Here is a 57,421-nt window from a genome sequence, read left to right on the forward strand (position 1 = left end):
TAGCTCGGGTCGGTGTCGATGGTGACGGTGCGTTCCGCCGCCGTCCTGCCGCGCAGCGCCTTGCGCAGGGCGGAGGCGACATCCTGCGGAAGGACGTCGCGCTTGCCGCTCGCGCCGTTGATCTGCACGCCGTCGAAGGTGGCGCCGTACGCCGCCTGGAGCGCCTTGAGGTCGTACGTGTCCACGAGCTTGCCGTTGACGGCCTTGGCTCCGAGGATCTTCGGCAGGGACAGGGAGCCGAACGGGATGCTGTGCGCGGCGTCCGTCTGGACCGTGACCTTGTCGGCCATCGCCGGCTCAGCGAACTCCTTCATGAACCGGTCGACCTCGGCCTTGGTGACCGTCGGCTCCTTGGCGGTGGTCGCCACCTTCACCGGTGCGGACGCGCCCGTCTCCACCTGGGTGCGGTACGCCTCCTCGACCGCCGCGGTCGACCCGGCGACGTCGATGCCCTGGCCGGCCTTGCCGTACACGGCGACCGCCTTGCCGGTCTTGAAGGAGACAGTGCCCTCGGTGACCGAGCCGGAGCCGCCGGAGGCGTCCTCCAGGGCGGCGTGCAGCTTCTCCTCGTCGGTCGGCATGACCGGGTCGACGACCCGCTGGTTGCCGAAGAGGGAGCCGATCACTGAGATCGGGTTGTAGTCGCTGCTCGCGGCCGTGCTGACCGTCTGCTGCATGTCGAACTGGAGCCCCGCCTGGTCCGGCTGCAGGGCCACGGTCCTGCCGCCCACGGACAGCTTCAGCGGCTTGTTGACCCGCTCGTCGAAGGCGTCGTTGAGCTTGCGGACCGCGTCGTCGCGGGTGCCGCCGCCGATGTCGACACCGAGCACGGTGGTGCCCTTGGGCACGTCGGTGTGGTTCATCAGCAGGCCGGCGCCGTACAGACCGCCCGCGAGGACGATGACACCGCCGCCGATCAGCGCCCGCTTGTTGCGGCCCTTCTTCTTCGGCGAGCGGGAGGACGAGGAGCTCGACGAGGACGACTCGGGGAGCTTCGGGGGCGTGTGCGGCCCGGACGGCGTGTCGGTGCCACCCGGCCCGAAGGGGCCGCCCTGGGCGCCACCGGGCACGATCGGGATGCCGCTGGTGACGGTGTGGCCGGAGACGTTGTCGGCGACGCCGTAGTTCGGGCCGCCGGGCTCGGGGGCCGGCTTCTGCGGGGTGAGGATCGCGGTGTCGTCGCTCATGCCGCCGCCGGGGCCCTGGCCCGGGGCGTTGAAGGCGGCGCCGGGACCGTTCGGACCGGGACCGTTCGGACCGGGGGCGCCGGGGCCCGCGGGGCCGGACGGGCCGACGTTGATGCCGGGAATGCCGGAACCGCCGGGTGCGCCCGCAGCACCGGGGCCACCCGGACCTCGGTCGGCCGGGCCCCGGCCGCCGGGACCGCCCCGGCCGCCCTGTCCGCCGCCCGCGACCGGCGGCACCGCCGGTCCGTCGCCGGTGACCGGGCCGGTCGTGGGGCCGGCGGGACCCTGCGGGCCGCCTCGGCCGCCACGGCCGTTGGGGCCGTTGAAGTCACTGGAGCCACCGAAGTCGTTCGGGGCGTTGAAGTCGGCGGCGGGGTCGAAGCCGGCCGGGCCGGCCGGGGCACCGTAGCCGCCGGGGCCGCTCTGCGCGCCCTGGCCGCCGAAACCGTTCTGCCCGTTCTGGCCGGTCTGGCCGGTCTGGCCGCCGGTCCCGTTCTCCGCGAAGTACGGCAGGTCGTCGCGGCGTGCCTCGCCGCCGGGGCGAGCGCCGTTGCCGTTGCCCAGCGGGCCGGCCGCCAGTGCCTCGGTGACGTCGAAGGAGCCGGTGCCGCCGCCGTGCCCGGGAGCCACGGGTCCGCCGGTCGCCCCGGGGAGCCCCGCGCCGCCCGGACGGGAGCCACCGTCCGGCCGTGCGCCGTTCCCGCCGCCGGGTCGGGGACCGCCGGGCGCGCTCATCGAGCCGACGACACCGCCGGGCCGCCCGGAACCGGCAGCCGGGCCCGCCCCGGCGGGTCCGCCCGCGCCGGGGCCCGAACCGCCGGGCAGACCGGCACCGTTGGTGGCCGGGCCGCCCTGACCGCCCTTGCCGCCCGAGGACTTGCGCGGTGCGAACCAGTCGCTCGTCTTCTCCCCCGACGGTGGAGCGGGTTCGGCCGGGGGCTCGACGTCACCCGTGGCCGCGGTCGTGGCGGCCACGGGCGGCGGCGCCTCGATGTCGGCGCTTTCGCCCGGATTCTCGGCTTCTGTGACGGGCTTTCGGACGACGACCGGTGGAATCGGCCGTGAACCGGGGATGTTGATCCGGATCCGGGTCGTCAGCGTCGTCTCGGTCTTGCGTTCCTCCGGCTGCGCGGCCGAACGGCCCTCGTTCGCAGCGCTGTCGGAAACCATGGGGGTCCCGTACGGCGGCGTGCCCGAGGGGTACGCGGCACCTCCGCGCCCGTTGGGCCCGGAGGACGGAGTGTCAGTTTCACGACTCAAGGCAGGTTCTCCCGGTTGGCTCCACCGCCCGTTTCGACCTCATTGCTGCGGTCGGCTCGGCGGCGCGCACCACCATACTGGCCACCCCTGGCGCGTATCCCACGACCGCCTGGGAAACCCACACGGGACTCGCACGAGTGCGTCGTGGAGAAGTGGTACGTCAATTGCCAAGTCGGACGCCGTCGCCACCCGGTTGCCGCACCGGAGCGAGGGTGGCGCAGATCACAGCAATGGCCATGCCGCCGAGCAGGAAGAGATAGGAGGAGACTCCTGTGCCGAACAGGAAATCGCCCTCCGGACGGCTGGCGGTGAGCAGGATGACGGAGATCATCCAGCCGCCGGCCGGTGCGACGGCTCCGGCGCGGCTGCCCATCGCCCGGCCGGCACCCAGCAGCAGTCCGGCCTCGCCGGCGATGGCGAGCAGCAGACCGCCCGGGAACCACGCGGGCTGCACCAGTGCGCCGGCCACACCGACCACCGCGCCGAGCACGAAGAGGGCGACGTAGGCGAGGGCCCGCAGGGCGGAGGGCCGCTTCAGCTTGACCGGCTGGGCGAGCATCGAGCTCATGACGCCTCCTCGGAGGTGAGACCGGCGAACAGATCGGACTCCGGCCGCGCCCCCGGCTCACCGCGCACCAACTCGTAGTACTCGGTGGTGAACAGGGGCTGCGCGAGTTCGTTGGACAGCACGAAGTACGGCTCGGCCACCTCGATCTGGGTGGCGTGCGCCCGCATCGCGGCGGCCTTGGCGGCGGCGTACGCGGTGCCGTCGATCACGGTGGTGATCCGCTCGTCGGCGACGACTCCCGGTACGTCGGCGACAGTGGCGGCCTTACTGAAGGACAGACCGGGCAGATCGGCCTGAAGCCGGGCGAACGCCTCGTCGGCGGCGGTGCGCGGGACCCGGTTCCAGTAGACCTTGGGGATCTCCCACCCGGCGTCCACGGCCAGCTCGGCCGCGCGCATGGCGACGCGGTGGGCCTGGATGTGGTCGGGATGGCCGTAGCCGCCGTCGGGGTCGTAGGTGACCAGGACCTGGGGGCGTACCTCCAGGATGACCTCGACCAGCTCGCGGGCGGCCTCGTCGACGTCCGCCTGCCACAGGCTCGCGGGGTCGTCGTTGTCGGCGATGCCCATCATCCCGGAGTCCTCGTAACGGCCCCTGCCGCCGAGGAGACGGAAGTCCTCGACGCCGAGTTCGCGCATCGCCGCGGTGAGCTCGCCCAGGCGGTGTCCGCCCAGCTCGGCACCGGTGAGGTGGCGAAGCTCCGGGGGAATGACCTCGCCGTGCTCACCGAGGGTGCAGGTCACCAGGGTGACCCGGGCACCCTCGGCCGCGTACCTGGCCATGGTCGCGCCGTTGTTGATCGACTCGTCGTCCGGGTGCGCGTGCACCAGGAGAAGACGCCGGTCGGGGAGATCCTTCATGGAGCCCACCCTACGAGGCGGCTGTCCTTCCACGCGGTTCAGTAGCCCACGTACGTGATCTGGACGACGTAGACCCGCTCGCTTCGCACGACCACTTGGTACCGAATCATGCCTCCTCCGGGAACGGGGATCTGGCGGCCTTGAGGGTCGAAACCTTCATGGGCCCGGCCGTGGACATGGAGAGCCTCGGCCGCCCTCACCAATTCGTCGGCCACACGTTCGATGGCGGCCAAGAAGTCGAGCGGAAGGGAGCGGGCGGCCTCCTCAGCTCCGAAGGCGTACTCCCATTTCCAGCTCACTCGCGAATTGCCTTCATCGATTCGTCGAGAACGGCGCTCAGCTCGCGAAGGGCCTCCCACGCGGTGGCAGGATCCTCGTGTTCCAGGTTGCTCTGCGCCTGCGCGTAGCGCGCGGACAGATCTGGGCGACGGGCGATCTCGATCTCTTGAGCCCAGCTCAGGACCCAGCTCTGGACTGGGCTCACAGACTGCCACTCGACTGCTTTGGCGAAGGCCTCGTCCTTCCTGGCCTGCATCTCGTCCAGGCGACCTGGCGCGACGATGGCCAGAGCTGCACGCAGGGCATCAGGGGTCAGCTCGGGACGAGGGATCAGTTCGTTTCCGTGGTCGGCCTGAGTGCTCATGGTGTCCTCCGGAGGGTGCCCCGGCCAGAGTATCCGGCCGGACCGCGGGGGACAGGGCGGAACGGGCTCAGGCGGCAGTGGCAAGGGGAGCGCAGCAGTCACGGCAGTGTCCTGGGGTAGGTGAGCGGAAGCCTCGGTCGCAGCCTTCGCAGTTCTGAATGGGGTGCCGGACCGTCGGCGGCGGGGTCGGGGCGCGGAACGGTGGCGGAGCGGGCAGCCGGGCCGTGAGGCGGTGGGCCAGGAGGGCGGCGGGTCGTCGTGGTCCTTCGGACGGCAGGTCCGCGGTGAGGGCTTGGCGTACGGCGATGGGAGCGACGTCATGCTCCAGCCAGGCGGCGACGCCGGGAGCGAGATGGGCGGTGTCGCAGGCGGACAGGAGCAGGCGCGGGTCGTGACGGCGGAGGTCGGAGAGGAGGTCGGTGGCCTGCTGGAGGAGGGCGGGGGCGGGGTAGGCGGGCTGGGGGACGGCAGGGAGGGGTTTGTTGCGGGGCGCCCGCTTCTTCGTCGGCGTCGTGTGTGTGGGTCTGGCGGGCTTGTCGTCGGCGTGGCGCCGGTTTCCTGGCTGATTGCAGGAGACGGTGCGGGTGACGATACGGCCGCCGGGGATGCGGGTGCGTTCGCGGCGCAGGTAGCCGTGGGCTTCCAGTTCGCGCAGGGCGGCGGCGATGCGGGTAGCACCCTCGGGGAAGCGGGCGGCGAGGGTCTTGATGTCGACGCGGGCGCCCTTGGGCAGCGACTGGATGTGGCAGGCCAGCCCGATCGCGAGGAGGGACAGCTCCGAGTGCTGGGTGAGGTGGTTGCCGATCACCGTGAAGCGGGCGGTGTGGCGGGAGTTGTCGTGGGTGAGGCCGCCGCTGCTGTGAGGCCGCCGGTTCGGGTGCTTGTTGGCGGCAAGGCGGGGCTCGGCGCACGGGGGCGCGCTAGGGTTCTGCGTATCCATCGGGAAGTCCTGTCTTCCTCGGTGGTCAGGCCCTCGCACTGGGATTGCCGTCCCGGCGGGGGCCGTCGCATGTCTGCGGTTGTGTTGCGCTGAGCGTAGGGCCGACAAGGGGCCGGGAATCCAGCCGAGTTGGCGATGTTCACCCAGGCGGGTGAGTTTGGGCCGCGGGCGGGAGGGGTGGGGCTTGGCCCGGTTCTTTCACCGTCGTGGTTCTTGGGAAAGACCGCCCCTCGCACCGGAGCACGGGTGATTGGGTTCCGGTAGCGGGCCCACTTCGCACTCGGCCCACACCGTCTTGTGCGGGTACGGACCGAGGGCGGTGCCCCAGCGGTCGGCGATCGCGTCGACGATGACGAGCCCTCGGCCGGATTCGGAGCGGGGGTGGGGTGTTCCAGCCGTGGGAGGAGGTCGCCCCGAGCGTCGGTGACCTCGATGCGCAGAGTGCGTGCGATGACGTAAAGGGTGAGCCGGAATTCTCGCCCGGGGATATGGCTTTGCGTGGCGGCGCTGGCGGCGAGTTCGGCCACGATGTGCGCCGCCGGGTCCAAAGGGAGCCCCCAGGAGTGGAGTTGCTCGGTGGCGAGCAGGCGGGCGAGGCGGGCTCCGCGCGGGGTGGGTGACAGCTGCACGCTGAAGTTGCGGATGGGTGTTTCGAGTTGGGTCTCGGGCGCGGCGGTTTCTTGATTCACATCACTCAGCGTGGCGGGATGCGCCTACCGTGAACAGTGACGATGCCGCTGCGTACGGTGACCGTCCAGGGCTTGTCCGGTGGTGTCCGGGCTTGTCGGGACGGGACGTACGGGTACGGGGCGGGTCGGTACGGCCGTACGACGGAGGGCGCGGAAATGTCGGTGGACGGTGAGGTCAAGCGGCTCAAGAGCGAGGCGGATGAGCCGGGTTGGGAGGTGGACCCGGACGACGACTGGGGAGTGGCGGTCGTCGCGACCGTGGGGCGGCAGCTGAAGCTGCGGAGGGAGGCGGTCGGGATGCGGGCCGGCAAGTTCGGCGAAGCCGTCGGATACGGCGAGGACATGATCTACAAGCTGGAGAGCGGGAAGCGGATCCCCCGGCCGGAGTTCCTGGACAAGGCGGACGAGGTGTTGGGGGCGGGTGGGTTGCTCTCGGCAATGAAGGAGGACGTGGAGAAGGTCCGGTACCCGAAGAAGGTCCGGGACCTGGCAGGGATGGAGGCGAAAGCCGTAGAGCTGCTGTCGTACGGAAACCACAACCTGCACGGCCTGCTCCAGACGGAGGAGTACGCATGGGCGTTGCTGAGGACACGGCGGCCTGTGCCTCCGGAGGACCAGTTGGAGCAGGCAGTGGCGGCACGTATGGCCCGAAAGTCGATCTACAAGCGCTCACCAGTGCCTGAACTCAGCTTCGTCCTGGAAGAGACGGCACTGAGGCGCCCAGTCGGAGGCAAGATGGTGTGGCGCCAGCAACTCGAACACCTGCTGGAGGTGGCTCAGTTGCGGAACGTGGAAATTCAGGTGATGCCGATGGACCGCTGGGACCACCCTGGGATGGGAGGGCGAGTACAGGTGCTGAAGTTCTGGGACGGCACGGCGGTGGGGCGCATGGACGACGAGTTCAGCGGACGTCCCGTCTCCGATCCCAGGCAGCTCCGGATTCTCGAACTGCGCTATGGCATCATCCGGGCCGAGGCTCTGACCGCACACGAGTCGCTGGCCTTCGTCGAACGACTGGTGGGAGAAACATGATCCGCAAGGCCACTGTTGGGGACGCTTCCGAGCTGGTCTGGTTCAAGAGCAGCTATAGCGACAGCAACAACCCGAACGACTGCGTCGAGGTCGCCAACACCCCCGACACCATCCACGTCCGCGACTCCAAGCACACCGCCGGCCCGCGCCTCCAGCTCTCGCCGGACGCCTGGTCCGGCTTCGTGTCGTACGCCTCCGAAGGCTGACGGGCTACTACTCGACCTCCGCCTTTCATCCACGTGATGTCAAGGTTGACCTTGTCGCCGGCGATCAGGTCCTCGTAGCCGAACTTCTTGAACGGCCCGTTCTCGTCCTCACCGGCCCGGGTGAGCGCGTTGAGGCGGTCGAACTGGGTCGTGCCCTCGACGCGCGTACCCGTACGGGTGACGACCTGCTCGGCCAGGACCTCGCCGAACTGGCCGACGTGGGCTCCGGTCAGTGACGACCCGGAGCCCGTGGAACGGCTCGGCTCAGAACTTGAGGCTTCCGATCATGCCCGCGATGTTCGTCGTCAGCTCGCTGATGGTCGGAGCGACGGTCGAGGACGCCAGGTAGAAGCCCAGCAGCATGCACACCACCGCATGTCCGGCCTTCAACCCTGATTTCTTGATCAGAAGGAAGACGATGATCGCCAGCAGCACCACCGCCGAAATCGAGAGTGCCACGGCGGCTCACCTCCAAGAATCCCAAGCGCGGGGGTCGGACTATGGGGGCAGATAAATCCATCAAGCAGCCAGCAGGTTCATACCCACTATGCGGTTGTGATCATAACTATCCGTACGTGCGCATCGATCGGCGCACAGCCGCACAAGGGGGCGCACTGGCCAATATGGTCGGGGCATGACGACCGACCCTGTGTCCTTCCCCCGACGGCACGCCCGCACCCAGAGATTCACGCTCGGCGCACCGCGCGCGTTCGCGGTGGCGCCCGACGGTTCCCGTGTCGTGTTCCTGCGCTCCACCTCCGGTACGGACCCGGCGAGTTCGCTGTGGGTGCTCGACACGGCGAGCGGCGAGGAGCGCGTGGCCGCCGACCCGCGAGCCCTGCTGGGCGGCGGCGCGGAGGACCTCTCGCCCGAGGAGCGGGCGCGGCGCGAGCGCAGCCGTGAGGGCGGCGCCGGCATCGTCGGCCACGCCACCGACAACGCCGTAGAGTTGGCGTCTTTCGCCTTGTCAGGGCGGCTTTTCACGGCCGAGCTGCAAGCCGGGACGGCTCGTGAACTCCCCGTCACCGGGCCGGTGATCGACCCGCGCCCCTCCCCCGACGGACGGCACGTCGCGTACGTGGCGAGGGGCGCCCTGCGGGTGGTGGGCGCCGAGGGCGAGGGTGACCGTGCGCTGGCCGAGCCGGAGTCGGAGGGGGTCACCTACGGGTTGGCCGAGTTCATCGCGGCCGAGGAGATGGCGCGCTACCGGGGCTTTTGGTGGAGCCCCGAGTCGGACCGGCTCCTGGTGGCGCGCGTGGACGACACGCCGGTGCGCCGGTGGTGGATCTCCGATCCGGCGCGTCCGGAGCGGGAGCCGCAGCGGGTGGCGTACCCGGCGGCGGGCACGCCGAACGCGGACGTCCGGCTGTTCGTGATCGGGCTGGACGGGGCCCGCACGGAGGTCTCCTGGGACCGGGCGCGCTACCCGTATCTGGCGCGAGTGCACTGGTCAGCGGCGGGGGCGCCGCTGCTGCTCGTACAGGCGCGCGACCAGCTCAGCCAGTTGTTCCTGGCCGTGGACCCGGCGACGGGGGCGACCCGGATGGTGCACGCCGACGAAGATCCACAATGGCTGGAACTTTTCCCTGGCGTGCCCTGCTGGAGTCCGGCCGGGCATCTCGTGCGGATCGCCGACGAGGGCGGGGCGCGGGTGCTCACGGTGGGCGAACGCCCGCTGACGGGGCCGCAGCTGCACGTCCGCGCGGTACTGGACGTCACCTCCGACGACGTGCTGATCTCGGCGTCGGCGGGCGAGGCGGCGGCCGAGCCCGAGATCGGTGAAGTGCATGTGTACCGGGTGAACGAGCTCGGTTTGGAGCGTGTCTCGCAGGAGCCGGGTGCGCACTCGGCGGTGCGCGCCGGAGGCGTGACGGTGCTCGTGTCCCATTCACCGGACCGGCCCGGGGCCGAGGTCCAAGTACTGCGCGAGGGGAAGCGGATTGGCTTGGTCCGCTCCTATGCCGAAGATCCAGGTCTGTCCCCGCGCATCACCCTCACCACAGGGGGCGCACGCCGCATCCCGTGCGCCGTGCTTATGCCTCGGGACTACGCCGGTGACACCCCACTCCCGGTTTTGCTGGATCCCTACGGGGGACCGCACGGCCAGCGGGTGGTGGCCGCCCACAACCCGCATCTGACCTCGCAGTGGTTCGCCGACCAGGGCTTCGCGGTGATCGTCGCGGACGGCCGCGGCACGCCGGGACGCTCTCCCGCCTGGGAGAAGGCGGTCAAGGACGACATCGCGGCGGTCGTGGTGCAGGACCAGATCGACGCGCTGCAGGGGCTCGCCGAGCGGTTCCCGCTCGACCTGACGCGGGTGGCGATCCGGGGCTGGTCCTTCGGCGGCTACCTGGCGGGGCTCGCGGTGCTGCGCCGCCCGGACGTCTTCCACGCGGCCGTCGTCGGCGCCCCGGTCACCGATCTGCGCCTGTACGACACCCACTACCAGGAGCGCTACGTCGGGCACCCCGACCAGCAGCCGGAGGTCTACCGGCGCAACTCGCTGATCGACGACACGGGCCTGGTGGAACCGGCCGAGCCGCATCGCCCGATGATGATCGTGCACGGGCTGGCGGACGACAACGTGGTCGTCGCCCACACTCTGCGGCTGTCCTCGGCCCTGCTCGCCGCCGGGCGCCCGCACGAGGTGCTGCCGCTGTCCGGGGTGACCCACATGACCCCGCAGGAGGAGGTCGCGGAGAACCTGTTGCTGCTCCAGCTCGACTTCCTCAAGCGGTCGCTGGGGCTCGACTAGACGGCAACGGACCGGGGTGACATGGCGCACCCCGGTCCGTTTACGGCACCCGCACGGCCGTACGCTGTTCACCCTGACGCGTCCGTATATCGGAATCGGGTCGGTCAAGTTGCCTGCTTGTTAACGCGGTTGATGCACATTTGTGCGGCTATGCCCCCGCCGCTCACCGCGTCTCGGCCGCGACCACCTGCTTCTCCTCCGCGAAATGGCACGCCGACTCGTGCCCCGCCCCGCCCCGCTCCCCCGGCCGCGACGGCACCGCGAGCAGCGGCACCTCCTCGGCACATACGTCCCGCGCCTTCCAGCAACGGGTGCGGAAGCGGCATCCGGAGGGCACGTTCGTCGGGGACGGGACGTCGCCGGTGAGGATGATCCGCTCGCGGCGCTCCCGGGCCTCCGGGTCGGGCACCGGCACCGCGGAGAGCAGCGCCTGGGTGTAGGGGTGCGTGGGACGGTCGTAGATCTCGGTGTCCCGGCCGGTCTCCACGATCCGGCCGAGGTACATCACCGCGACCCGGTCGGAGATGTGCCGGACGATCGACAGGTCGTGGGCGATGAAGACGTAGGAGAGCTCGAACTCGCTCTGGAGGCGGGCCATCAGATTGACGACCTGGGCCTGCACGGAGACGTCCAGCGCGGAGACCGGCTCGTCGGCGACGATGATCTCCGGGCGCAGGGCCAGGCCCCGGGCGATGCCGATGCGCTGGCGCTGGCCGCCGGAGAACTGGTGCGGATAGCGGTTGACGTACTCGGGGTTGAGGCCGACCACGTCCAGCAGCTCCCGGACCTTGCGGCGCCGGTCGCCCCTCGGGGCGGCCTCGGGGTGGATCTCGAACGGCTCCCCGATGATGTCGCCCACCGTCATACGGGGGTTGAGGGAGGTGTACGGGTCCTGGAAGACCATCTGGATGTTGCGCCGTACGGCCTTCAGGGCACGGCCGGAGAGCCGGGTGATGTCCTCGCCCTTGTACTTGACGGAGCCGGCCGTCGGGCGTTCCAGGTTGACCAGCATCCTGGCGACGGTCGACTTGCCGCAGCCGGATTCGCCGACGATGCCGAGGGTCTCGCCGCGGTGCAGGGTGAGGTCGACGCCGTCGACCGCCCTCACCGAGCCGACCTGTTTCCTGAAGAGCACGCCCCGGGTGAGCGGGTAGTGCTTGACGAGCCCGCGGACCTCCAGAATCGCCTCAGCCATTGAGGCACTCCCTCCACAGATGGCAGGCGCTGCGCCGGTCCTCGGAGACCTCGTACGGGGCGGGCGCGTCGGTGCGGCACACGTCCTGGGCCATCGGGCAGCGGGGATGGAAGGCGCAGCCCCGCGGGATGTCCATGAGGTTGGGCGGCAGTCCCTTGATGGCGTAGAGCTCGCGGCCCTTGAGGTCCAGGCGCGGGACGGAGTCCAGCAGGCCGCGGGTGTACGGGTGGGCGGGCGCCTTGTAGATGTCGTGAACCGGCGCCGACTCCACGATCCGGCCCGCGTACATCACCGCGATCCGGTCGGCGACGTCCGCGACCACGCCGAGGTCGTGGGTGATGAGGATCAGGGCCATGGCGTACTCGCGCTGCAGCTCCGCCAGCAGATCCATGACCTGGGCCTGGACGGTGACGTCGAGGGCGGTCGTCGGCTCGTCGGCGATGACGAGGGCCGGTTCGAGGGCGAGGGCCATGGCGATCATGATGCGCTGGCGCATGCCGCCGGAGAACTGGTGCGGGTACTGCTTCACGCGCTCCTTGGCGCCCGGGATGCGCACGCGGTCCATCAGCTCGACGGCCCTGGCCCGCGCGTCCTTCCGCGACATGCCCCGGTGCACGACGAACATCTCGCCGAGCTGCTCCCCCACGGAGAGCACGGGGTTCAGGGAGGACAGCGCGTCCTGGAAGATCATCGCCATCTCGGCGCCGCGGACCCTGCGCCGCTCCTCCTCCTTCAGCCCCAGCAGGTCCCGCCCCCGGAAGAGGATCTCGCCCCCGGTGATCCGGCCGGGCGGCGTGTCGAGGATCCCCATCACGGCCTGCGCGGTCACCGACTTCCCGGACCCGGACTCGCCGAGCACGGCGAGGGTCTCGCCCGCGTCCACGCCGTAGCTGACGCCGTTGACGGCCTGGGCGACTCCGTCCCTGGTGCGGAACTCCACGTGCAGGTCGCGCACTTCGAGCAGCATCGGCGGCTCACCTCAGCTTCGGGTCGAGGGCGTCGCGCACGGCGTCGCCGAGCATGATGAACGCCAGGACGGTGATCGCGAGCGCCCCTGAGGGCCACAGCAGGGCGTGCGGCGCGTTGCGGATGTACGGGGACGCCGCCGAGATGTCGATGCCCCAGGAGACGCTGGGCGGCTTCAGGCCCACGCCCAGATAGGACAGCGTCGCCTCCAGGGCGATGTACGTGCCGAGCGCGATGGTCGCGACCACGATCACCGGAGCCACCGCGTTCGGGGCGATGTGGCGCAGCAGGATCCGGGAGTTCGAGGCACCCAGGGCGCGGGCGGCCTGGACGTAGTCGTTCTGTCCGGCGGTGATGACCGCGCCCCGGGCGATGCGGGAGATCTGCGGCCAGCCGAGCAGCACGATGAAGCCGATGACCGGCCAGACGCTGTTGCTGGTGACGACCGACAGCAGGACCAGGCCGCCGAGGACGACCGGGATGGCGAAGAAGACGTCGGTGATCCGGGACAGGACGGAGTCCCACAGGCCGCCGAAGAAGCCGGCGAGCGCACCCAGCACCGAGCCGAGGAGGGCGACCCCGAGCGTGGCGCAGACGCCGACCGAGACGGACGTACGGGCCCCGTAGACCGTGCGGGTGTAGACGTCGCAGCCCTGTCCGTCGTAGCCGAAGGGATGGCCGGGCCCGGCGCCCTGCTGGGCCCTGGCGAGGTCGCACTTGAGGGGGTTGCCGGAGGCGATCAGGGAGGGCCACAGGGAGATGACGACGAGGAGGACGATGATCAGGGCCGAGACGATGAACACGGGGTTGCGGCGCAGGTCGCGCCACGCGTCGGACCACAGGGAGCGGGGCCTGCCCGCCGCTTCCGTACCGGCGGGCCCTGGATCGGCGGCGGGCGGCCGCTGCTCCAGGAGCTCCTCCTCGGTGGTGGCGAGGCCCATCGCCCCGCCCGTCTCCAGCGGCGGCTCAGGCATAGCGGATCCTCGGGTCGAGTACGGCGTACAGGAGGTCGACGACCAGGTTGCACAGCAGGAAGACGAGGACGAGGACCGTCACGAAGCCGACGACGGTCTGGGTGTTCTGGCGCAGGATGCCCTGGTAGAGCTGGAAGCCGACGCCGTGGATGTTGAAGATCCGCTCGGTGACGATCGCCCCGCCCATCAGGAAGCCGATGTCGGCGCCGATGAAGGTGACGACGGGGATGAGGGAGTTGCGCAGCAGATGCCGGGTGATCACCCGGCGTCGGGGCAGGCCCTTGGCGATCGCCGTACGGACGTAGTCGGAGGTCCGGTTCTCGGCGATGGAGGTGCGGGTCAGCCGGGTGACGTACGCCAGGGAGACCGACGCGAGGACGAGGCCCGGCACGAGCAGCTCGCCGAAGGGGGCCTGCGGGGAGACGGACGGGCGGATCCAGCCCCACTCCACGCCGAGCAGCAGTTGGAGCAGCAGGCCGGTGACGAAGGTGGGGACGGAGATGACGACGAGGGTGAGCAGGAGGACGCCGGTGTCGACGGGGCGGCCGCGGCGCAGGCCGGTGACGACGCCCAGGGTGATCCCGATGACGACCTGGAGGACGATCGCCACGATGGTCAGCCGGATGGTGACGGGGAAGGCCGTCGACATCAGCTCGGTGACCTCCTGGCCGTTGAACGCCGTACCGAAGTCGCCGGTGAAGAGGTTCCCCATGTAGGTCAGGTATTGCTGCCACACGGGCTTGTCGAGGCCGAACTCCCGCCGCAGCCGGGCGGCCGTCGCCGGGTCGCACTGCCGGTCGCCGCACAGGCCCGCGACGGGGTCGCCCATCACGTTCACCATGAGGAAGATCAGCAGGGTGGCCCCGATGAACACCGGGACCATCTGCACCAGGCGCCGGACCACGTACCCGCCCATGACGGACTCAGCCGACCTTGATCTCGTTGTAGACGGGGACGCTGAACGGGTTGAGGGCCACGTTCGACAGCCGCTCCGACCAGCCGGCGCTGCCGTTCTGGTACCAGAGCGGGATGGACGCCATGTTGTCCCGGACGACCTCCTCGGCCTGCTGGAAGGTCTGGACGGCCTTGGCCACGTCGGTCTCGGCGTTCGCCCGGTCGATGAGCTTGTCGAACTCCTGGTTGGACCACTTGCCGTCGTTGGAGGAGGCGTTGGTGTAGTAGAGCGGCTGCAGGAAGTTCTGGGGCAGCGGGTAGTCCATCTGCCAGCCCGCCCGGAAGGGGCCGGAGAGCTTCTGGGTCGTGGACTTGCTGCGGAAGTCGGCGAAGGTGCCGATCGGGTTGCCGACGCAGGCCCGGTCGTTGTCCAGGGCGTTGTTGATGGAGTTGCACACGGCGTCCACCCACAGCTTGTGGGAGCCGGTGTCCGCGTTGTACGTGATCTTGACCTGGCCGCCGGGCAGCCCGCCGCCCTCGGCGATCAGCTTCTTGGCCGCCGCGGCGTCGTACTCGCACCACTGACCGCACAGCCCCGCCTTGTAGCCGCCCTCGGCGCCCAGGACGGGTGAGGTCCAGTCGGTGGCGGGGGTACGGGTCCCCTGGAAGATCGTCCGGGTGATCTGATCGCGGTCGATGGCGCGGGAGAGCCCCTGACGGACCTTGACCGAGCCTGCCTTGTTCCACTCCTTGTCGTAGTGGGGGAAGGACAGGGTCTGGATGATGCCGGCGGGGGTGTTGAGGTAACGGTCACCGAGGTCGCCGCGGACGTTCTTCAGCTGCTGGGCCGGTACGTCGTCGACGAGGTCGAGGTTGCCGGCCATGAGGTCGGTGTAGGCCGTGTTGTTGTCCGTGTAGACCTTCAGGGTGACGCCGTCGTTGCGTGCCGCGTCCTCGCCCGGGTAGCCGCCCCACTTCGCCAGCTGCATCTCCGAGCCCTTGATGTACGACTCAACGGTGTAGGGGCCGTTCCCGACGGGCTTGGCCAGCCAGGCGGCGTGGTCGTCGAAGAACGCCCGGGGCAGCGGGACGAAGGCGTTGTAGCCGAGGGTGTCGGGGAAGCTGGAGAACTTCTGGCTGAGCGCGACGGTGAAGGTGCGCTCGTCGACCACCTTCAGCCCGGACATGGTGTCGGCGCGCTGCTCGCCCTGTGCCGGGTGGACCTGGTCGTAGCCCGCGATGTACCCGAAGAAGTAGGCGTTCTTCTGATTGTTCCTCAGACTCGCCCCGTAGTTCCAGGCGTCCACGAAGGACCGGGCGGTGACCTTCTCGCCGTTGCTGAAGGTCCAGCCGTCCTTGACGGTGATCGTGTAGTTGCGCGAGTCGGTGGTCTCGATCCTCTCGGCGAGCACGTCCTCGGCCTCGCCGGTCCGGGGGTCGTACTGCTTGAGCCCCCGGAAGATCATGTTGAGCACCTTGCCGCCCTGCACCTCGTTGGTGTTGGCCGGCTCCAGCGGGTTCTGCGGATCGGTCCACGAAGAGCTCAGCACCGCGCCACCGGCGCCGGTGGTGTCACCCCCGCCCCCGCACGCAGTCGTCGCGAGCGCAACCGCCATCGCGCATGCGGCCCATTTGGCGTGCGTGACTCCGCGCATGGAGTGCCTCCTCCTGACCGCGGCACCCGTGTTTTCGCCGCGCCTAGGCAGCCAATATCGGCAGCCCTGAGCCCGCGCGCATGCGCAGGGCAGCCATCCGAGGTGCCGTTGGTCCGTTCGGCGCCAACCGGTGGCCGTGGGGGCGCCATGCCGCAACCAGGGGCTCTTCACCGGTGTGGACCATTGGCTGTCTCAATCTCATCACTTCATTGTTTCCGCAGGCCACATGGGGTTTCATGCGCCGTTGACGCGCGCAGAACAGCGCTGACAGTCCAACAGGCCGTCCCTGTGCAAGCGATGACGCGAGGTCACCACCATGAGCACTCATGAGCAGCACAGCAGAGCACGACGGCGGCTCCTGGCCGCCACCGGAGCAGCCGCCCTGACGCTGGCGGCCGGACTCGTGCCCCAGCAGGCCACGGCTGCGGACGGCGACAAGGTTCTCACCGTCGCGGTCGCACAGAGTGTCGACTCGCTGAGCCCGTTCCTGGCCTCCCGGCTCCTCAGCACCAGCATTCACCGGCTGACGTACGAGTACCTCACCAACTACGACCCCGAGGACGCCCGCGCCGTCCCGGCCCTGGCCACCGAGTGGAAGTCGTCACCGGACAAGCTGACCTGGACCTACACGATCCGCGCCGACTCCGAGTGGTCGGACGGCAAGCAGGCCACGGCCGAGGACGCGGCGTGGACGTTCAACAAGATGATGACCGACGAAGGCGCGGCCACCGCCAACGGCAGCTTCGTCGCCAACTTCCGCAAGGTGACCGCGCCGAGCCCGACCGAGCTGGTCATCGAGCTGAAGAAGCCGCAGGCCACGATGACGGCGCTGGACGTGCCGATCGTGCCGAAGCACATCTGGGAGAAGGTCGGCGACTTCTCCGGGTTCAACAACGACAAGACGTTCCCCCTCGTCGGGAACGGACCGTTCATCCTCACCGACTACAAGCCCGACAGCTATGTGCGGCTGAAGGCCAACAAGGACTTCTGGCGCGGGGCACCCAAGTTCGACGAGCTGGTCTTCCGCTACTACAAGGACCAGGACGCGGCGGTCGCCGCCCTGCGCAAGGGCGAGGTCTCCTTCGTCTCCGGGTCGCCGTCCCTGACACCCGCCCAGGCGTCCTCCCTCAAGGACGAGAAGAACATCCACGTCAACGACGCCCCCGGCCGCCGCTTCTACGCCCTGGCGGTCAACCCCGGGGCACGGGCGAAGAACGGTGAGAAGTTCGGCGACGGCGACCCCTCCCTGCTGGACCAGCGGGTGCGGCACGCCCTGTTCATGGCCGTCGACCGCGAGACCATCATCGACAAGGTCTTCCGGGGCTACGCGGTGCGAGGCGAGGGATACATCCCGCCACGCTTCGACTCCTACTTCTGGAAACCGGCCGACGGCCAGGAGCTCGCCCACGACCCCGCCGAGGCGGCCCGGCTCCTCGACCGGGCGGGCTACAAGAAGAACGGTGACGGCAAGCTCGTCGGCAAAGACGGCAAACCGATCGACTACCGCCTCCTGTGCCACGCCACCGACCCCAACGACAAGGCGATCGGGCAGTACCTCAAGGAGTGGTGGGGCAAGCTCGGCATCGGTGTGACCCTCGACTGCCTGGACAACGTCACCGACCCCTGGCTCGCGGGCACCTACGACCTCGCCTTCGACGGCTGGTCCGTCAACCCCGACCCGGACTTCGTGCTGTCGATCCACACCTGCGCCGCGCTGCCCGCGACCCCGAAGGACACGGGCGCGACCGACAACTTCATCTGCGACAAGCAGTACGACGACCTCTACGCCCAGCAGCTCGCCGAGTACGACCCGGCCAAACGGGCGGACCTCGTCAAGCAGATGGAGTCACGCCTCTACGACCTCGGGTACATGAACGTCATGGCGTATCCGAACGCGGTCGAGGCCTACCGCACGGACCAGATCAAGTCGATCACGACGATGCCCTCGAAGGCGGGCAACATCTACGGGCAGGACGGCTACTGGAGCTGGTGGTCGGCCACCCCGGCGGACTCCGACGGCTCCGACGGCTCCGACGGCTCGGGATCGGCGGGCGTCGTCATCGGCATCGCCGCCGGCGGCGTCCTCCTCGTGGGCGCGGGCGTGTTCTTCGCGCTGCGCCGCCGGTCCACCGCCGAGGACCGCGAGTAGCCGCCCATGACCGCCGACGCACCCTCCGCTCCGGCCGTCGGAGCCGCCGCGCCCGCGGTCCGGGAACCGTGGGCGCGCACCACCACGCGGTATCTGCGCTACGGCGCGGGCAAGGTGGGCGGCGCCGCCGTCTCCCTGCTCGCCGTCCTCGTCACCGGCTTCTTCCTGTTCCGGCTGATCCCCGGAGACCCGGTCAAGACCATGACCGGCGGCCGGCCCATCTCTGCCGAACAACTCGCCTCCTACCGACGCGAGTTCGGGCTCGACCTGCCGCTGTGGCAGCAGTTCACCGACTACTGCGGCAAGACGCTCACCGGGGATCTCGGGACGTCGTACCAGTTCCGGGCGCCCGTCATCGACAAGATCTCCGAGGCGTTGCCCAACACACTGGTGCTCACCGGCACTGCGTTCATCCTCTACACCCTGCTCGGCATCGTGCTGGGCACCCGCTCGGCCTGGCGCCGGGGCGGGCTCGGCGACCGGCTGAACACCGGTTTGGCGCTGACCCTGTACTCGGTCCCGTCGTTCTGGCTGGGGCTGCTGCTGATCACCGTGTTCTCGGTGGGGATGGGCCCCGTTCCCGGGCTGTTCCCCACCGGTGGCATGGAGTCGGGCGGCGAGGAGGGCTTCGCATACGTCCTCGATGTCGCCCACCATCTGGTCCTTCCGGTGATCACGCTCGTCGCGGTCGAGTACGGCCAGACCCTGCTGGTGGCCCGCTCCGCGCTGCTGGACGAGATGGGCAGTGACTATCTGACGACCGCCCGCGCCAAGGGGCTCAGGGACGATCTGGTCCGGCGCCGACATGCCGTGCCGAACGCGCTGCTGCCGACGGTCACCCTGATCTTCGTCAACCTCGGCCGGACGGTCGCGGGCGTGATCCTGGTCGAGACCGTCTTCTCCTGGCCGGGCCTCGGCGGACTGTTCTACCAGGCGCTGAGCGTGCCCGATCTGCCGCTGGTGCAGGGCCTGTTCCTCTTCTTCGCGGGGACGGTGATCGTCATGAACACCCTGGCCGACCTGGTCTATCCGCTGCTCGACCCCCGGGTGGGCCGATGACGGCCGAGATCGAGACGGACGATGCCGGGGCGCGGGCGGCCGGCCCGCGCGCGCTCGCCCGGCAGCGGCGGCGCCGCTCCGCCGTACGGTTCTGGAAGCAGTACCGCACCCACCGCAGCGGGCTGGTGGGCCTGATCGCCCTCGCCCTGTTCGTGCTGCTGGCGCTGACGGCCCCGCTCACCGTCGGCTCCGACGTGTCCGGCGTGACCGGGGCGCCGGGGGAGCCCCTGGAAAGCCCCAGTGGCGAGTTCCCGCTCGGGACGGACCGGTTCGGGCGGGATCTGCTGGGCCTGCTGGTGTGGGGCTCGCGGGTGTCGCTGCTGGTAGGGCTGCTCGCGGCCGCGCTCTCGGTGGCGATCGGCACGCTCGTCGGTATCACCGCGGGGCACTTCAAGGGGGCGTACGCCACAGTGGTCATGCGGATCACCGACTGGTTCCTGGTGATGCCCACGCTGGTCCTGGCCATCGCCCTGGCCACCGTGCTGTCCCGCTCGCTGGGTACGGTCGTGCTGGCGATCGGCGTGACGTCCTGGCCGACCACTGCCCGGCTGGTGCGGGCGCAGACGCTGGCCGTGGAGTCACGGCCGTACATCGAACGGGCGAAGGCACTGGGCGGCGGGCACCGGCACATCATGGCCCGGCACGTTCTGCCCAACGTGATGCCGCTGGTGCTCGCCCAGACCACCCTGATGATCTCCTCCTCCATCCTCGCCGAGGCGACGCTGGCCTTCCTGGGGCTGGGCGATCCGACCGTGGTGTCCTGGGGCGGGCTGCTCCAGGACGCGCGGGAGGCGGGGGCGGTCAGCTCCGGGAACTGGTGGTACCTGGTGCCGCCCGGCATCGCGATCGCGGTCGTCGCGCTGGCGTTCACGCTGTGTGGACGCGCCGTGGAGTCGGTGCTCAATCCCAGACTGGGGGTGGCACGTTGACGCTGCTCGAAGTACGGAACCTGGAGGTGACCTACCCGGGTGGGGCGACCGCCGTACGGGGGGTGGACCTGGCCCTGGCCGCCGGGCAGAAACTGGGTATCGCGGGCGAGTCGGGCTGCGGCAAGTCCACGTTCGCCCTCGCCCTGCTCCGGTTGCTGCCCGCCGGCACCCGGATCGGCGGGGAGGTCCTGCTGGACGGCGAGGACGTCCTCACCATGCGGTGGGGGCGGGTGCGGGCGGTGCGCTGGGCGGGGGCGTCCATCGTCTTCCAGGGCGCGATGCACTCGCTGAACGCCGTGCACCGTGTCGGGGACCAGATCGCCGAGCCGATCCTGCTGCACCGCAGGGCGACCCCGGCGGGCGCGCGGCGGAAGACCGGCGAGCTCCTGGAGCAGGTGGGGCTCCCGGCGGCGCGGGCGTCGGCGTATCCGCACGAACTCTCCGGCGGCCAGCGCCAGCGCGTCATGATCGCCATGGCGCTCGCCTGCGAACCACGACTGGTCATCGCCGACGAGCCGACGACCGCGCTGGATGTGATGATCCAGGCGCAGATCCTACGGCTCATCGAACAGCTCGTGCTGGAACAGGAACTGGGCCTGATCGCGATCAGTCACGACCTGGCCGTCCTCGCCGACACCTGCGACCGGCTGGCGGTGATGTATGCGGGGCGGGTCATTGAGGAGGGGCCGGCCCGGCAGGTCTACGAGGACGCCCGGCACCCCTACGCCAGGGCGCTGTCGGAAGCGTTCCCGAGGATCGGCGACGCGTCCTCCCGGTTCGCCCCTCGCGGCCTGCCGGGCGACCCGCCGGACCCCGCCGCCGTGCCCACCGGATGCGCCTTCCATCCGCGCTGTCCGGTCGTGCTGGACTCCTGCTCGGTGGACGACCCGGAACTGCGCGCGTCCGACGAGGAGCGGCGGGCGGCGTGTGTGCACGTACGGGCGGCGCAGGACGCGAGGAGCGGATCATGAGCCTGCTGAGCGCACAGGACCTGCACATCACCTACCCCGGCCGGCAGGGTGCCCCACCCGCCCGCGCGGTCGACGGCGTCGAACTCGACATCGGCGCCGGGGAGATCGTGGCCCTGGTCGGCGAGTCGGGCTGCGGCAAGACCACACTGGCCCGCGCCCTGCTCGGTCTGGTGCCCCCCACCCGGGGGCGGGTCGTCTTCGACGGCGCGGAGCTGCGCCGCTCGTCCCGGGCCCTGAAGGCGTACCGAAAGCGCGTCCAGTTGGTCCTGCAGGACCCGACGGGCTCCCTGAATCCCCGGCACACGGTGTACGACGCGGTGGCGGAGGGCCTGCGGATCCACGGGCACCGCGGCGACGAGCGGACGGCTGTCGCCGAGGCCCTCGCCAAGGCGGGTCTGCGACCTCCGGAGCGCTTCTTCCTGCGCTATCCGCACGAGCTGTCCGGTGGCCAGCGCCAGCGGGTGGTGATCGCCGGCGCGTTGGTCCTCGAACCCGAACTCCTGGTCGCCGACGAGCCGGTGGCGTCCCTGGACGCGTCCGTCCGGGGAGAGATCCTCGCCCTGCTGCTTCGGCTGCGGACCGAACTCGGGCTGTCGGCGCTGGTGGTGACGCACGACCTGGGGCTGGCCTGGAACATCGCGGACCGGGTGGCGGTGATGTACCTGGGCCGGATCGTGGAGACGGGGGACGTGGAGCAGGTCCTGACGGCACCGCGACACCCGTACACGCAGGCGCTGTTGTCGGTCCTGCCGGAGGCCCCCGGGAGCCCGGTGGTCCTCACCGGTGAGCCCCCGGACCCCTCCCGCATTCCCTCCGGCTGCCGCTTCCACGCCCGCTGCCAGGTGCTGGCGAGCGGCGAGGCGGAACGGGCGGGAGTTGCGGAGGCATGCCGGACCGAAGATCCGGAGGTCCTCGGCGGCGAGCCGCGGGCACAGGTGGCCTGCCACTGGGCGCGGGCCGGGGTCACGGCCTGACACGCACGAGGACCGGGGGCGGAAGAGCCGCCTACGGCTCCCGCTCCCGGTCCTTCGGTGCACCCGGTGACGACGCGGCGGTCAGTTCTTGGAGACCGCCTCGTCGCCGTCTGCCAGGCCCTCCAGGGCCTGCAGGCTCTTGTCCATCACGACGTCCTCGCCCCGGTCCACGATGGTGGGCTCCTCGGGGAAGTGGCACGCCGTCAGATGACCGGCCTCGCTGCCCCCGATGCGCACCAGCGGCGGCTCCTCGGTGGCGCACTTGTCCTGCGCCTTCCAGCAGCGCGTACGGAACCGGCAGCCGGAGGGCGGCAGGATCGGCGAGGGCACGTCGCCCGCGAGACGGATCCGCTCCCGCTTGGCCGCGTCGATGTCCGCGTCCGGCACCGCCGACAGCAGCGCGTGCGTGTAGGGGTGACGAGGCCGGTTGTAGATCGAGTCGCGGTCGGCGATCTCCACGATCTTGCCGAGGTACATCACCGCGACGCGCTGCGAGAAGTGCCGCACGATCGCAAGGTCGTGGGCGATGAAGACGAACGCGATGCCCATCTCCCGCTGCACTTCCTGCAGCAGGTTCACCACCTGCGCCTGGATCGACACGTCGAGGGCCGACACCGGCTCGTCGGCGACGATCAGCTTCGGCTCCAGGGCGATGGCACGCGCGACGCCGATGCGCTGGCGCTGGCCGCCGGAGAACTCGTGCGGGAAGCGGTTGTAGTGCTCCGGGTTGAGACCGACGATCTCCAGCAGCTCACGGACACGGTTCTCGCGGCCACCGGGAGGGTTGATGCCGTTGATCTCCATCGGCCCGGAGATGATCGTGCCCACGGTCTGCCGCGGGTTCAGCGACGCGTACGGGTCCTGGAAGATCATCTGGATCTCGGACCGGATCGGTGCCAGCTGCTTGCGGCTGGCCCGGCTGATGTCCTGGCCCTTGTACTCGACGGTGCCCGCGGTCGGCTCGTACAGCCGGGTCAGCAGGCGCCCGGTCGTCGACTTTCCGCAGCCGGACTCGCCGACGAGGCCGAGGCTCTCGCCCGGGTGGACCTCGAAGTCCACACCGTCGACGGCCCTGACGTGGCCGACGGTGCGTTTGATCGGGAAGCCGCCCTTGATCGGGAAGTGTTTGGTCAGCCCGCTGACCTTCAGCAGCGGTGCCCCGTCGCCGCCCCGCTGCTGCGGGACGGCGTCGGCGACCGCCGTGGTCGTGTTGTTCTTGTCGCTCATGGTGATGCCCCAGTCGCCGGTTTCCGCTCAGCCCAGCCGGGGCTGAATCGTCTCGATGAACACCTGCTGCCGCTGGTCCCCCGTCAGATGACAGGCGGCCGCGCGCCCCTGGGCGAGCGTCGGGCGCTCCCCGGAGCACAGTCCGCCCTGCACCTTGTCGGTGAAGGCGCACCGTGGGTGGAACGGACACCCGGAAGGCGGGTTCAGCAGGGACGGCGGCGATCCGGGGATCGGCATCAGCGGCTCGTCGACGTCCGCGGACAGCCGCGGCATCGAGCCCAGCAGACCCCAGGTGTAGGGGTGCTGAGGCGTCTTGAGCACCTCACGCACCGTGCCGCGCTCCACGGCCCGGCCGGCGTACATCACCAGGATGTCGTCGGCCATGTTGGCGACCACGCCGAGGTCGTGGGTGATCATGATGATCGCGGAGCCGAACTCCTGCTGCAGGTCCTTGAGCAGGTCGAGGATCTGCGCCTGCACGGTCACGTCGAGCGCGGTGGTCGGCTCGTCGGCGATGAGCAGGTCCGGGTCGCAGGCGAGCGCCATGGCGATCATGGCGCGCTGCCGCATACCGCCGGAGAACTGGTGCGGGAAGTCGTCGACCCGCTGCTGCGGGTGCGGGATGCCCACCTTCTCCAGCAGGTCGATGGCGCGCACCCGGGCGTCCCGCTTGGAGGCGCCGGTGTGCTTCATGAACGGCTCACCGATCTGCCGGCCGACCGTGTAGTACGGCGACAGCGCGGTCAGCGCGTCCTGGAAGATCATCGCCATCTTCTTGCCGCGCAGCGTCTCCAGCTGCTTCTCGCTGGCGTCGGTCAGCTCCTGGCCGTCCAGCGTGATCGAGCCGTCGATGGCGGTCGTCCTGCGGTTGTGCAGGCCCAGGACGGCCAGGTTGGTCACCGACTTGCCGGATCCGGACTCGCCCACGATACCGAGGGTCTTGCCGCGCTCCAGGTCGAAGGAGAGCCCGTCCACCGCCTTGACGATGCCGTCCTCGGAGGAGAAGTGGACCTTGAGGTCGCGCACCGAGAGAAAGGCGTCCCCCGCGGCGGCGGCAGCGGCCTCTTCGGGCTTGGTCTGAGTGGTCACGGTGGTTCTCCTAGGACAGGCGCACGCGCGGGTCGATAACGGCGTACAGGGCGTCCACGATCAGGTTGAGGACGATGATGAACGTGGCGCTGATCAACATCACGCCCATCAGCATCGGCAGGTCCTTGTTGATGACGGAGTCCAGCGCGAGCCGGCCGAGACCCGCCAGTCCGAAGGTCATCTCGGTCACCATGCCGCCCCCCAGAAGCGCGGACAGGTCGATGCCGAGAATGGTGACGATCGGGATGAGGGAACCGCGCCACGCGTAGCGGAAGAAAGTGTAATTGCCCGACATTCCCTTGGCGCGGGCCGCTCTCACATGCTCTTCCTGGAGCTGCTCGATCATCGAGGAGCGGCCCATACGTGTGTAGTTGGCGGTGAAGATCGTCGCCATGACGAACCATGGGATCAGCAGCCCCATGAACCAGCCGCCGAGATCCTCGGAGAAGGGCACGTACTTCGGCTTGTCGAGCCAGCCGGTGCTGTAGACCAGCGCGAGCAGGACGAGGGGGCCGAGGAAGTAGATCTGCAGGGAGCTGATGACCAGCGAACCGGAGCTGAACAGCTTGTCCACCCAGCTGCCGCGGTACTTGGCGGCCAGCAAGCCGGCACCGAGGCCGACGGTGAGGAAGACGAGCATGCTTCCGACGGTCAGCGAGAGGGTCAGCGGGAAGCGGTCCAGGATCGTGTCCCAGACGTTCTGGTCGTTGGCGAAGGAGACGCCGAAGCAGGGGGCGCTGCAGTGTCCGACGGCGAAGTCACGGCCGGCGAAGATGCCGATCAGGAAGTTCCAGTACTGGACGGTGACCGGCTTGTCGAGACCGAGGTTCTTGTGAATGAGCTCCAGCGCGTCCGGAGTGCAGTTCTTGCCACAGGCCAGGGTGGCCGGGTCCTGCGGGATGGCGAAGAACATGAAGAACGTGAACGCACTGATCAACAGCAGAATCAGCGCCGCGCCGAATGTCCGGCGGATGAGGAATTGAAGCATGGCAGGCAGCTGCTCTCACGACGGCGGCAATCGGAGGGGGTCTGGCAGGGGGGTGGGGACTGGTGGTGGGCGCTCCGCCGCGCGCCCACCACCGTTGCCCCGACCTTGCGGGTTACTTCTTCAGGAAGACGCGCGTGACGTCCACGTAGCTCGAGTCCGAGCTGTAGCGGATGCCGCCGATGTTCGAACCGAAGATCTGGAAGACCTTGGTGTAGTAGATCGGCGCGGCGGGGTTGACTTCCTTGGAGATGTACTCGTTCAGCTCGGCCCACGCCTTGGTGGCCTCAGCCGTGTCGGTGATCTTCAGGATGCGCTGGATCTCCGAGTTGACCTTGTCGTCGTTGATGTGCGAGTAGTTCGACGCACCGTCCTGGATCTGCGTGCCGTCGTACAGCGGCGGGAAGACCGTGGACGCGGACGGCCAGTCCTGACCCCAACCCGTCATGTACAGGTCGTAGCTGTTCTTGACCTTGCCGACCTGCTCGTACCAGGTGGCGGAGTCGATCTCCTTCTTCTGGATGTCCAGACCGATCTTCTCCAGGGCGTCGGCGATCAGCACGGCCTGCTGCTGGCGGACCGGGGTGTTGCCGTACGCGTAGACGAGCTTCTTGCCCTCGAAGCCGCCCTCCTTGATGAGCTTCTTCGCGGCCTCGATGTCGCCGTTCGGCTTGGCCTTGCGGTTGAACGGGTCGAAGGCCTCGTTGTAGCCCGGCGTGGTCGGCGACATCAGCGAGTTGGCGACCTCACCGCCGTAGGCACCACCGTCGGCCTTGAAGACCGAGGCGGAGGGCATCGCGAGGGTGATGGCGTCACGGAGCTTCTTGTCCTTGACGCGGTCCAGGTTGAAGTTGAGCTGCCACACGTACGGCGCGTAGCCCTGGACGGTGCGCTTCATCGCGGCCTTGTTGCCCACCACCTGCTGCAGCTGCGTGGTGGCGACCTGGCCGGTGAACATCATCGCGTTCTTGGCGCCGCCCTGGTCGGCCAGGAGGGTCTTGGTCTGGTCCTCGTCATCGTGGTTCATCTCGATGTCGAAGCCGTCCACGTACTGGTGGCGCACCGAGTCGGACTTCGCGTCCCACTCGGCGTTCTTGACCAGCTTCATGGACTTGCCGGGCTTGAAGTCGGCGATCTTGTACGGACCCGTGGCGACGGGGTCGGAGTCGTACTTCTCCTTGGTGTCCGTCTCCTCGGGCACGACGCTGTAGCCGGGCATGGTCAGCATCTGCGGGAGGTCGGGCTGGGCGATCTTGAACTTGAAGACGATCGTCTTGTCGTCCGGGGTCTCCAGGACGGTGTCCGGCAGGTGCTTGCCCTTGTCCGGGCCCGCGTAGGCCTTGCGGTAGGTGGTGCCGGCACCCGACAGCGCCTGCTGCAGGTAGGTCGGGCCGTCCGTGATGTAGGAGGAGTACAGGCGCTCGACCGTGTGGCGGATGTCCGCCGCGTTGATCGGGTTGCCGTTCTCGTCCTTCAGGTCGTCCTTGAGGGTGTAGGTCCAGGTCTTGCCGCCGTCCGAGACCTTGCCCGCGTCGGTGGCGAGGTCGCCCACGACGGTCAGGTTGCCCTTGTCGTCCTCGTTGTACTGCGTCAGGCCACGGAAGATCAGGCGGCTGAGGAGCTTGCCGTCCGAGACGTAGATCTGACCCGGGTCCAGGTGGGAGAAGTCGGCCTCCTGGTAGACGGTCGCGACGCCGCCCGGCTTGGCACCGGGGACCTCGGCGGCCGGGCCGGTCGAAGCCTGGGCATCACCGATCTGGACCGGCTTCGACTGCGACTTGGCGTCCTCTTTGCTCTTGCTGTTGTCCTTGCTGGAGCTGTCGCTGCCGCCGCCGCAGGCGGTGAGGGTCAGGGCGCCGGCTGCGACCGCGACTATGGCGGCCGAAGCGGCGCGGTTACGGAAGATGCTCATGGAGACGATCCACCTGCCTGTGAGTAGTGAGCACTGCTGGTACGTGGCCGGGACGGAGCCGTGCGGCACCGGGACCGACCGGTCGTGGGTGTGGGGGGAATTCCCCATGGGGTCAGCGGCCGGTCTTGGGATCGAAGGCGTCCCGGACCGAGTCACCGAGGAGGTTGAAGGCCACGACGAAGATCACCATGGCCACCCCGGGGAAGAGCATGTAGTAGGGGTCCTGCTCGATGATGTTGGCGCCGATCGCGAACATTCGCCCCCAGTCCGGCGTGGGTTCGACGTACCCGACGCCTACAAACGACAGGAACGCGATGCTGAGGATGGTGCTGGGCAGGGTGAGGGTCGCCTGCACCAGCGTGGGCGTGACGATGTTGGGCAGCAGTTCCTTGCGGATGATGCGCCACGGCGAGGCCCCGGAGATGCGCGCCGCCTCGACGAACTCGCGGTCGCGGAGCGACAGGGTGGCACCCCGGACGATCCGCGCCAGGCTCATCCAGCCGAGGAAGGACAGCACGATGATGATCGCGCAGGCACGCACGTAGGTGGGTGTCTCCTCGTCGGGAGCGACGAACACCGTGGTGATGACGGGCATCGCGGCGACGAAGAAGAGCTGGCTGGGCAGCGCCATGAAGAAGTCGGTCACCCGGCCGAGCCAGTAGTCGCTCTTCCCGCCGAAGTAGCCGCCGGCGAGTCCGACCAGCACGCCCAGCACCGTCATGATGAGCGTCGCGGCCAGGCCCGTGGCCAGCGAGGTCCGGATGCCGTAGAGGAGCTGCGTGAACACGTCGCGGCCCAGGCCCGGTTCGATGCCGAACCAGAACTCGCCGTCCATGCCGCCGGCCGGCTTGGCCGGCATGGTGAACATGTCGAGGAGTTCCGGGTTCTCCTGCCCGTACAGGGTGTACGGGTCCTTGCCGTACACCTTCGCGATCAGTGGCGCCGCCGCGGCGATCACGAAGAAGAACAGGACGACGAAGGCGGAGACGACGCCGGTGCGGTCGCGCCTGAACCGCGCCCACATCAACTGGCCGGGGGTGCGCCCCGCGAGCTTCTTCGGCTCCTCGGCCCTATCGGGCGACGCGCCCTCTTTGTCCAAGGCGGAGGAGGTTTCAACACCCTCAAGCTCGATTGGACTCGTCATGATTCGTCCATTTCACAAGTTGGAGGTCGTCGGGGAGGAACAGCGACCCGACGGCCTTCGCACGGCGTACGTCATCCGCAGCGCGCGAGGGGGAACAACGACGGAGGGGCGCCGACCGCCCCTGGGGAACCCTGGCTCGCGGCCGGCTCGAGCCGGCCGACGGAACGAGTCGTCAAGGGAGTTCGCGACGCCGCGTCGCGAAAGCAACCACCGTGACGGCACTGAGCGCACCCGCGGGGCCTACACCTGCCATCGGGGACGACGCGACCCATATGGCGCTTGTGGCACCTCGCATGGGTTCCTCCTCATGAATCCGCTGGTTCACCGCAAAGAGGAGCACGCGACACCTTCCGGCCACTCTTCAGTGCCAGAAGTTGCCAGGTGCCCCCGCGCTCGCGAGTCGGCGCAGTCAGCGCGTGACCCGTTCAGACGAGCTCTACGCGCCTAACTATCTGCCATCTGCCACGGGACGAACCACAGTCTCCAGGTCTCGGTTCGATCACAGATAGGGCTCAGGCCTTCCAAAATCCGGACAAAGGGTTTGGTGAGAGATCGCTGCGAAACGGACTTGTTACACATCTATCGACGCTTGCTGTCCGTATACCGGACGTGCCGTCTCAAAAATGGGTTGCAGGTCGTCCGCCGATAAGACAGGGCGCCTACGGGGCTGTGCAGCCCTGCGCGCAGCCGGAGGAAGCAACCTCGACGGCGCGATCCCGGTCCCCTGTTCACCGGCCGTCGCACGCATTGCTTGCGGGCAGGATAGTTCGGTCCGTCCCGTTCGACTGCACGTCACCACGGATTAGAGGGATTTCCCTATGCCGGCCACGCACCCGCGGCGACTGCCCCACGCGGCTCGCGGCGCGGGCCCGCCCACGGGCATCCAGGATCACCTTGCGGATGCGGACGGCCTCCGAGATCTTCTCCCTGGCGATGGCCGGCGACCAGCGAGCCGTTGTCATGCGTACGCAGCGTGCCGAATGTCTGCGGCCCGGAGCGGCTGATAGCGGACGCGCCGAACCACGGTCCGCGTCGTGACGGTCCAGGGCCGGTTCACGGACCTCCTCACGGACGCGGCTCTCGCTCCCACTCGACCACCGAGCGGCGCCACGGGGACCTGTCCGACGTCATGGGCAGCGCGGCCGGCTGACTCAGAGGTCATTGCATTCGGCGATCCCTCAGATCTCGGCCGGCGGCAGGCGGGTGCCGACGATCACGCTGAGGTCCGCCGCGAGGCGTAGCTCTGTGGCTCGGAGTTCGGGGTGTTCGAGCCAATGCAGCCGAGTCTGGTCGGGGGTGCCGTTGAAGCGAGGTGGCCATGTGGTGGCCGGGGTGAAGTCGTCGATCACCAGCGTGCCGCCGGCGGCGAGCAGGCGAGCGGGATCCGCCGTGCCGTGGCCCTTGGCCTGGCCCCCGCCGTCGAGCACGAGCAGGTCGTAAGGGCCGTGTTCTTCGACGCGCTGCCAGTCGCCGTGGAGGATCACCACGTCGGGGCAGTCCTGGAAGACTTCCGCAGCGATGCGGGCTCGGTCCAAGTCCCGTTCGACGCTGGTCAGCCGGGTTCCCGGGGCCGCGCCGGAAGCCAGCCAGGCCAGCCCGACACCGCAGCCTGTTCCGGTCTCGGCGATGTTGTGGAGTGCCCCTGCGGCCAGCACCTGGAGCAGACGTCCCTGTTCGGGCCTGCAAGAGAAGGCGAAACCGTACATGCGCGCCGCCTCGACGGCCCGCTGGACCAGCGCAGGCAGGGTGTGGTCGTCCCGGTAGGCGTCTGTTCCCAGAAGCGACATGCCGTGCATTATCGCCGTGCGGTCGTGCCGTCGAGTCGGCAGTAGCACGATGAGGGCGGCAGTAGCACGATGAGGGCGGCAGTAGCACGATGAGGGCGGCAGTAAATGCGACGAAGGCAAGGAACTGCCCTGGCTTGCGCTCGTAGCGCCGATGTTGGGGTGGTCGTAGCCGGTGTCCGCACGAAAGTTGTCGGGAAGGCGCCGCCTCGGTGCGGGGCGGGAGTTCGTCCGGCATCGGCCAGTGCGTCTTGGCCCGGAATGGGGCCTTGCCCCACTCGACATGCCGCCGGTACACGGTTGGCCAAGACAACCGGGGCAGGTGCGGCGTTCGGTCACGCCCAGGCCGTCTACGGGCTCTACTTCCAGATCAACGAGGGCGAGAGCCTCTGCCTCGTCCGCGAGGCCGGCTGCGGTAAATCGACGACCGGTCGACAGATCACGCGTCTTGCTCGGGCGGCCCGGGACATCCTGCAACCGCCGGGACCGGTCGAGGGCGGGCTCGTCGATGTCACCGTCTACGAGGCGGATCCGCGACGGGAGCCGGGGGTGCTGCGGCATCCTCGGCGGATCGTACTGCGAGGGCGTGTCGTGCGGTGAGCCCGTCCTAAACGTGCCTGGGGCAAGGAGGAGTTGTGGCACACTTCCGCGCGTGGTCGATCGTTCGTTCGCGGATCTCTCGCTTGCCGCGTTGTACGACATCCTCAACCCGTGGGGGCCGGGTGACGAGTTCTACCTCGGGTTCGTGATGCGTGCCGACGCCGTGCTCGATGTCGGGTGCGGGACGGGGCAGTTGCTGCGGCGGGCCCACGGTGCCGGGCATCGTGGGCGGCTCGTCGGGCTGGATCCCGCCGCCGCCATGCTCGTACAGGCCCGCCGTCGTGCCGACGCGGTCGAGTGGGTGCTCGGGGATCTGCGGACGCGGCAGTGGGCCGGGGAGTTCGATCTCGTCGTGATGACCGGGCACGTCTTTCAGGTGCTGGTCTGCGACGAGGAGCTGCGTGCGGCCCTGGAGTCGGTACGCGGTGCCCTGCGTCCAGGTGGCCGGTTCGTGTTCGAAACCCGGAATCCCAAGGCCCGGGCGTGGGAGGGCTGGACGCCCGAGCGGGTGCGGGAGGTGACGGGCCCGGAAGGGTGCGCCGTACGCGTGTGGAATGAAGTGGAGCGGCCCGTCCTCAGCGACCGGGTGACGTTCACGGAGACCTACGACAGCGACATCTGGAAACGGCCCCGGGTCAGCCGCACCACCCTGCGCTTCCTCGGTCCCGACAACCTGAACCGCTTTCTGCACGCCGCCGGGTTCACCGTCGTCGAGCAGTACGGCGACTGGGAGCGAGCCCCGCTCACCCCAACCGCCTCCGAGATCATCACAGTGGCCGAGGCCAGGCCCTAGTCGTCGCGCTCGTCCCCTCCTCCAGCGCCGCCAGCGCCGCCAGCGCCGCCAACGCCAGGTTGAGCGCCGCACGCTGATCTGCGTTGAATTACATGTCCCGGACGCAGGGGGCAGGGGGCAGGGGGCAGGGGGCAGGGGGCAGGGCACGATACCCGTGCTGCTCATCAGCAAGCGTCCACGGCAAAGGCGTCATACCTGGCGGTCGGAGTCGATGCCGAGGAACACGACTCGCTGAAGTGAACTTGGCCTTCCGGGAGCGGAGTTGGAGAATCTGCTGCGGGAGGTCCAGGCCGAGCGGGAAGAGCTCGCGATCACCGAGCGGGTGCTGCACCGCCTGGCCTGGATCACTGACGAGGCTGGCCAGTACACGGACCAGCGACGACGGTCCCTGGTGGCTCCACGTGACCATGCCCACGCGCACGAAGCCGGGCGGGTATGGGGACAGACCGCCAACAGCTGGTACTCACGGAATCAAGGACGCGTGACGCAATGAGCAGCCGGATCTTCGCAATCTCCTTCGACGCACGACAGCCCGAGCGCCTGGCGATTTTCTGGTCCGGACTCCTGGGCCTGGAGAGAGCCGACGACACATACGACGGTGTCACCCTTCTGTCGGGGAATGCCGCCGACTACCGCCTTGGCTTCCGTCCCTCCCAGGCTCGAAAGATCTCCCAGAACCGACTGCACTTCGACCTGACCAGCACCTCGGTGGAGGACCAGCGGGAGATCGTGGCCAGGGCGCTCGACCTCGGCGCTCAGCACGCCGATGTCGGCCAGGGACAGGAGGCGACCCACGTGGTGCTCGCCGACCCCGAGGGCAATGAGTTCTGCGTCCTCGAGCCGGGTAACACTTTCCTCGCCGATTGCGGCTCCATCGGGGCGCTCGCCTGCGACGGTTCTCAAGCCGTGGGCTACTTCTGGAGCGAGGCGCTGGACTGGCCGCTGGTCTGGGACCAGGACGAGGAGACCGCTGTCCAATCGCCGGACGGCGGCACGAAAATCACGTGGGGCGGTCCGCCGCTCATGCCGGACCCCGGTAAGGACCTGCACTTCGATCTCGTGCCGAACGGTGATCAGCATGCGGAGGTCGAGCGCCTGATCTCCCTCGGGGCCAAGCGTCTCGACGCCGCTCACGGCGGGGACGGCGCGGTGCTGCTGGCAGACCCCGACGGCAACGAGTTCCGGGTGCTCACGCGCCGGTGAACCACGGAACCGACGGGCGCCGCGACAGGCGATGAGGCTGGCGGCGATCATGTCGGTCTCTCGATGAGAGTGACCGCCCTCAATTTGCCGTACGGACATTTGAGCCCGGGCTCCCCCAGAAAAAATTGAGGGGAGCCCGGGCTCAAGTGTCCGGGAATCAGCCGTGCTTGGCGCGGCTCGCGGCGCGGGCGCGCTCGCGGGCGTCCAGGTTCACCTTGCGGATGCGGACGGCCTCCGGGGTCACCTCGACGCACTCGTCGTCGCGGCAGAACTCCAGGGACTGCTCCAGCGACAGCTTGCGCGGCGGGACGATCGACTCGGCCACATCGGCCGTGGACGACCGCATGTTGGTGAGCTTCTTCTCCTTGGTGATGTTGACGTCCATGTCGTCGGCGCGGGAGTTCTCGCCGACGATCATGCCCTCGTACACCTCGGTGCCGGGCTCGGTGAACAGCACACCGCGCTCCTGGAGGTTCGTCATCGCGAAGGCGGTGACGGCACCGGCGCGGTCGGCGACCAGCGAGCCGTTGTTGCGGGTCTGCAGCGCCCCGAACCACGGCTCGAAGCCCTCGTGGATCGAGTGGCCGATGCCCGTGCCGCGGGTCTGGGTCAGGAACTCGGTACGGAAGCCGATCAGACCGCGGGAGGGGACCACGAACTCCATGCGGACCCAGCCGGAACCGTGGTTGGACATGTTGTCCATCCGGCCCTTGCGGACACCCATGAGCTGTGTGACGGCGCCCATGTGCTCCTCGGGCACGTCGATCGTCATGCGCTCGACGGGCTCGTAGACCTTGCCGTCGACGTCCTTGGTGACGACCTGGGGCTTGCCGATGGTCAGCTCGAAGCCCTCGCGGCGCATCTGCTCGACCAGGATGGCGAGCGCCAGCTCACCGCGGCCCTGGACCTCCCAGGCGTCGGGGCGCTCGGTCTCCAGGACGCGCAGCGAGACGTTGCCGATCAGCTCCCGGTCCAGGCGGTCCTTGACCTGGCGGGCGGTGACCTTGCGGTCCTTCACGGCCGCCTTCGCGTCGGCGCCCTTGCCGGTGCCGCCGCGGCCGACCAGCGGGGAGGTGTTGGTGCCGATGACCATGGAGATCGCGGGCTCGTCCACCGTGATCAGCGGGAGCGGGACCGGGTTCTCGGTGTCGGCGAGGGTCTCGCCGATCATGATGTCCGGGATACCGGCGACGGCACAGATGTCACCCGGCCCGGCCATCTCGGCGGGCTTGCGGGTGAGGGCCTCGGTCATCATCAGCTCGGAGATGCGTACGTTGCTGATGGAGCCGTCGCGCTTGATCCAGGCGACGGTCTGGCCCTTCCTGAGTTCGCCCTGCTCGACGCGGAGCAGCGCGATACGGCCGAGGAAGTTGTCGGCGTCCAGGTTGGTGACGTGGGCCTGGAGCGGGGCGGCCTCGTCGTAGGTCGGGGCCGGGATGTGCTCCAGGATCGTGGAGAAGAACGGCTCCAGGCTGGTGGAGTCCGCCGGGACCGTGCCGTTCTCCGGCTTGGTCAGCGAGGCGACGCCGTCACGGCCGCAGGCGTAGACGATCGGGAACTCGATCTGCTCCTCGTCGGCGTCCAGGTCGAGGAAGAGGTCGTAGGTCTCGTTGACGACCTCGTCGATCCGGGAGTCCGGGCGGTCCGTCTTGTTGATGCACAGGATGACGGGCAGACGCTGCTGCAGCGCCTTGCGCAGCACGAAGCGGGTCTGCGGGAGCGGGCCCTCGGAGGCGTCGACGAGCAGCACGACACCGTCGACCATCGACAGACCGCGCTCGACCTCGCCACCGAAGTCGGCGTGGCCGGGGGTGTCGATGATGTTGATCGTGATCGGGTCCCCGCCGTCCTTGGGGTGATACTTCACCGCCGTGTTCTTGGCGAGGATCGTGATGCCCTTCTCACGCTCCAGGTCGTTCGAGTCCATCATGCGGTCGTCGACGGAGTCGAGCTGGTGAGCGGCAAAGGCGCCGGCCTGCTTCAGCATGCCGTCGACGATGGTGGTCTTGCCGTGGTCGACGTGGGCGACGATGGCGACATTGCGGATGTCGTGGCGCGTGGCCATATTGCGGCGTACTCCCGGAGTGTGAGGAAGGGGCCGGCGCGTACGTCTGTGTTACGCGGACCCTGCCGGGCTGTACATGCCACGGCCTCACCCCATGGTACGTGCCCGCTGCGGCAGGGGCTCGCTGGGCTGTCCCACCGGCCCCCCGCACCGGGCTACGAGGCCGAGGGCGCCGGGGCGCCCGACCCCTTCTTCAGGAAGCCCATGTCCTCGTAGACCGGCGTCCCGAAGCCGAAGGCTCCCGCGTTGGCGATGTTCGTCCTGGCCGCGGTGAGCTGGGGGCGCTGGTAGAGGGGGATCGAGCCGGCCGCCGCCCAGATGCGGGAGTCGGCCTTGCGGATCAGGGAGCGGGACTCGGACTCGTCCAGCGTGGCGATGGCCTGGTCGAAGAGCTGGTCGACCTGGTCGGTGCCGACACGGGTGTAGTTCTGCTCGACGTTCAGCGAGCCGTCGGCCGCCGGGACCGGCTTGGCGTAGATCGGGCGGGCGTCGGTCGCGGGGTAGGCGGACGTCGGCCAGGAGTAGAGGGCGAGGTCGTACTGGCCGGAGGCGATGTGGTCCTTGAAGTAGCTCTCGTCCGAGACCTTGCTGATCACGGTACGGATCCCGACCCGCTCCAGCATGATCCCGATCCGGTCGGCCACCGTGCGCAGCGACTGTGAGCCCTCGCCCGCCGGCACCACGAACCGCAGGGTCAGCGCCTTGCCGTCCTTGGCCAGCGGCAGCACCGCCGCGCCCGCCGGGGCCGCGGTGCCCTGCGGGGCGTAGGCGCCGGGGACCCCGCCCTGCTGGAGCTGCTTGCTGCCGTACTGCCTGCCGTCCTGGGCGAGGTGCTCGCCGTCGTCGCCGTCGGCCTTGTTGTCCTCGCCGACGATGTAGGTCCCGTCGTCCCCGCCCTCGGAGTCCTTGGCCGAGTCCTTGTCGGCCTTCTTGCCGGACTCCTTCTCCGCGTCCTTGCCGGCCTTCTTCTCGGGCTCCTTGCCCGAGTCCTTCTCGGCTTTCTTCTCGGAGTCCTTCCCGGACTTCTCCGCTTGGGAGCCCTTCTTCGGCTTCTCCGCCTCGCTCCCGGCCGCCTCCTCCCCCTTCTTTTTCTTCTGCTTCTCGACCGGGCCGCCCGGCACCCAGCCCGCGTCCGCGAGCAGTGCCTGGGCCTCGGCCGTGTCCTGGCCGCCGATCGCGCCGCTGTTGTCGGCGTAGGCGGCCTGGCCGGACAGCGCGAGGTGGCTGCCGACCGGCTCGGCGGGCAGCCCGAGCGGGGAGAGGACCAGCTTCGCCAGCTTCTCGCGGTCGAGCGCTCGGGCCACCCCGCGCCGTACCCGCTCGTCGGTGAGCGGACCCTCGCCGCCGTTGAGGGCGAGCTGGGTGTACGCCGGCTCCAGCGACTTGCGTACCTCGAAGCCCCGGAACCTCGCCTTGTCGCGCTTCTGCGCGGGGGTCAGCGTGCGCCGTTCCGGGCCCATCAGCGGCGTCGCGGACCCGCCGGCCGACGGTGACTGCGGGCGCGGCGGCGCGGCGAGCGCGATGCGCTTGGCCGCGGCCGGGTCGATCTCGGCCAGGTCCAGGTCCCCGGCGGCCAGCGCGGCCGCCCGCTCGTCGCGCGGCACGACCCGCAGCACGATCTCGTTCAGCTTGGCCCGCTCGCCCCACCAGCGCGGATTGCGGGTCAGGAGGATCTCGTCGTCCTTGCGGTCGATCTTCTTCACGAGGAACGGCCCGGCGCTGACCTTGAGCTTGCGCCGCGCCCCGTCGTTGAACGAGTCCGGCGTGCCCATGACCTCCTTCGGGTACAGCGGCGAGAACAGCGACCGCCAGTCCGCGTAGGGCTGCCCGAAGGTGACCCGCACCTCCAGGTCGTTGTCGCCGCGCTGGATCTTCTCGATGCGGTCGTAGCCGGCGTTGCGGGCGGTCCAGTACGCGCTGTCCTTGCCGGACAGGGCCCGCCACTGGGCGGCGAAGTCGGCGGCGCCGATCTCCCGGCCGTCGCTCCAGACCGCCTGCTGGTTGAGCTTGTACAGGACGACCTGCTTGGGCTCGGTCTCGACGACCTTGGCCGACTCCAGGTAGGCCGGATTGCGCTCCGGGCGTCCAGCGGCGTCGAACCGGAACATCGACGGCAGCGTCGCCTGCGCGATCCGGGTCGTGGTGGCGTCGGCGTCCGACTGGAAGGTGTTCAGCGTCTCCGGCACGGCGTCCACGGCCCAGCGCAGGGTGCCGCCGTCGGCGATCTCGGCCCGGGCGGCGGCGGCGATGTCCTGGCCGGCGAGCGGCTTCCCGGCCGGGTCGGGGTCGCTGCACCCGGTGAGTACGGACACCGCGAGCACACTCGCCCCGAGGAAGGCGACCGAGCGCATGACCGAGCGGGTGGCGATGCCTTCGTGGGACATCTCTGGTACCTCCGTGGAGCAGCTCCCGCCGGTGACAATTAGTGCGTTCTGATCACGTTTGGCGGTATTTTGGAGTTGATCAGATCTATGGCCCCCACTGAAGAGGAAAGGGTTCGCCCGGCGGAGACGACACGGCGACGGGGGCGGGCAAGCCCACCCGTCCGGAGTAACGCACCCCCTCTCGTCCCTTCGGCTCCCCGGCGTACACAGGGCGCTCGCGAGCGCGCGTCGGAGGCGTGCAATCCGCCAATCGCTGCACATGCCTTCACAGCGACAGGTGTGACGCGCAACACTCGCAGGCGCATGAACGTTGCCACCCAGGGCCGAAGGGCCCACGGAAGTGAGGTCACGTCATGTCCGTGCAAGACGACCTGACAGCTGTCCAGCGCTGCCTCGACGACCTGGCCCGGTCCGTGGGCCGCCTCGAGCAGCATCTGGGCACCGGCGGGCTGGAGATGCGCCGTGTGCGCACCGACGCCGACCACCTGCGCGAGAGCGTGGCGCTGCTGCGGGAATCCGCCGCGTCACCCGGCGCGCAGCGCAGGCCGGAGCTCGTCTCCATCCCCGACACGCCGTACGACGACTCTCTGTGGATCGACACGGATGACGAGGGTCTCGGCGCCCGGGACCGCCGCGCCCCCTGACACTCCCCCCTGACCCGACCGGAGTCATGCATTGGCCACTGGTACGGAACCCCATCTGAACAGCGGCGGCGTACGAACCGGTACGCGCGCCGCGATCACCGCCCCGCACCTGCGGACCGACCGCTGGTGGCTGGCTCCGGCCGCCACCGCGGCCGGTCTGCTGGCGTTCATCGTGTACTCGACCTGGCGCGCCTTCGCGAACGCGGACTACTACGCGGCGCCGTACGTCTCCCCGTTCTACTCGCCCTGTCTGGCGGAGAACTGCGAGACCATGCGCGCCGGGCCGAACTGGGACCTCTTCGGGAGCTGGTGGGGCATCTCCCCCGCGATCATCATCCTGATCTTCCCGCTCGGCTTCCGCCTGACCTGCTACTACTACCGCAAGGCCTACTACCGCGGCTTCTGGATGTCGCCCCCGGCCTGCGCGGTGGCGGAGCCGCACAAGAAGTACTCCGGTGAGACCCGCTTCCCGCTGATCCTCCAGAACATCCACCGGTACTTCTTCTACGCCGCACTCGTGGTCGCCGGGATCCTGACGTACGACACGGTGCTCGCCTTCCGCGACGAGAACTACGAGTGGGGCCACATGGGCCTCGGCACCCTCGTGTTCCTCGTCAACATCGTGCTGATCTGGGCGTACACGGCGTCCTGCCACTCCTGCCGGCACATCGTCGGCGGCAAGCTCAAGCACTTCTCCAAACACCCCGTGCGCTACCGCATGTGGCAGTGGATCGGGAAGCTCAACGCCCGCCACATGCAGCTGGCGTGGGCGTCGCTGGTGAGCGTGGCGCTCGCCGACTTCTACGTCTATCTCGTCGCGTCCGGGGTCTTCGACGATCCGCGCTTCTTCTAATCGTGAGTGGGGACTGAACAGATGTCCGTGGTCGAACGGCAGGAGTGGGACGTCGTCGTGATCGGCGCGGGGGGCGCGGGCCTCCGGGCGGCGATCGAGGCACGGGAGCGAGGCGCCCGTACGGCCGTGATCTGCAAGTCGCTGTTCGGCAAGGCGCACACCGTGATGGCCGAGGGCGGCATCGCGGCGGCCATGGCCAACGCCAACGAGCACGACAACTGGCAGGTGCACTTCCGTGACACCATGCGCGGCGGCAAGTTCCTCAACCAGTGGCGGATGGCCGAGCTGCACGCGCAGGAGGCACCCGACCGGGTCTGGGAGCTGGAGACCTGGGGCGCGCTCTTCGACCGTACGAAGGACGGCCGGATCTCGCAGCGCAACTTCGGCGGGCACGAGTACCCGCGCCTGGCGCACGTCGGTGACCGCACCGGTCTGGAGCTGATCCGCACCCTGCAGCAGAAGATCGTGGCGTTGCAGCAGGAGGACAAGAAGGAGACCGGGGACTACGAGTCCCGGCTGAAGGTCTACCAGGAGTGCACGGTCACCCGGGTCCTCAAAGACGGCAGCCGGGTCTCCGGGGTCTTCGCCTACGAGCGCGAGACGGGCCGCTTCTTCGTCCTGGAGGCCCCTTCCGTGGTCATCGCGACCGGCGGGATCGGCAAGTCCTTCAAGGTGACGTCGAACTCCTGGGAGTACACCGGCGACGGCCACGCGCTGGCGCTGCTCGCCGGGGCGCCCCTGCTGAACATGGAGTTCGTGCAGTTCCACCCGACGGGCATGGTCTGGCCGCCGTCGGTGAAGGGGATCCTGGTCACGGAGTCGGTGCGGGGCGACGGAGGGGTGCTGCGCAACTCCGAGGGCAAGCGGTTCATGTTCGACTACGTGCCCGATGTCTTCAAGGAGAAGTACGCCGAGTCGGAGGAGGAGGGCGACCGCTGGTACGAGGACCCGGACAACAACCGCCGGCCTCCCGAACTGCTCCCCCGTGACGAGGTGGCACGGGCCATCAACGCCGAGGTGAAGGCGGGCCGCGGCTCACCGCACGGCGGTGTGTTCCTCGACGTCTCGACACGGATGCCCGCCGATGTCATCCGGCGCCGGCTGCCGTCCATGTACCACCAGTTCAAGGAGCTGGCGGACGTGGACATCACGGCCGAGGCGATGGAGGTCGGGCCGACCTGCCACTACGTCATGGGCGGCATCGCGGTCGAGTCGGACACGGCGGCGGCACGCGGGGTACCGGGGCTGTTCGCGGCCGGCGAGGTGGCCGGCGGCATGCACGGCTCCAATCGGCTCGGCGGCAACTCGCTGTCCGACCTGCTGGTGTTCGGCCGCCGGGCCGGCTGGCACGCCGCCGAGCACGCGGCGGCACGGGCCTTCGAACGCCCCGGGGTCAGCGACCTGGAGATCGACGCGGCGGCCGCCGAGGCGCTGCGCCCGTTCTCGGCGGAGGGCCCGCCCGGCGCCGAGGACGACGGCCGCCCGCCGGAGAACCCCTACACGCTGCACCAGGAGCTCCAGCAGGCGATGAACGACCTCGTCGGCATCATCCGCCGCGAGGCCGAGATGGAGCGGGCGCTGGAAAAGCTCGCCGAGCTGCGCGTACGGGCCCGCCGGGCCGGGGTCGAGGGGCACCGGCAGTTCAATCCGGGCTGGCACCTCGCGCTCGACCTGCGCAACATGCTGCTGGTCAGCGAGTGCGTGGCGCGGGCCGCGCTGGAACGCACGGAGTCGCGCGGCGGCCACACCCGCGAGGACCATCCGACGATGGACCGCAGGTGGCGCAACATCAACCTGCTGTGCCGGCTCGCCGACCCGACGGGCGGCCTCGCGGCCACCGACCCCGAGCGCGGCCAGATCGATCTCGCACGTGAGACCACCGACCCCGTCCGCCAGGACCTGCTGGCTCTCTTCGACAAGGAGGAGCTGGTCAAGTACCTCGCCGAGGAGGAGCTCTACCAGTGAGCAGCTACGAGGCCCGCTTCAAGGTGTGGCGGGGCGATGTGCAGGGCGGGGACCTGGAGGACTTCAAGGTCGAGGTGAACGACGGCGAGGTGGTCCTCGACATCATCCACCGCCTCCAGGCCACCCAGGCGCCCGATCTCGCCGTCCGCTGGAACTGCAAGGCGGGCAAGTGCGGTTCGTGCTCCGCCGAGATCAACGGGCGGCCGCGGCTGATGTGCATGACGCGGATGTCGGTGTTCACCCGCGAGGAGACGATCACCGTCACTCCGCTGCGCGCCTTTCCCGTCGTGCGGGACCTGGTCACGGACGTCGGCTTCAACTACGACAAGGCGCGCGAGGTCCCGGCGTTCGTGCCGCCGGAGGGCCTGGGTCCGGGCGAGTACCGGATGATGCAGGAGGACGTGGACCGCTCGCAGGAGTTCCGCAAGTGCATCGAGTGCTTCCTGTGCCAGGACACCTGCCATGTGGTGCGTGACCACGAGGAGAACAAACCGGCGTTCGCGGGCCCGCGCTTCCTGATGCGGGTCGCCGAACTGGACATGCACCCGCTGGACGCGGCCGGCGAGAGCGGCCTGGACCGCAAGAAGACTGCCCAGGACGAACACGGCCTGGGCTACTGCAACATCACCAAGTGCTGCACGGAGGTCTGCCCGGAGGGCATCAAGATCACCGACAACGCGCTGATCCCCCTGAAGGAGCGGGCCGTGGACCGCAAGTACGACCCGCTGGTGTGGCTCGGCTCGAAGATCAGGAGGCGCTCCTCGGCGGAGTGAGCGCCTGCTCCCTCAGCGGACCCAGCCCCCTCTTCGTACGCCGTCCAGTCGCCCTCTGTCGCCGCGAAGTCGACGTAGAGGGCGACACCGAAGCGCGCGCGGTCGGCGTCCGTGCGGGACAGGCCGAGGCGGACGCCGCGGACGGCCGCGGGGACGGTCTCGGCCGCCGCCCGGTGGCCGATCGTGTTGTCGTGGAAGAACGGCAGGCCCATCAGCAGGTCGGTGCCGGGCGGGGTGACCTCCAGGGCGAGCGAGGTCTGCTGGGCGACGTAGCCGCCGTACAGGCTCCGAAGCGGCATGGCCGTGTCGTACGACATCACCGCGATCTGGTCGACGCGGCGTGCCACCTCGCCGAAGAACTCCTGCGACCACCACTTGGGGTGGCCGGTGAGGGCGCCGGCGACGGAGTGGATCGCCGGGAGCGGGTCGATCTGGTGCGCGGCGACCGAGAGCGGGGCGTCGTGGCGCGGGTGAGCCCGTGCAGGGTGTCGAGGAGGGTGAGGTAGTTCCGGTCGCCCGAGTGGAGGGGTTCGAGGTCGAAGTGGGCCCCGTCGAACCCGGTGGCGAGGATCCGGCGGGTGGACTCGACGACCGCCTCGCGGGTCGCCGGGCGGCTCAGGCGCAGTCCGTCGTCGTCCTCCGTCGCCAGTTTGTCGCCGAGCCAGGCCTGGACCCGGACGGCGGGGATCTCTCCCTCCACACCACCCTGGACGCATCCCGGTCGCGCGGGGGCATTGCTGCTCATACGCTCCGAAATGTGACGTCATCCTTGATCCGGGGCCGGTCGCGGCGTGGGCGCTCGCACATATCCGTGCGGGTGGCGCACGCCGTGGTGGGCGGTCTGGTCGGGGTGGTGTGGCTGGTGTTGCCCGGCATGACGATCAGCGGTGGGGGCACGGTTGCGGGCGGGCCGGACCGACCCGTGGCCGGGGCGAGGGAGCAGGGGGAGAGCGCGGGGAACGCGCAGGACGGGGAGAGCTCCGCCACCGATCTCGTGCTGCCCGTGGCGGTCCTGGTCGCGGCGGGGCTTCTCGCGAGCTTCGGGTTCATGCGGCGCAGACGGCGGGCGCGGGACCGTACGACTCCCTCAGGGGCACAGGTCCGGGCCGCGGAGCCGCCCACCGCCGAACTCGACGAGCGGGCGCGGGCCGCGCTGGTGGAGGCCGACGACTCGGTGCGGGTCAGCGCGGAGGAGCTGGCGTTCGTCGTGGGCAGGTTCGGGGTGGGGGACGCCGAGCATGTGGAGCCGTTCACGCGGGTTCTGCGGGAGGCGCGGGGCGAGTTGGCGGTCGCGTTCCGCATGCGGTGGCAGTACGAGGGCGGGGTGCCGGATGAGCCGGCGGCCCGTCGGCATGCGCTGGCGGGGATCGTCGGGCGGTGCGAGGAAGTGGGGCGGTTGCTGGACGGGCAGGCCGCCGCGTTCGATCAGTCGCGGGGGCTGGAGGAAGGGCTGGGCGGGGGTCTGGGACATGCGCTGGTCGTCGCCGAGGGCAGGTTCCGGGAGCTGACCTGGCGGACCGGGGGTGCGGGGACGGTGCTGAGCGAGCTCGGCGAGCGGTACGCCGCCTCCGCGACCGCCGCCGTCGCGGGCCATGTCGAGCAGGCCAAGGACCGGCTGGTGTTCGCCACGACACAGCTCAACCACGCCCGCCAGGCCGCCGACTCGGGCGACAACGAACGTGCCGGGGGCCGGCTGCGCGCCGCCGAGGGCGCCATCGCCCAGGCGGCCGTCTTCATCGACGGCATCGAACGCCTCGCCGGGGAGCTCTCGACGGCCGCGGCGATGGTCCCGGCCGCGCTGACCGGCAGCGAGGTGGAGATCGCGGGGGCACGGGACCCGGCGGGTGCCGCGTACCTGGACATCCCGGCCGGTGAACTGCGCTCCCGGGTCGCCCACGCCGACGCCACCCTGGCCGGTGTACGCGAGGAACTGGCCTCCGGGCGGCGGTACGACCCGCTCGACCTGCTGCGGCGGATCGTGCGGGGCGTCGGGCCCGTCGTGGCGGGGCGGGCCGGGGTGCTCCCGGCGGCCGCGGTGGTGTGCGCCCGCAGTGCGGTCGGCGGTGCGGACGACGTCGTCGCGACGCATCGGGCGGCGGTGGGCGGCGAGGCGCGCACGCTGCTGGCCGAGGCACGGCGACTGCTCGCTCCCCCGGTGCCGGCGCCGGCCGGGCGGGGGCCGCGTGCGGAACTCGCCGACCTCGTCTCGGCCGACGCGCTGGGCCGGCAGGCCCACCATCTGGCCGAACAGGACGTCCGCCTGCACGGCCATCCCGGCGACGGCGCGAGCCACGACATCAGCGGCCTGACCGGAGCGGTCCTGGGCGGCATCCTGCTGCCCGCCGACGGCCCGCCGCCCAGCTTCGGCGGCCCGCGTACCCGGGCCCGCCGCCCGTCAACGGCCGCCTGACGTCGCGGGCCCGCCCGGGGACGGCTCAGAACAGGCTCAGCAACGCCTCCGCCGGGTCCGTGAGGCCGTGCTCGCCGTCCGGCAGGGGCAGTTCGAACCACACCGTCTTGCCGCGGGGGGTGCGCCGGGAGCCCCAGGCCGCGCTGAGGAGGCCGACGAGTTGCAGGCCACGGCCGCCCTCGTCCGTGTCACGGGCGCGGCGGCGCCGCGGCTGGACCAGGCCGGAGTCCCAGACCTCGCAGACCAGGGTGCGGTCCAGCAGGAGGCGCAGTCTGATCTCGCCCTCGCCGTAGCGCAGGGCGTTGGTGACCAGTTCGCTGACGAGGAGTTCCGTGGTGTCGACCAGGGGTTCGAGGTCCCAGGACAGCAGTCGGCCGCGGGCGTACTCGCGGGCCCGGCCCACGCTGCGGGGCTCGCGCGGCAGGGTCCAGTCGCCGACCGAGTCGGCGGGCAGGCCCTGGACCCGTGCCATCAGCAACGCGATGTCGTCCTCGCCGTGGTGGGTGTCGAGGGTGTTGAGGACGTGGTCGCAGACGTCCTCCAACGGCTCGGAGGGGTCGGTCAGCGCGCCGACGAACGCCTGGAGGCCCTCGTCCAGGGGATGGTCGCGGGACTCCACGAGTCCATCCGTGTAGAGCGCCAGCAGCGCGCCCTCCGGAAGCTCGACCTCGACCTCCTCGAACGGCTCCCCGCCCACGCCGAGCGGCATCCCCGGCGGCACGTCGAGCATCAGCGCCGCCTCGCCGGGCTCGACGAGGACCGGCGGCAGGTGGCCGGCGTTGGCGAAGGTGCAGCGGCGTGTGACGGAGTCGTAGACCGCGTACACACAGGTCGCGAGGTACACCTCGGACAGGTCCGCCTCGCGGGGCCGGCGGGCGGCGCGGGTGGCCTGCTGGACGCCGCCGGGTGCGCCGAGGCCGCGTGCGATCTCGTCCAGGGCGGAGAGGACCTCGGCGGGTTCGAGGTCCAGCAGGGCCAGCGTGCGCACGGCGGAGCGCAGTTCGCCCATCGCCACGGCGGCACGCAGGCCGCGGCCCATCACGTCACCGACGACCAGCGCCGTGCGGTGACCGGGCAGTTCGATGACGTCGAACCAGTCGCCGCCCACCTCGCTGGGCCGGTCCGAAGAGGAGTTGCCGGGCAGATAGCGGCACGCGATGTCCAGGCCCGAGGCGACGGGGTCCCCCGGTGGCAGCAGCGACCGTTGCAGTATCAGCGCCCGCTCGTGCTCGCGCCGGTACAACCGCGCGTTGTCGATGCAGACCGCGGCGCGCGCGGCGAGTTCGACCGCCAGGTCCCGGTCCCGGTCCCCGAACGGCTCGCTGCCCTTGGTCCGCGCGAACTGCGCCAGTCCTACGACCGTGTCGTGGGCGACCATCGGCACGGCGAGCGTGGACTGGACGAGCCCGCCCTCCTCGCCGGGCACGTGCTGCGGCCGGGCGGTGCGCAGGGCGTCCGCGCAGGGCGAGTTGAAGGGGTAGTGGTGGACGGCGCCGACCGCGACGGGGGCGCCGCCGCCCACGAAGGGCGCGTCGGAGACCGCGCTGGCGAAGGCGACCCGGCGCAGTTCCGCGCTGCCGTCGGCCAGGCCGGGCGGGGCCTCGTCGCCGGCCAGCAGCCCTTGGTAGAGGTCGACCGTGGCGAGGTCGCAGAAGCCGGGGACGACGACGTCGAGGAGTTCGCGGGCCGTGGTCTCCAGGTCGAGGGAGTTGCCTATGCGGGCGCCGGCCTCGTTCAGAAGGGCGAGGTTGCGCCGGGCGGCGGCGGCCTCACGGGCGGCGGCGCGGCGCGCGGTGATGTCGATTCCGAGCCAGGCGATGCCGATGGGGCGGCCGCTGCCGCTGTGCACCCGGTAGAGGTTGACGGACCAGTGCCGGCGCTCGTCGGAACCCGGCAGAAAGCCGGTGACATGCATGTCCGTGATGGAGTCGCCGCTCTCCAGGACCCGGCGCAGGGTGGCCGAGACGCGCTCGGCCTCGGGGCGCGACAGGTAGTCGTGGACGTCCTTGCCGCGGTGGTCGTCGGGCCGGCCGCCGAACAGTGAGGCGAACCGCTGATTGGCGCGCCGCACCCGCAGATCGGGGTCGATCAGCAGGAACCCGAAGGGAGATTGACCGAAAATCGCCTGCGAGGCGGCGAGGTCGGTCTCCATCCGGCGCAGGGTGCGCACATCGACGACGATGCACACGGCGGCCCGCTCGCCGTCCTCGGTCTGCGTCGGCATGACGTACACCTCGGCGAGGCCGTCCTCACCGGGCCGGCCGTCGGTGTCGTCGGGCACCCGGAAGGGGACCACGCCGGTCCACTCCCGCCCGTCCAGGATCTCCGCCATCTTGCGCTGGCCCTGCTCGCGCAGGTCCGGGTCGACGAACGCCTCGATGGGGTCCATGCCGACGGCGCGCGCGGCGGGGATGCCGAAGATCTGCTCGGCTCGCAGGCTCCACTGGTCGACCAGGCCGTCGGGGCCGATGGAGAAGGACGCGACCTTGATGTAGTCGTAGATCGAGCCGGGCGGACTGCTCTGCCAGACCGGGTCGCCGGGCCGGGTCTCGTCGAACGCGAACACCGGGCCGGAGTCCCGTCCGCCGCTGGCGCCTTGCGCGTCACGGGAGTTCGATATGCCGCCGGAGTTCCGTGTGTCCTGAGAGGCCCGTGTGTCCTGAGAGGCTCGCGAGGCTCGTGTGCCGTCGGACCGCTGTCCCGCGGCCCTCGTCCTCGCGCCGTCCGACGGGTCCTCGGACTCCGTGGCCTTCGCTGGTATCTCGCTCACGCGAACCGTCCCCTCCAGCTCACCGCGTCCGGCACCGGTCACCGGCGGCGGCTGCCCGCAGTATCCAGCACTACGGCCCCGCACAACACGGTGTTCACGATCACAGCACGGTCCCGATGGTTTTCGGTCCCGGCCGCAGAATCACTTCCAGACTTCTAACCAGCGGACACGCAGTCGAATCACCCGGATCCGCAACTGCCAGTGGCCTGAACCATGCGTTCGACAGGGCGAGCGGAGGCGTACACGCTCATGGACGTCTACTGACGGGTCGTACGGGGCCCGGGAACACCACGCGAAGCCCGCGGGGTCACTCCGGCACCGCGAGCTCGAACCACACCGTCTTGCCCGTGTTCCGCCCGGGTCTGGTGCCCCAGCGACGCGAGGAGTGCGCCACGAGCTGGAGTCCGCGGCCGCTCTCGTCCTCCAGATGGGCGACCCGTTCGCGGGGCGGATCCGGGAGCGGGTCGGAGACCTCGACCAGAAGGACGCCACCGAGACGTACGGGGCGCACCAGCCGGACGCCGATGGGACCCGTGGCGTGCCGAAGGGAGTTGGTCACCAGTTCGCTGACCAGCAGCGCCGCGATGTCGGCGAGGCTGTCGAGCCCCCAGTCGCGCAGCCTGTCCCGAACGGCGACACGCGCCGCGCGCACGGCACCGGCCTCCGCGGGAAAGCTCCACTCGGCGCAGTCGCCTTCGGTGTCGATCACGCCGATCACTTCCCAGGCCAACGGGTTCACCCATGTCCGGTTTCACAGGGTTAATGACCACATACCCGATATCCATGGGGCGGTACCGCGTGAAACGTGGAGGACGCGTCAGGATTCCGGGAAGTTCCCCGGGGACCGGAGCCGCGCCGCCACCTCGCGGACAGCAGCCACGTCCTGGTCCAGCCAGTCCACGTCCCAGAGTTCCCCGGGGCCGAGCCAGCGCAGCTCGTCGTGGTCCTCCAGAGGCCCCGGTTCACCTGTTCCGGGCAGCAGACGGACCGTCCACACATGCAGGACGTAGGGGGATTTCAGGGGCCACGCCCCCGGTACGCGCTCGATCACCTCGGTGTCCACACCGAGTTCCTCACGCAGCTCGCGCACGAGCGCCGCCTCGGGCGTCTCGCCGGGCTCGACCTTGCCTCCGGGCAACTCCCAGCGTCCGGCGAGCTCCTCGGGCGCGCTGCGGCGTGCGGCGAGAAGCCGCTCTCCGTCCAGCAGGGCGGCGCCGACCACGATCCGTTCCGTCATGCGCCGGAGCCTACGGGAGCTCAGGGGGCGTCAGTTGTCCGCACCGTCGCCGTTCTGCGCGATCCGCTCGACCCAGTACAACTGCTTGTGGCCCCGGCTGTCGAGGCTGTCCGCGATCTTCTGGGCCTCGGCCCTGGTCGCGTATCGGCCCACGCGATAGCGATTGCCGTTGTCGTCCTGCCGGACGACGAGCCAGGGAAGAGTGATCGTGCTGTCGTTCATCGCGCCCCACCGCCCCTTCCCGCCTCCCGCCGCCCGAGTACCGCTCGCGGCGTGTGCCGTGCCCCGCCCGCTAAGGAAACCGCAATCCGCATATGCCCGAGCCTACGCCTAACCTTTACGCAGCGAATACGCCTTTTCACAAAGAGGTACGCAACCAGCCAAGTCGCAGGGGGCGCACGGCATCGAACGCGCCGTGCGGGGACCTCGGTGCTTCCGGTCTCGGGCATGCCGCGCACGCCGGTGGCGACCTGCGAAAACGGCCAGATTGCAACGGCTTCGGAAAGGAAGGGAGTTGAGGTTCGGCCGACGACAACTGCGGTGCAGGTGTGCGCTACCTCACCAATGGGCGCACTACTTCACCGGTAGGTGGTACGAGACGCGGTAGCGGTCGGCGGGGACGACCACGTCCGCCGTCTCCACCGGACGGCCCGACGCGTAGTAGGTGCGCTGGATGACGAGGACCACGTGACCCGGGACGCCACCCAGCGCCAGCAGTTCCTCCGCGAGGCCGGGGCGCGCGCCCACCTCCTCGGTCACGTTGTCCACGACGACGTCGATGGCGGCCATCCGCTCGACCACGCCCATGCCGCCGAGCGGGCCCTCCTCGGGCAGCATCACGGGGGTGCGGCCCGTGACGGCCAGGGGCTCCCAGGAGGTCGACAGCATCATCGCCTCGCCGGCGTCCCGGAAGAGATAGCGCGTGCACATCACGCGGTCGCCGGGCAGGATGGCGAGCCGCTCGGCGACGGCGACGCTGGCCTCGACCTGCTCGCTCCTGGACTCCCAGGTGCCGCGCACCTCGCCGTCGGCCTGCTCCTGACGGAACGGCGTGGCGCCGCTCGGCGGACGGAAGCCGGAGCGCGCGACCCTGCGGGGCACCGGGCGCTCCCGCACGTACGTCCCGGAGCCGGAGCGGCCCTCGACCAGACCCTCGGCCATCAGCACCTTGCGGGCCTCCAGCGCGACGGTGTCCGAGACGCCGTACTCCGCGCGGATCCTTGCCTGGGACGGGAGGCGGGTGTGCGGTGGCAGTGAACCGTCGACGATCTTCTTGCGGAGATCACCCGCGACGCGCAGGTACGCCGGCTGCTCACCGAAAGTCACTGGCCGCTCCCATCAGGTTGTACAGACAGCAACAGCCTGGCAACCATGAGTTGCCCCACGCAAGCAAAGGCCAGAGAATCACTCGATGTGATGACTTGTGCCCCCCGAGGGCTTTACGCAGGCACTTTCTCCCCGCTATAGCCGCGCTCACACCTCGGTTCAGACATCGAGACCTCCACCACCGGCGCCCTCGTCACCGCCGGAGGAGTCGTCCTCGTACATCGGCACGGTGGTGTCCAGGCCCAGAGCCTCGCGCGCGGTGACCGTCGTGGGGCCGTCGATGTATTCGTACCCGTTGTCGTAGTGCGCGTAGTACGTGTCCGCGTCCTTCGCCGCGGCCGCCTTCGCCCACTCCTTGCGGGCGTCCTCCATCTCGTCGATCAGGTCGGTGACCGGCTGCTCGGTGTCCGCCTCCCAGCGGTGCCCGCGCAGCGCCTCGATCTGTTCGCCGAGGACGGCGTGCACGTCCTTCGCCCAGGCCCGGTTGGCCGCCAGGTCCTCCTCGGGGTACTCCTCGGGCTCCTCGTACAGGGTGACGTCGACGGTGTTGACGGCGGTGAGGAAGGCGACCTGATCGGTGTCGAGCACCGACGCGTCGTTGTGCAGGGAACCGGTCAGCTTGCCGTTGTCCTTGGTGCTGCCGAACATGCAGGTGATCGCGCGGTCGCCGAAGCGCCAGCTCTCCCGTGACGGGATGAAGTAGTACACGGCCGCGTCGTCCGGCAGGGCCCAGGGGTCCATGGCGTAACGGTCCTGGAGCCCGAAGCACTTGTCGTCCGCGATCCGGGACATCTCGTCGTCGCCGGGGTAGGAGGGGTAGGTGTTGTCGGGCAGCTCGACGATCGCGAAGACCTCGGCCTCGTGCTCACCGGAGCACGGCACCTCGTCGACGTCGTAGGTCTCGCCCTCCAGGTCGCCGCCCGGCGAGTCGAAGCAGTCGCCCGTTTCGAGCGAGTAGGCGGTGCCCTCGCCGCTCGCTGCCTCCCTGAAGCCGTCCCAGAAGTCGGAGGCGCCGCCCGTGGACAGCGCCAGCGCCCACAGCACGAGTCCGACGCAGGACAGGACGGAACCGGCGATCGCCATGCCCTTGCCGCGCTCGCCCCGCTTCTTGATCTGCGCCAGCGCTATCAGTCCCAGCACCAGACCCACGGCCGGCACGAAGCAGAGGATGCCGAGGACGAGGGCGCCGATGGCGACGCCGTTGACGGGCACGGGGCGGCCGTACGGGCCGTAGGCGCCGTAGGGGTGGTACGCGTACGGCCCCTGGGCGCCGGGCTCCCCGTGGCCGTACGGCGACGGCGGTGCGTACGGCCCCTGCGCGGACGGCCCTTGGGCCGGCTCCGGAGACCCTTGTGGCTGATGGGGTCCGGGAGGCGGAGGTATGGACACGAGTACCGTGCTCCTGGTTCAGGCGGTGGGAACGGGCGTGCGACTGGGCGAATGGTAAGCGGGGAACGAGGGGGATGGTCATGCCGGTTACGAAAGCGACGATCCGGGCGGTGACCGAGCTGACCGCCCGACGGGCGCAGGCCTCGGACGCCGCCGCGGGCGACGGCACCGTCTTCTCGGCGGCGGGCGCCTGGCCGCCGCTCGCCTTCCTGGCGGACGGCGCGGACGGCCCGGCACGGACGGAACCGGCGGACGGCGCCGTCGGCCTCCCGGCGGACGACGCGGCGGGCACGGCACGGGAGTTGCTCGGCGCGACGGGCACGATGCGCGGGCTGGACTCGGCGCTCGGGCTCCGGACCAAGCGGACGCTTCAGCTGCGCGAGCGCTGGGAGGCCGGGCTGCCGGCCGAGGCGCACGGCGTGCTCACGGGGGATCCGGCGGCCGGCAAGGGGGCGTTGGACGCGTGGGCGGTGAAGCGGACGCGCGGGCCGACCGGGGAGATGCCCATCGCGCCGGCGAAGGACACCGGGATGGTGCCGGCGCGTGCGCCGGCGATGCGGACGAACTGGCTCCGGCGCTTCTGGGGCCATCCGGTCACGCCGGAGACCGGGCCGTGGGTAGACCGGGACAGTCCACGACGGCGCAGTTCGGGGAAGTGGGCTTCCGCGCGGCGGCGGTGACGGCGTTCGGCTTCCCGGCGAGCGGTGCACCGCGGCTCCGCCGGGTGACCACGAGCGTCCGGGCCACCTTCGACCGCCCCTTCGGCTTCCTCGCCCTGCACCGCCACACACGGCTCGTCCTCGCGGCCGGCCGGGTCGGCGACCCTGAGCCGTACCGCGAGGACGAGGAGAACTGCTGAGCGCCGGTTCGGCCGCGCCCTCAGGGGCGCGGGGAACTGCGCGACGAGCCACGGAGCAGCCGCAGCCAGAAGACGGCCATCCGCGGCACTACCCGATCAGAACTGCAGCGCCCAGGCGTCGATACGCCCGGTGTCCAGACGCGCGTTGTCACTCACGCGGAGCTTCCACGTGCCGTTGGCGGCCTCCGAGGAGGCGTTCACCGAGTACGTGGTGTCGATGTTGTCCGAACTGCCGCCGGTGCCGTACGACTTCAGCGTGTACGCCGTGCCGTCGGGGGCGATCAGCTGGACCTGGAGGTCACCGATGTACGTGTGCACGATGTGGACCTCCACGGCCAGGGCCGAGGGGGCGTTGCCGGAGACGCCGGAGACCGTCACCGGGGACTCGACCGTGGAGTTGTCGGCGATGGCGTAGTCACCGGTGTTCTCGAAGCGCGGGCCCGGCGGGGTGGTCGTGCCGCCGCCGACGTACAGCAGCCGGTTGGGCGAACCGGAGCCCGGGTTGCCGACGACGCCGGTCGTGGCGGCGGCCGTCAGGGCCGAGGAGACCTGGGCCGGGGTCGACGTGGGGTTGTCGGCGAGATAGAGCGCCGCCGCGCCCGCCACGTGCGGGGACGCCATCGACGTACCGGAGATGGTGTTGGTGGCGGAGTCGCCGGAGTTCCAGGCCGAGGTGATGGACGAGCCCGGCGCGAACAGGTCGAGCACCGAGCCGTAGTTGGAGTAGCTCGCCCTGGCGTCGGACGAGGTCGTCGCGCCGACCGTGATGGCCTCCGTGACCCGCGCGGGCGACTTGGTGGAGGCGTTGGTCGACTCGTTGCCGGCCGCGACGGCGAAGGTGACGCCGGAGGCGATGGCGTTGCGTACGGCCGTGTCGAGGGCGGAGTCGGCGCCGCCGCCGAGGGACATGTTGGCGACGGCCGGCTTGACCGCGTTCTGGGCGACCCAGTCGATGCCGGCGACGACCTGCGCGGTCGTACCGGAACCGGAGTTGTTCAGCACGCGGACCCCGACGATCTTCGCCTTCTTGGCGACGCCGTACGACGATCCCGCGACCGTGCCCGCGACATGCGTGCCGTGGCCGTGGCCGTCCTGGGCGGTGTTGTCGTTGTCGATGGCGTCGTAGCCGTAGGAGGCACGGCCGCCGAAGTCGCTGTGGGTGATGCGCACGCCGGTGTCGATGACGTACGCGGTCACGCCCTGCCCGGCCGAGTCCGGGTAGGTGTAGGAGCTGTTCAGCGGGAGGTTCTTCTGGTCGATGCGGTCCAGGCCCCAGGAGGGCGGGTTGGTCTGGGTCGCGTCGATGTGGAAGGTGCGGTTCTGTACGACGGAGGCGACCGCCGGGTCGGCGGCGAGCCGCTTCGCCTCGGTCGCGGAGGCCTCGATCGCGTAGCCGTTCAGGGCCTTCCTGTACGTCCGCTCGACGTCGGCGCCGTACCGCTCGACGAGGGCGCGGCCCGCCTGGGAGCCGGAGCGGGCGTGGTCCGCCCTGAGCGTCACGATGTAGCTGTCGGCGACCGCGTCGGCCGCCCCGGCGTACTGGATGCGGCCCTCGGGTGCGGCCGCTGCGGGGAGTGCGGAGACGAGGCTCACGGCGAGCGCCGCCGTGGCCGTGAGGCTGAGGGCGGCGAGTCTTCGCCTGCTGTCTCTGCGGGAGTTACGCATCACTGCCATCTGAGGGATCCTCCTCAATCGGTGGTGCGTCGGTGGGGGGTGCACTGGCGTGACGGAACGTGATTTTGGACAGGAACATGTCAACAGCTGCTTCACACCAGTGCGTCAGCCGAAAGATTGAGGGTTCCACAGGAATTACACAAGGGCCCTGCACGGCGAACCTGACGCGCCTTCGCTTCTGCCACCGTCAAATCGCCACGGTCACGGCACCGGAACCGACCGCCTCGGCGGCACCGCGCACCGCGCACCGCGCAACGCGCACCGCGTTCAGTGCGGTGATGCGGGCAGGGCGCCGCCAGGCATACGGGCGGCGGGTACGCGGAGGCGCGGGGGCGCGGGGACCGGGGCAGTCGTCGAGGTGGGGCAGTCGTCGGAGTGGGTCAGCCGTCGGGGCCGGGTCAGTTGTCGAAGGCTGTCGCTCGGGTGCGCGTCTCCCAGGCCGCGACATCCGTGCGGACCTGGTCGAGGTGGCCGAGGACCGCGTCGACGCCGTCGTCGCCCAACGGCAGCCGCAACGGGGTGTCCTCGGCCTCCAGGACGGCCAGAACGAGGGCCGCCGCCTTCGCCGGGTCGCCGGGCTGGGTACCGTCGCCGCCGGAGACGAACCCGCGGGTCCGGCTCACCTTGGGCTACAGGCCGCTGTCCGTGCTCGTGCCGGCCCCGGCCGTCGCGATCCGTACGGTCGTGGTGATCCGTACGGCCGTATGCGGCACGGCGTTCTCCGTCACGTCCGTTCTGTCGCGGGCGTGGCCGGAGTCGTGGTCGGCGTCGTGGTCGGCGTCGGCGTCGGCGTCGGCGTCGGCGTCGTGGTCGGCGTCGTGGTCGGCGTCGTGGTCGGCGTCGTGGTCGGCGTCGTGGTCGGCGTCGTGGTCGGCGTCGTGGTCGGCGTCGGCGTCGCACCCAGCCGTGCCTGTTCCTCCTCGACGATGCGGCGGGCCAGGTTGATGTCCGAGATGTCGACGGCGTCGGGCGTGGCCTCGGCGACCGCGCTGCGGCGGGCGTAGGCGTCGAACAGGCGGGACTTGTTCTCCAGCATCCGCACCAGGCGTTCGTCGACTCCGCCCGTGCAGAGCAGCCGGTGCACCTGGACCGAGCGGACCTGGCCCATGCGGTGGGCGCGGGCGACCGCCTGGTGTTCGACGGTGGGCTTGAGCTGCGGCTCGCAGAGGATGACGACGGAGGCGGCCTGCATGTTGAGGCCCACGCCGCCGGCCTCGATCTGCGCGAGCAGCACGGCGTGGCCGGGCACGGCCGCGAAGTCGTCGACGAGCTGCTGCCGCCGGGCGGGCGGCACGCTGCCGGAGATGGGTCCGAAGACCCGCACCGCCTCTTCGGTTTCCGTCGCTGCCGGAACCGTGCGGTCCGCGAGGGCCTTGTGCGCGGCTCCCAGGACGTCCCGGAAGGCCGAGAACACCACGACCTTGAGGCCGTTCTCGGCGGCCTCGGCCGCGATCTCGCGCAGTCGGTCCAGCTTCGCCGACCGTTCCGGACGCGCGTACGCCGCCCTGCGCATGGCCATGAAGTTGCCGGCGCGCACGGCCTCGCGGTAGGCCTCCTCGTCCGCCGCGCTGGGTTCCTCCCACTCGTCCGTGTGCTGGAGCGCGGGGAGTTCGGTGAGGACGTCCTGCTGGTTGCGGCGCAGATAGACCGGGGCGACCGCCTTGCGGAACGCCTTGGAGCCGGCCACGCCGTCGTGCTCGTCGACGCGCTCGGCCAGCTCGGGCTGGAGGATCCGTACCAGGCAGCGGAACTCCTCGACGCGGTTCTCCATGGGGGTGCCGGTCAGGAACAGCACCCGGTCGCAGCGCCCCGCCCACTCGGATACGGCCATCGAGCGGCGGGTCTGCGGGTTCTTCACGAAGTGCGCCTCGTCGACGACGAGCATGCCCAGCTCGCCGCCGCCGGGCACCGGGAACCCGCGCAGGGCGTCGAAGGTGGTGACCGCGACGCCGCCCCGCCCCTTCCAGTCGGCGAACGCCTCCTGCCGGTCCGGGCCGTGCAGCGGCGTCACCCGCAGTGCGCTGCGCTTCTCGATCTCCCGGGTCCAGTTGATGAGCACGCTGGCCGGGCAGACGACCAGGAAGTGGCTCCGCCCCCGGCCGGCGAGGTGCGCGAGCGCGGCGATCGCCTGGATCGTCTTGCCGAGTCCCATCTCGTCGCCGAGGATCACGCGGCGCTGGGCGAGCGCGAAGCGGGTGCCGAAGGCCTGGTAGCCACGCAGGGAGACCCGGCGGTGCGTGTCGTCGAGCGTCTGGGTCCTGACCCGCCCGGCCACCTCGTCCGGCAGGAACCCCTCGGCCGCCGCCGGGTCCGGGGCACGGCCCGAGAGCTCGGCGAGCAGTCCGTAGTACTCGGCGGAACGCAGCTCGAAGTCGACCAGCGCGGCCACCTCGGACTCCGGTCGGCGGAGCAGGTCGACGGAGGCCTGGGCGAGCAGTTGCGGCACCTCGTCCCGGTCCGCCTGCTCGCAGACGGCGCGGACCTCGGCCAGGGCCGTCAGCGCGCGTTCCCGTCCGGCCCGGCCCGCGAGCAGCATGCGCAGCCGCCCGGACGCCGGCGCCGCGTCGGCCAGCGGCGGTCCGAGCCGCTCGGTGAGCGTGCCGGCCGTGTCGACGGCCCGGCGTGCCTCGGGGCCCGCCTCCACCAGGACGTTGAGCGCGGCGACCAGTGCGGTGGTGCGGGGCTCCGGCCGGTCCACGTCGATGTGCACGGCGATGGTCTCGCGCACGGCGTCGGCGATCCGGCGGGCCGCGGCCACCGTCTGGTCGGCCGTCTGCTGCCCGACGCCGGGCAGTTGCCGCAGCCGGTAGGAACCGGCGTCCAGGACCTGCCCGACCGTGCGGAACCCGCCCTTCTCCACCTCGCCGAGTCGCAGCCTGCCCTCGGTGAGGTCCTTCAGGCGGGCGACCGGGATGGCGTCCAGTTCGGTGCGGGCCAGGTCGTCATGGATCGGTTCCAGGGCGGCGCGTACGGCCTCGACGGCCCGCGCGTGATCGTCGACGACGGCCTGCGCCGCCTCGAACAGCCGCCGGCCCCGGGCCACCGCCTCCCGCTCGCTCCGCCCCATGGCGCCCCGCCCCTCTCGCCCCTCTCACCGCGTCCCCGCATCCTGCCACCCCTGGGGCGAGGGCCGTCGCCGGGTGGTCCGCCCAAGGTGCGGCTCGTCCTGCCGGACAGCGAGATGCCTCCTCCGCCCGCCGAGGGCGACTTGGTCCATGAACTCGCCCTGGAACACACCGCGGTGCCCCACACCGACCTGACGCCCCCCCCCGGGTGCCCTGCCGCTCACAGCGTCCCGGAGCCGGGGCGGATCACCAGGCCCGCAGGACGCATCCACCCCTGGCTGGTGTTCAGCTCTTCACATCGAGACGGACCGTCGCCGAGATGCTCTCGATGGCCAGTCGGATCTCCGACTTCAGGGCGTCGAGGTCCACTGCCGGACCAGCCGCCACCGCACCGACGAGCTTGTCGATCGTGGCGGCCTGGGCCTCCACCGCCGCCTCCACCCGCTGCAGCCGCCCGGCCATCCCCCACAGCAGCATCTCCTTCGAGATCTTCGCGGTCCCGCCCTTCAGGGGGTCGTCACCGGTCAGTGCCCACACCCGGCGGGCGATGCTGTCGAGGTCGGCGTCGGTCAGGGCCATGTCGTCATCCTGCTTCTGCTGCTGGGAGTCGCCGGTGAGCTGCCGCTTGATGCCGGCCCGCAGGTCCTTCATGGAGAACCCGCGCGGGTCGACCTTGGTGTCGGTCCACTCCTTGTGCGCGATCACCGACCGCTCCGACCAGCCGTGCGCCCGGCACAGTGCGGCCGACGCGCGCTTGATCGCGTCCAACTGCGCCTGCGGCCAGGGGTCCTTGCCGTCGCCGAGGTTGACGCACTCGAAGCCGTAGAAGTGGGTGTTGCCGTCCGTGTTGTTCTCGTTGGGGGCGGGCAGCGTGGCGCGTTCGGCGATGACGGCCTTGAGCACGTCGTCGTCGCCCGAACCCGCGTGGTTGGCGCGGCCGTTGCCGACGAGGTGGACGGTGCCGTCCTTGGCGATGACGCCGAGGCACAGGGGGCCGGGCAGGCCGGCGTAGCCGTCTCGGCAGAGGTCCACGCTGGCCTTGGTGCCGGAGGTGACGGTGTGGTGGATCATCACCCCGTTCACGGGCCCCCAGGCGCCCTTGTGGTTGCGGTTGTGGGTGCGCCAGCCGTCGACCTCGACGACCTTCACACCTTCGGCCTTCAGGGCGGCCACGATGCGGGCTGCGGACAAGGGGGTGGCCATGGGACCTCCAGACGTGGGACGAGTCCAGGCCGGACCGGCACAGGACGTACGGGGAATGAGGGGGCGTCAGGCGCCACGGCGCACGGTGACCGTCGGTGCTTCACGCGTCCGCGGGTTGACTCGCCGTCACGGGCGGTGCGGGCTCGGCGGCGTGGGTCTCC

48 protein-coding genes and 2 pseudogenes (1 of these 50 cut by a window edge) are annotated in these 57,421 nt (G+C 70.2%); 19 read left to right on the forward strand and 31 right to left on the reverse strand.

The window, feature by feature from the left end; all coding sequences use genetic code 11:
- From AC3ETA_RS23005 to AC3ETA_RS23025, 5 genes are all read right to left on the reverse strand, one after another.
- On the reverse strand, positions 1–2,447 hold a 2,447-nt coding region (locus AC3ETA_RS23005; RefSeq protein WP_432194774.1), incomplete at its 3' end, for a hypothetical protein.
- A gap of 160 nt (positions 2,448–2,607) precedes the next feature.
- Positions 2,608–3,015 (reverse strand): DUF6113 family protein, encoded by a 408-nt coding sequence (locus AC3ETA_RS23010; protein ID WP_432194775.1) that lies wholly within the window; start codon positions 3,013–3,015, stop codon positions 2,608–2,610.
- Positions 3,012–3,875, reverse strand: a complete 864-nt coding sequence (gene mshB / locus AC3ETA_RS23015; protein ID WP_432194776.1) for an N-acetyl-1-D-myo-inositol-2-amino-2-deoxy-alpha-D-glucopyranoside deacetylase — start codon at positions 3,873–3,875, stop codon at positions 3,012–3,014. The genes AC3ETA_RS23010 and mshB overlap by 4 nt, the downstream gene beginning before the upstream one ends.
- Positions 3,876–4,170: 295 nt before the next feature.
- A complete protein-coding gene (locus AC3ETA_RS23020; protein WP_432194777.1) occupies positions 4,171–4,518 on the reverse strand; it encodes a hypothetical protein in 348 nt (115 codons plus the stop codon).
- A gap of 67 nt (positions 4,519–4,585) precedes the next feature.
- The gene (locus AC3ETA_RS23025; protein WP_432194778.1) at positions 4,586–5,458 is read right to left on the reverse strand and encodes a helix-turn-helix domain-containing protein; all 873 of its coding nucleotides are present in this window, start codon (positions 5,456–5,458) and stop codon (positions 4,586–4,588) included.
- An 845-nt stretch (positions 5,459–6,303) separates the two neighbouring features.
- Here AC3ETA_RS23025 and AC3ETA_RS23030 point away from each other — a divergent pair.
- Both AC3ETA_RS23030 and AC3ETA_RS23035 read left to right on the forward strand, forming a co-directional pair.
- Positions 6,304–7,179, forward strand: coding sequence for a helix-turn-helix domain-containing protein (locus tag AC3ETA_RS23030; protein ID WP_432194779.1), 876 nt, complete (start codon positions 6,304–6,306; stop codon positions 7,177–7,179).
- Positions 7,176–7,385, forward strand: coding sequence for a DUF397 domain-containing protein (locus AC3ETA_RS23035; protein ID WP_432194780.1), 210 nt, complete (start codon positions 7,176–7,178; stop codon positions 7,383–7,385). The genes AC3ETA_RS23030 and AC3ETA_RS23035 overlap by 4 nt, the downstream gene beginning before the upstream one ends.
- A gap of 264 nt (positions 7,386–7,649) precedes the next feature.
- On the opposite strand, the gene AC3ETA_RS23040 is transcribed toward AC3ETA_RS23035, so the two are convergent.
- Positions 7,650–7,844 (reverse strand): hypothetical protein, encoded by a 195-nt coding sequence (locus AC3ETA_RS23040; protein ID WP_388213105.1) that lies wholly within the window; start codon positions 7,842–7,844, stop codon positions 7,650–7,652.
- A gap of 175 nt (positions 7,845–8,019) precedes the next feature.
- Between AC3ETA_RS23040 and AC3ETA_RS23045 the strand changes: the two genes are divergently transcribed.
- On the forward strand, positions 8,020–10,140 hold the full coding sequence (locus tag AC3ETA_RS23045) for a S9 family peptidase (protein WP_432194781.1): 2,121 nt from the start codon (positions 8,020–8,022) through the stop codon (positions 10,138–10,140).
- Positions 10,141–10,303: 163 nt separating this feature from the next.
- Here AC3ETA_RS23045 and AC3ETA_RS23050 read toward each other — a convergent pair whose 3' ends face one another.
- The 5 genes from AC3ETA_RS23050 to AC3ETA_RS23070 are packed head-to-tail and all read right to left on the reverse strand — an operon-like array spanning position 10,304 to position 15,824.
- Complete coding sequence (locus tag AC3ETA_RS23050) at positions 10,304–11,335, reverse strand: ABC transporter ATP-binding protein (RefSeq protein WP_432194782.1); 1,032 nt, start codon at positions 11,333–11,335, stop codon at positions 10,304–10,306.
- The gene (locus AC3ETA_RS23055) at positions 11,328–12,302 is read right to left on the reverse strand and encodes an ABC transporter ATP-binding protein (RefSeq protein ID WP_432194783.1); all 975 of its coding nucleotides are present in this window, start codon (positions 12,300–12,302) and stop codon (positions 11,328–11,330) included. Before AC3ETA_RS23055 ends, AC3ETA_RS23050 begins: the two co-directional genes overlap by 8 nt.
- A 7-nt stretch (positions 12,303–12,309) precedes the next feature.
- Positions 12,310–13,275: an ABC transporter permease gene (locus AC3ETA_RS23060; RefSeq protein ID WP_432194784.1), complete on the reverse strand. Its 966-nt coding sequence runs from the start codon at positions 13,273–13,275 to the stop codon at positions 12,310–12,312.
- Positions 13,268–14,191, reverse strand: a complete 924-nt coding sequence (locus AC3ETA_RS23065; protein WP_432194785.1) for an ABC transporter permease — start codon at positions 14,189–14,191, stop codon at positions 13,268–13,270. Before AC3ETA_RS23065 ends, AC3ETA_RS23060 begins: the two co-directional genes overlap by 8 nt.
- 7 nt (positions 14,192–14,198) lie before the next feature.
- Entirely contained in the window at positions 14,199–15,824 is a 1,626-nt protein-coding gene (locus AC3ETA_RS23070; RefSeq protein ID WP_432194786.1) for a peptide ABC transporter substrate-binding protein, read from the reverse strand.
- A 316-nt stretch (positions 15,825–16,140) separates the two neighbouring features.
- Here AC3ETA_RS23070 and AC3ETA_RS23075 point away from each other — a divergent pair, with 316 nt between their 5' ends.
- The 5 genes from AC3ETA_RS23075 to AC3ETA_RS23095 are packed head-to-tail and all read left to right on the forward strand — an operon-like array spanning position 16,141 to position 21,906.
- Positions 16,141–17,973: an ABC transporter substrate-binding protein gene (locus AC3ETA_RS23075; protein WP_432194787.1), complete on the forward strand. Its 1,833-nt coding sequence runs from the start codon at positions 16,141–16,143 to the stop codon at positions 17,971–17,973.
- Positions 17,974–17,979: 6 nt separating this feature from the next.
- Positions 17,980–19,032 carry an ABC transporter permease gene (locus tag AC3ETA_RS23080; RefSeq protein ID WP_432194788.1) on the forward strand — a complete coding sequence of 351 codons (1,053 nt, stop codon included), beginning with the start codon at positions 17,980–17,982 and terminating at the stop codon, positions 19,030–19,032.
- Positions 19,029–19,961, forward strand: a complete 933-nt coding sequence (locus AC3ETA_RS23085) for an ABC transporter permease (protein ID WP_432194789.1) — start codon at positions 19,029–19,031, stop codon at positions 19,959–19,961. Before AC3ETA_RS23080 ends, AC3ETA_RS23085 begins: the two co-directional genes overlap by 4 nt.
- Positions 19,958–20,932 (forward strand): ABC transporter ATP-binding protein, encoded by a 975-nt coding sequence (locus tag AC3ETA_RS23090; protein WP_432194790.1) that lies wholly within the window; start codon positions 19,958–19,960, stop codon positions 20,930–20,932. Before AC3ETA_RS23085 ends, AC3ETA_RS23090 begins: the two co-directional genes overlap by 4 nt.
- Positions 20,929–21,906 carry an ABC transporter ATP-binding protein gene (locus AC3ETA_RS23095; RefSeq protein ID WP_432194791.1) on the forward strand — a complete coding sequence of 326 codons (978 nt, stop codon included), beginning with the start codon at positions 20,929–20,931 and terminating at the stop codon, positions 21,904–21,906. The genes AC3ETA_RS23090 and AC3ETA_RS23095 overlap by 4 nt, the downstream gene beginning before the upstream one ends.
- A gap of 81 nt (positions 21,907–21,987) precedes the next feature.
- Here AC3ETA_RS23095 and AC3ETA_RS23100 read toward each other — a convergent pair whose 3' ends face one another.
- From AC3ETA_RS23100 to AC3ETA_RS23125, 6 genes are all read right to left on the reverse strand, one after another.
- Positions 21,988–23,133 (reverse strand): ABC transporter ATP-binding protein, encoded by a 1,146-nt coding sequence (locus AC3ETA_RS23100; RefSeq protein WP_432194792.1) that lies wholly within the window; start codon positions 23,131–23,133, stop codon positions 21,988–21,990.
- Positions 23,134–23,160: 27 nt separating this feature from the next.
- A complete protein-coding gene (locus AC3ETA_RS23105; RefSeq protein WP_432194793.1) occupies positions 23,161–24,222 on the reverse strand; it encodes an ABC transporter ATP-binding protein in 1,062 nt (353 codons plus the stop codon).
- Between the two features lie 10 nt (positions 24,223–24,232).
- Positions 24,233–25,210, reverse strand: a complete 978-nt coding sequence (locus AC3ETA_RS23110) for an ABC transporter permease (RefSeq protein ID WP_432194794.1) — start codon at positions 25,208–25,210, stop codon at positions 24,233–24,235.
- 112 nt (positions 25,211–25,322) lie between these two features.
- Positions 25,323–27,119, reverse strand: coding sequence for an ABC transporter substrate-binding protein (locus AC3ETA_RS23115; protein WP_432194795.1), 1,797 nt, complete (start codon positions 27,117–27,119; stop codon positions 25,323–25,325).
- Between the two features lie 112 nt (positions 27,120–27,231).
- Positions 27,232–28,263, reverse strand: coding sequence for an ABC transporter permease (locus tag AC3ETA_RS23120; protein ID WP_432194796.1), 1,032 nt, complete (start codon positions 28,261–28,263; stop codon positions 27,232–27,234).
- A 1,178-nt stretch (positions 28,264–29,441) separates the two neighbouring features.
- Positions 29,442–30,050, reverse strand: a complete 609-nt coding sequence (locus AC3ETA_RS23125) for an O-methyltransferase (RefSeq protein ID WP_432194797.1) — start codon at positions 30,048–30,050, stop codon at positions 29,442–29,444.
- A gap of 297 nt (positions 30,051–30,347) precedes the next feature.
- Here AC3ETA_RS23125 and AC3ETA_RS23130 point away from each other — a divergent pair, with 297 nt between their 5' ends.
- The 4 genes from AC3ETA_RS23130 (at position 30,348) to AC3ETA_RS23145 (ending at position 32,643) form a co-directional block, all read left to right on the forward strand.
- Positions 30,348–30,647 (forward strand): P-loop NTPase family protein, encoded by a 300-nt coding sequence (locus AC3ETA_RS23130; RefSeq protein ID WP_432194798.1) that lies wholly within the window; start codon positions 30,348–30,350, stop codon positions 30,645–30,647.
- A 52-nt stretch (positions 30,648–30,699) separates the two neighbouring features.
- Entirely contained in the window at positions 30,700–31,440 is a 741-nt protein-coding gene (locus AC3ETA_RS23135; RefSeq protein WP_432194799.1) for a class I SAM-dependent methyltransferase, read from the forward strand.
- A 262-nt stretch (positions 31,441–31,702) separates the two neighbouring features.
- Positions 31,703–31,933, forward strand: coding sequence for a hypothetical protein (locus tag AC3ETA_RS23140; protein WP_432194800.1), 231 nt, complete (start codon positions 31,703–31,705; stop codon positions 31,931–31,933).
- A complete protein-coding gene (locus tag AC3ETA_RS23145) occupies positions 31,930–32,643 on the forward strand; it encodes a VOC family protein (RefSeq protein ID WP_432194801.1) in 714 nt (237 codons plus the stop codon). The genes AC3ETA_RS23140 and AC3ETA_RS23145 overlap by 4 nt, the downstream gene beginning before the upstream one ends.
- Before the next feature lie 157 nt (positions 32,644–32,800).
- Here the strand turns inward: AC3ETA_RS23145 and typA are convergent, their stop codons facing one another.
- Together typA and AC3ETA_RS23155 are read right to left on the reverse strand one after the other, a co-directional pair.
- The gene (typA, locus tag AC3ETA_RS23150) at positions 32,801–34,708 is read right to left on the reverse strand and encodes a translational GTPase TypA (RefSeq protein ID WP_432194802.1); all 1,908 of its coding nucleotides are present in this window, start codon (positions 34,706–34,708) and stop codon (positions 32,801–32,803) included.
- 155 nt (positions 34,709–34,863) lie between these two features.
- Positions 34,864–37,092, reverse strand: coding sequence for an ABC transporter family substrate-binding protein (locus AC3ETA_RS23155; RefSeq protein ID WP_432194803.1), 2,229 nt, complete (start codon positions 37,090–37,092; stop codon positions 34,864–34,866).
- A 353-nt stretch (positions 37,093–37,445) separates the two neighbouring features.
- On the opposite strand from AC3ETA_RS23155, the gene AC3ETA_RS23160 reads away from it, so the two are divergent.
- From AC3ETA_RS23160 to AC3ETA_RS23175, 4 genes are read left to right on the forward strand one after another with little or no spacing between them, the layout of a single operon-like run.
- Positions 37,446–37,736: a hypothetical protein gene (locus tag AC3ETA_RS23160; RefSeq protein WP_432194804.1), complete on the forward strand. Its 291-nt coding sequence runs from the start codon at positions 37,446–37,448 to the stop codon at positions 37,734–37,736.
- Between the two features lie 31 nt (positions 37,737–37,767).
- Positions 37,768–38,589, forward strand: a complete 822-nt coding sequence (locus AC3ETA_RS23165) for a hypothetical protein (RefSeq protein ID WP_432194805.1) — start codon at positions 37,768–37,770, stop codon at positions 38,587–38,589.
- A gap of 21 nt (positions 38,590–38,610) precedes the next feature.
- The gene (locus tag AC3ETA_RS23170; protein WP_432194806.1) at positions 38,611–40,554 is read left to right on the forward strand and encodes a fumarate reductase/succinate dehydrogenase flavoprotein subunit; all 1,944 of its coding nucleotides are present in this window, start codon (positions 38,611–38,613) and stop codon (positions 40,552–40,554) included.
- A complete protein-coding gene (locus tag AC3ETA_RS23175) occupies positions 40,551–41,327 on the forward strand; it encodes a succinate dehydrogenase/fumarate reductase iron-sulfur subunit (protein WP_432194807.1) in 777 nt (258 codons plus the stop codon). Before AC3ETA_RS23170 ends, AC3ETA_RS23175 begins: the two co-directional genes overlap by 4 nt.
- Positions 41,328–41,353: 26 nt before the next feature.
- Here the strand turns inward: AC3ETA_RS23175 and AC3ETA_RS23180 are convergent.
- Positions 41,354–42,027, reverse strand: a pseudogene (locus AC3ETA_RS23180) (glycoside hydrolase family 18 protein); the annotation flags it as partial.
- Between the two features lie 57 nt (positions 42,028–42,084).
- Here AC3ETA_RS23180 and AC3ETA_RS23185 point away from each other — a divergent pair.
- On the forward strand, positions 42,085–43,737 hold the full coding sequence (locus AC3ETA_RS23185; protein ID WP_432194808.1) for a hypothetical protein: 1,653 nt from the start codon (positions 42,085–42,087) through the stop codon (positions 43,735–43,737).
- A gap of 25 nt (positions 43,738–43,762) precedes the next feature.
- On the opposite strand, the gene AC3ETA_RS23190 is transcribed toward AC3ETA_RS23185, so the two are convergent.
- The 6 genes from AC3ETA_RS23190 to AC3ETA_RS23215 form a co-directional block, all read right to left on the reverse strand.
- Positions 43,763–46,507, reverse strand: a complete 2,745-nt coding sequence (locus tag AC3ETA_RS23190; RefSeq protein ID WP_432194809.1) for a SpoIIE family protein phosphatase — start codon at positions 46,505–46,507, stop codon at positions 43,763–43,765.
- 307 nt (positions 46,508–46,814) lie between these two features.
- The gene (locus AC3ETA_RS23195; protein WP_432194810.1) at positions 46,815–47,216 is read right to left on the reverse strand and encodes an ATP-binding protein; all 402 of its coding nucleotides are present in this window, start codon (positions 47,214–47,216) and stop codon (positions 46,815–46,817) included.
- 108 nt (positions 47,217–47,324) lie between these two features.
- Positions 47,325–47,744: a (deoxy)nucleoside triphosphate pyrophosphohydrolase gene (locus AC3ETA_RS23200; protein WP_432194811.1), complete on the reverse strand. Its 420-nt coding sequence runs from the start codon at positions 47,742–47,744 to the stop codon at positions 47,325–47,327.
- Positions 47,745–47,774: 30 nt separating this feature from the next.
- Entirely contained in the window at positions 47,775–47,966 is a 192-nt protein-coding gene (locus AC3ETA_RS23205) for an SPOR domain-containing protein (RefSeq protein WP_432194812.1), read from the reverse strand.
- A gap of 351 nt (positions 47,967–48,317) precedes the next feature.
- Positions 48,318–49,070, reverse strand: coding sequence for a GntR family transcriptional regulator (locus AC3ETA_RS23210; protein ID WP_432194813.1), 753 nt, complete (start codon positions 49,068–49,070; stop codon positions 48,318–48,320).
- A 159-nt stretch (positions 49,071–49,229) separates the two neighbouring features.
- Positions 49,230–50,459: a DUF4190 domain-containing protein gene (locus AC3ETA_RS23215; RefSeq protein WP_432194814.1), complete on the reverse strand. Its 1,230-nt coding sequence runs from the start codon at positions 50,457–50,459 to the stop codon at positions 49,230–49,232.
- A gap of 80 nt (positions 50,460–50,539) precedes the next feature.
- Here AC3ETA_RS23215 and AC3ETA_RS23220 point away from each other — a divergent pair, with 80 nt between their 5' ends.
- Both AC3ETA_RS23220 and AC3ETA_RS23225 read left to right on the forward strand, forming a co-directional pair.
- Positions 50,540–51,139, forward strand: a complete 600-nt coding sequence (locus tag AC3ETA_RS23220; protein WP_432194815.1) for a hypothetical protein — start codon at positions 50,540–50,542, stop codon at positions 51,137–51,139.
- A 44-nt stretch (positions 51,140–51,183) separates the two neighbouring features.
- Positions 51,184–51,318 carry a hypothetical protein gene (locus AC3ETA_RS23225; RefSeq protein WP_432194816.1) on the forward strand — a complete coding sequence of 45 codons (135 nt, stop codon included), beginning with the start codon at positions 51,184–51,186 and terminating at the stop codon, positions 51,316–51,318.
- Positions 51,319–51,414: 96 nt separating this feature from the next.
- Here AC3ETA_RS23225 and AC3ETA_RS23230 read toward each other — a convergent pair whose 3' ends face one another.
- The 5 genes and pseudogenes from AC3ETA_RS23230 to AC3ETA_RS23250 all read right to left on the reverse strand — a co-directional run.
- Positions 51,415–52,992, reverse strand: a complete 1,578-nt coding sequence (locus AC3ETA_RS23230) for a S8 family peptidase (RefSeq protein ID WP_432194817.1) — start codon at positions 52,990–52,992, stop codon at positions 51,415–51,417.
- A gap of 398 nt (positions 52,993–53,390) precedes the next feature.
- Positions 53,391–53,660 (reverse strand): annotated as a pseudogene (locus AC3ETA_RS23235) (SDR family NAD(P)-dependent oxidoreductase); the annotation flags it as partial.
- A 56-nt stretch (positions 53,661–53,716) separates the two neighbouring features.
- The gene (locus AC3ETA_RS23240; RefSeq protein ID WP_432194818.1) at positions 53,717–56,059 is read right to left on the reverse strand and encodes a DEAD/DEAH box helicase; all 2,343 of its coding nucleotides are present in this window, start codon (positions 56,057–56,059) and stop codon (positions 53,717–53,719) included.
- A gap of 283 nt (positions 56,060–56,342) precedes the next feature.
- Positions 56,343–57,260: an N-acetylmuramoyl-L-alanine amidase gene (locus AC3ETA_RS23245; RefSeq protein ID WP_432194819.1), complete on the reverse strand. Its 918-nt coding sequence runs from the start codon at positions 57,258–57,260 to the stop codon at positions 56,343–56,345.
- Positions 57,261–57,360: 100 nt separating this feature from the next.
- Positions 57,361–57,421, reverse strand: partial view of a hypothetical protein gene (locus tag AC3ETA_RS23250; protein WP_432194820.1) — the 3' end only. The gene runs 170 nt beyond the window's last position; only the last 61 of its 231 coding nucleotides appear in the window; its start codon lies beyond the right edge, outside the window; its stop codon occupies positions 57,361–57,363.

Source organism: Streptomyces sp. bgisy027, assembly GCF_057710365.1.

Coding starts and splice junctions, on each gene's coding strand:
- AC3ETA_RS23010 (WP_432194775.1), bottom strand. CDS start 3,015: ATGAGCTCGATGCTCGCCCAGCCGGTCAAGCTGAAGCGGCCCTCCGCC.
- mshB (WP_432194776.1), bottom strand. CDS start 3,875: ATGAAGGATCTCCCCGACCGGCGTCTTCTCCTGGTGCACGCGCACCCG.
- AC3ETA_RS23020 (WP_432194777.1), bottom strand. CDS start 4,518: ATGAGCACTCAGGCCGACCACGGAAACGAACTGATCCCTCGTCCCGAG.
- AC3ETA_RS23025 (WP_432194778.1), bottom strand. CDS start 5,458: ATGGATACGCAGAACCCTAGCGCGCCCCCGTGCGCCGAGCCCCGCCTT.
- AC3ETA_RS23030 (WP_432194779.1), top strand. CDS start 6,304: ATGTCGGTGGACGGTGAGGTCAAGCGGCTCAAGAGCGAGGCGGATGAG.
- AC3ETA_RS23035 (WP_432194780.1), top strand. CDS start 7,176: ATGATCCGCAAGGCCACTGTTGGGGACGCTTCCGAGCTGGTCTGGTTC.
- AC3ETA_RS23045 (WP_432194781.1), top strand. CDS start 8,020: ATGACGACCGACCCTGTGTCCTTCCCCCGACGGCACGCCCGCACCCAG.
- AC3ETA_RS23050 (WP_432194782.1), bottom strand. CDS start 11,335: ATGGCTGAGGCGATTCTGGAGGTCCGCGGGCTCGTCAAGCACTACCCG.
- AC3ETA_RS23055 (WP_432194783.1), bottom strand. CDS start 12,302: ATGCTGCTCGAAGTGCGCGACCTGCACGTGGAGTTCCGCACCAGGGAC.
- AC3ETA_RS23060 (WP_432194784.1), bottom strand. CDS start 13,275: ATGCCTGAGCCGCCGCTGGAGACGGGCGGGGCGATGGGCCTCGCCACC.
- AC3ETA_RS23065 (WP_432194785.1), bottom strand. CDS start 14,191: ATGGGCGGGTACGTGGTCCGGCGCCTGGTGCAGATGGTCCCGGTGTTC.
- AC3ETA_RS23070 (WP_432194786.1), bottom strand. CDS start 15,824: ATGCGCGGAGTCACGCACGCCAAATGGGCCGCATGCGCGATGGCGGTT.
- AC3ETA_RS23075 (WP_432194787.1), top strand. CDS start 16,141: ATGAGCACTCATGAGCAGCACAGCAGAGCACGACGGCGGCTCCTGGCC.
- AC3ETA_RS23080 (WP_432194788.1), top strand. CDS start 17,980: ATGACCGCCGACGCACCCTCCGCTCCGGCCGTCGGAGCCGCCGCGCCC.
- AC3ETA_RS23085 (WP_432194789.1), top strand. CDS start 19,029: ATGACGGCCGAGATCGAGACGGACGATGCCGGGGCGCGGGCGGCCGGC.
- AC3ETA_RS23095 (WP_432194791.1), top strand. CDS start 20,929: ATGAGCCTGCTGAGCGCACAGGACCTGCACATCACCTACCCCGGCCGG.
- AC3ETA_RS23100 (WP_432194792.1), bottom strand. CDS start 23,133: ATGAGCGACAAGAACAACACGACCACGGCGGTCGCCGACGCCGTCCCG.
- AC3ETA_RS23110 (WP_432194794.1), bottom strand. CDS start 25,210: ATGCTTCAATTCCTCATCCGCCGGACATTCGGCGCGGCGCTGATTCTG.
- AC3ETA_RS23115 (WP_432194795.1), bottom strand. CDS start 27,119: ATGAGCATCTTCCGTAACCGCGCCGCTTCGGCCGCCATAGTCGCGGTC.
- AC3ETA_RS23120 (WP_432194796.1), bottom strand. CDS start 28,263: ATGACGAGTCCAATCGAGCTTGAGGGTGTTGAAACCTCCTCCGCCTTG.
- AC3ETA_RS23125 (WP_432194797.1), bottom strand. CDS start 30,050: ATGTCGCTTCTGGGAACAGACGCCTACCGGGACGACCACACCCTGCCT.
- AC3ETA_RS23145 (WP_432194801.1), top strand. CDS start 31,930: ATGAGCAGCCGGATCTTCGCAATCTCCTTCGACGCACGACAGCCCGAG.
- typA (WP_432194802.1), bottom strand. CDS start 34,708: ATGGCCACGCGCCACGACATCCGCAATGTCGCCATCGTCGCCCACGTC.
- AC3ETA_RS23155 (WP_432194803.1), bottom strand. CDS start 37,092: ATGTCCCACGAAGGCATCGCCACCCGCTCGGTCATGCGCTCGGTCGCC.
- AC3ETA_RS23160 (WP_432194804.1), top strand. CDS start 37,446: ATGTCCGTGCAAGACGACCTGACAGCTGTCCAGCGCTGCCTCGACGAC.
- AC3ETA_RS23170 (WP_432194806.1), top strand. CDS start 38,611: ATGTCCGTGGTCGAACGGCAGGAGTGGGACGTCGTCGTGATCGGCGCG.
- AC3ETA_RS23200 (WP_432194811.1), bottom strand. CDS start 47,744: ATGACGGAACGGATCGTGGTCGGCGCCGCCCTGCTGGACGGAGAGCGG.
- AC3ETA_RS23205 (WP_432194812.1), bottom strand. CDS start 47,966: ATGAACGACAGCACGATCACTCTTCCCTGGCTCGTCGTCCGGCAGGAC.
- AC3ETA_RS23220 (WP_432194815.1), top strand. CDS start 50,540: ATGCCGGTTACGAAAGCGACGATCCGGGCGGTGACCGAGCTGACCGCC.
- AC3ETA_RS23230 (WP_432194817.1), bottom strand. CDS start 52,992: ATGGCAGTGATGCGTAACTCCCGCAGAGACAGCAGGCGAAGACTCGCC.
- AC3ETA_RS23240 (WP_432194818.1), bottom strand. CDS start 56,059: ATGGGGCGGAGCGAGCGGGAGGCGGTGGCCCGGGGCCGGCGGCTGTTC.
- AC3ETA_RS23245 (WP_432194819.1), bottom strand. CDS start 57,260: ATGGCCACCCCCTTGTCCGCAGCCCGCATCGTGGCCGCCCTGAAGGCC.